Source organism: Phytohabitans sp. LZ39 (genome assembly GCF_059359075.1).
Genome location: NZ_JCADBM010000025.1, coordinates 112,836 through 170,506 on the forward strand (window position 1 = coordinate 112,836; position 57,671 = coordinate 170,506).

The window sequence follows — 57,671 nt, forward strand, 5'->3', positions numbered from 1 at the left end:
GTACACCTGGGCCGGGCCGGGCGTCGCCACCACCAGCTGCACGCCGGCCGACTCGGCGACCGCGTGGTGTGCGGCGCGGGTGGTTTCGAGCACCTCGGCCAGGTCGATGATCCCTCGGTGGTACGCCAACGTGCCCGCCTCGGCCAGCGCCAGGTCCTGAAGGTCGTTGACGATGCGTTGCTGGAGCACGGCCTCCTCGTGGAGCGAGGCGAAGAGCTCGGGGTCGGGCTCGATCACGCCGTCCTTGAGCGCCTCCAGGTAGCCGCGCAGGTTGGCCAGGGGTGTCCGCAGCTCGTGCGCGACGTCGGCGACCAGTCGGCGCTGGCGTTCCTCACCACGCTGAAGCGAGTCGGCCATGCGGTTGAACGAGCGGCCGAGCTGGGCCACCTCGTCGCTGCCTGCCACCGCGACCCGGCTCGTGAGGTCGCCCCGCCCGAGCCGGCCGGCGGCCGCGGTGAGGCTGGCGATCGGGCGGAGGACACGGCGGCTGAGCAGGGCGGTGCCGGCGAGCGCGAGCAGGGCGACGCCGGCGGCCGCCGCGAGTATCGGGCCAACCGAGAGCGGCGTCTGCGGTTCACCCTCGAAACCGAGAGTGATGAGGAGCGGCACCGGGCCCACCTGGCTGATGAGGTCGGTGAACGCCTGCGACAGGCAACCGGCGGTGGCCGGTTTGCCGATGTTCGGGTCGCGGCACGCCTCGGTCCGCTGCCTGATGGACAGGTTCTCCTCGCCGGTCGTCGCCGAGCGGAAGGCGCAGTCCTTGACGATCGCGGGATCGCTCTCCCCCGCCGGCTGGAAGGTCGGCACGCCGAGCGCACCGGTCACCTTCGACACGAGGAAGCCCGCGCGCGTGAGGCATGCGGCGAACCGCACGCCGGACCGGTAGGTGCTGACCGCCCTGTTCGTCGCGCCGAAGGGCTCGGCCACCTCGGTGAGGTCGAGCTTGGGGCGGGGGTCGACAAGGGTTTTGGAGCTGCCGAGCGGGCGCGCGGTGATGCCGTCCAGCGTGTCGGTGTCCGACACCACTTCGCCCTGTTCGGTGGCGAGGTGGATCCGCTGGCCGGTACGCGAGCCGAGATCGAAGACGAGGCTCGGCACGCCTTCCCAGGTGCCGTGCGTCTCCCCGTACTCCCGCAGCTGGTTCGTGATCTGGTCGATCACCACGCGGTCGGCAGTCTCCGAGTCGGTGATCTGCTGCGACGCCTGGCGGAGCACGATCCAGGCGGTGGCGCCCACGGCCGAAACGGCCACGAGCATCACCAGCACCAAAACCCGGACGCGAAAACTCAAGACTCGGCCAAGCGGTAGCCACGCCCGTAGACGGTCTGCACGTAGCGCGGCTCGGCCGCATCCTCCTCGATCTTGCGGCGGAGGTTCATCACGTGCGCGTCGACCGTGCGCTCCAGCACGTAGTGGTCGAAGCCGAACGCCCGGTCGATGATCTGCGCCCGCGTGAACGCCCGCCCCGGCTCGCCCGCCAGCACCTCCAGGATTCCGAACTCCTTCGCCGTCAGCACGATGGGCCGCCCACCCACCCGTACCTCGAATCGCCCTGGATCGATCTCGAGGTCGCCCACCTTGAGGATGGCCTGGTTACCGGCGGTGACCACACCGGAACGGCGCAGCAGCGCGCGGACGCGCGCGGCCAGCTCCCGGGGGCTGTACGGCTTCGTGATGTAGTCGTCCGCCCCCACGTCGAGGCCGAGCAGCATGTCGTCTTCCGTGGTGCGGGCGGTGAGCAGCAGGATTGGCACCTCCGACTCGCCGCGCAGGATGCGGCACACGTCGAGGCCGTCGACCTGCGGCATCATCACGTCGAGCACCACGAGGTCGGGCTTGCGCACGCGAGCCTGCTCCAGCGCGGTGCGCCCGTCGCCGACGACCAGCACACTGTGGCCCTCCCGCTCCAGGTAGACCCGGACCAGGTTGGCCTGCTTGGGGTCGTCCTCCGCGACCAGGATGCGCGCGCTCATGGTGTTCCATAGTGCCTGGTACAGCGATGAAGATGCAGTGAAGAACGTTCCGCAGACAGCTTCTTCAATGGTTCTTCACGACCGCCTCCGTACGGTTCGGGCATGGGACGCGCACGGGAGGAACGGTGGCGACGCGCCGCCCGCCGGCGGATCAGGGAGACGCTCGCGTTGCGGCGGGCCGTCGCGGCGGTCCAGGAAGAGGAGCAGCGGCGTGCGGCATAAAAACCGCGTGCTGGCCTACATCCTGGTGAGCGTGGGCGCCGTCGTGGGCGGCCTCATGTTCGCGGCCGGCGGCTTCGCGATTCGCGACAATTCAGATTCATCCCCTGGTACCGGCGCGTGGTCCGACACGACGCCGCCGGCTCCTCCGACGACCAGCGAGTCGACGCAGGTGCCGCCGCCCACGACGGCTCCGCCGACGTTTCCACAGAGCGGGGAGGGCACGTTCCGCCGCGCGACCGGGAGCGCCAAGCGGGTCGGCACGGGCAAGCTGCTCCGCTACCGCGTCGAGGTCGAGCGGGGGTTGGAGCAGCAGCCGGGTGAGTTCGCGAAGTGGGTGGACCGCATCCTGGCCGACCAGCGGGGGTGGACGGCAGGCGGTCAGTGGGCGTTTCAGCGGCCGGCGGCCGGATCGGTCGACTTCGTCGTGCGGCTGGCCAGCCCGGACACGGTCGACAAGATCTGCGGCCAATACGGCTTGGACACCGGCGGCGAGGTCTCCTGCCGCGGCGGGGAGAACGTCGTGATCAACGTCAAGCGGTGGGTCCTGGCCACCCCGGCGTACACCGGCAATGTCGATATGTACCGCCATCTTGTGGTCAATCACGAGGTGGGGCATTTCCTCGGCCACAGCCATGTGACGTGCCCCGGCAAGGGACGCCCCGCACCCGTCATGCAGCAGCAGATCTACGGGATGGGCGGATGCGTACCGAACGGCTGGCCCTTCCCCAACGGCCGCCGGAAATAGCTCCCGGCTAGGCCCGTTGCGGGGGTTCGCAGCGGTCGCGAGACGGGCCTAGCCGGGCTGGCTGGTTGCGCCTATGCTCCGAAAACGTGTCTAGCGTCGGCGGGGGGCCGGGCGCGGGCCCGCGAGGGCTCGGCGCCCGTATTGTCGCTATCCCACTGCGGTGGCTCGGCCTGAGCGCCGGCGTAGCCGCTCTCGCGGCGTCCGGACTCTTCGGCGGCCTGGAGCCCGCAGGCAAGCCCGAGGTGCCAGCCGCCAAGGTCAACGAGCTAAACAAGGGCGAGCCCTGGAACGTGACGGTCACGGGCGGCCGCCTGGTCGGCGACGGCCTCCCCGGCCTCCGCCTGCAAAACTCCGCCAACCGCTGGGTCGTGGTGCTCGCCACGGTCGAGGTCACCGCGCCCGAAAGCCGCAACGACATGCGCGACATCGTCGACATCTCGGGCGTCGAGGGCCTGGTCAAAGACCCCATTTCGAACAGCCTGGAGCCGCAGTACGTAATCGGCCTGCGCGACGAGGTCGCGGTCAGCTACCTCCAGCCGGCCATGCCGGAAAAGCTCGCCTTCTTCTGGGAGCAGGAGAGCACCGCGCCGGTGCCGACCGAGATGGCCGTGATCATCAACAAGAAGACCTACCGCGTCGACACCCTCGCCGGCCACAAGGCCTGGCTAGACCTCGAGCCACGCGCCGAGCTCACCGTGCCCATCGAAGATCGGCGCGGCAAGTGACCACCCCACCCGAGCAACCACCGCCCGGCTGGCCCGCGCAGCCACCGCCCGGCTGGCCCGCGCAACCACCGCCCGGCTGGCCCGCGCAACCACCGCCTGGCGCGTCCGCGCAACCACCGCCTGGCCCGTCCGCGCAACCACCGCCTGGCTGGCCGGATCCGGCGGGGCCGCCGCCGGGCGGATGGACCGCGCCCGGTGCTGGCCCGCCCGCCGCTGGCTGGCCTGGCCCCGGCCAGGTGTCACAAGGCGCCACTGGTCCGGCGGACGCACCCGCACCGAGCGCCCGGTCGACGCAGGGCGATCCGGCGGCACAGGTCAGCGCCGCCGCGGCCGAGGCGGAGGCGATCCGCAGCCACCGGGCCCCGCCCGGCCCGGTCGAGCGAGTCGGCACCCGTGCGCGCGTGGGCATGCTGCTCGTCGCCGCGCTGGCGGTGGGCGGTGTGGTGGCCAACTGGCGGCCGCTCGACGGCGACCGCGCGGACCGCCGCGAACGGCCGTACATCGAGGTGGGCCAGGTTGGCGACCCCGTCTCCGCACGCTCCTTCGAGGCCAAGCTGATCAGCGTCCGCGGCGCACGCCTGCTCGGTGTGCGCAGCAAGGGCTACGAGACCGGCGGCGTGTGGATCCTCGTCCGCGTCCGGGTCACGGCCACCACCGAAGACACCGTCATCGGCTACGCCGCCCTCATCGACGACCGCGACCGCGAGTTTCTGGCCAGCGGCCGGTTCACACAGCTCTTCGCGGACAGCGCCCGCACCCTCCAGCCGGGGATCCCCGTGGAGGGCGAGATCGCGTTCGAGGTGCCGCGCGACGTGGCCACGTCGATGCGCCTGCGGCTGGCGTCCCGACCGTTCGACCAGCGGATGGACGGCATGGCCGAGATCACGCTGCCCAAGGTGGACACCGCCACGGTCGACGGGTGGGCCACCCAGAAGGACGCGGTGATCATGGAGAAGCCGGAGGTGGTGCCGTGACGCAGCCACCCCCGCCTCCCCCATCCCCATGGGCGCCGCCGGGATCCGCGTGGGCGCAGCACCAGGAGGATCCGCCGCGCCCGCCCGATTCCGACACCGCGATCATCCCGGCTGTCGAGCCCGACACGGCTGCCATCCAGGTCGACCCCACCCAAGCGGACACCGCCGCGCACCCGCACGTGACTGGTCGTAGCGCTTATCCGCGCGCGTCCCGGCCGGACGAGCCGCCACCGGCCGACCGATCGGCGCCGCCCTTGGGCCCGAAGCCGCCGGTGATGCTCAACCCGCTGCCCCGCCCACCAGGCGCACAGCAGGGCGGCTATCCGAACGTAGGCCCGCACACCGCGGCGGCGCCAGCACCGCATTCCGGCCCGCCACTGCACAACGGGCCGCCGCGGTCCGGGCCGCCGCCGCAGGTGTCTGGGCCGCCACCGCATGACGGGCCCCCACCGCATGACGGGCCGCGGGCCGGGTGGGGCGCTACGCAGGAGGTTGCCTCGCCTTGGAGCGCACCTCAGGCATCGCCGCATGCGACGGCTGTCGGACAGGCGTTCCAGGCGCCGCCACGCACGGCACCACCACCCACGATGCCGCCATCAGCGATGCCACCACCCACACCGGGCATCGGCCAGGCGCCGCGGAGCCCGGCACTACCGCCGTCCCCGCCCGCGCAGGCCTTTGCCGCACGGCCGCAAATGCAGGCTCCGCCGCCGACCGCCGGCCCACCACCCATGCCCCCAGCGCCACCGGTCGCCGGGATGCCACCTGCGGCGCCACCAAACGTCGGGCCGCCGCCATCGGTGGCCGGCGGGCCTGCCCGGATGCAGGGCTTTCCGGCCGCCGCACCGCCGATGCCTGTGCCGCCAATGCCGCCACCGCCCGGCCACACGCCACCGCCCGGCCACACGCCACCGCCCGGCCACACGCCACCGCCCGGCCACACGCCACCGCCCGGCCACACGCCACCGCCCGGCCACACGCCACCGCCCGGCCACACGCCACCGCCCGGCCACACGCCACCGCCCGGCTACCCGCCAGCCGGCTATCCGCCAGCCGGCCAGCCGCCACCGCCCGGCCAGCCGCCAGCGCCACCGCCGGGCTTCGCGGCGCCACCACCGGGCTTGGCCACCGGGGCGGGCTACTCCGGCCACGCGGCGCCGGTGCAGGGGGCGCCGCCGGGCGAGGTGCGGGCGACCGCCACCAAGGGGTGGTGGCGGCGCAACCTGTGGGGGCTCATCGCCCTCCTGCCGATCCTGGCGCTCGCCCTCGGCCCCACCGCCAAGGAATCGCTCGACCTCTACAACGGTGTGGATGCGCACGAGGCGGTCGTGCCCGGCGCGGACGGCTGGGTCTCCTACTCCGGCGTACGCATGCGGCTCGTCGACTTCGGGCCGGCGACGGACCTGAAGTCGTACGACGGCGCGCCATGGCAGCCGCCGGCCAAGACCAAGGTGTGGAGGGCGAAAGTCGCGGTCGACGCGGGCGACAAGTGGGCTACGGACAAGTACGTCGTCGCCAGCTGCAACCTGGGGCTCGAAGACACCGAGGGGCGGCAGTTCACGGCCAACCCCAGCGAGCTGTCCGGGTCCGACCCCAGCCGGCGGGTGGCCAGTTGCTCGCCGGAAGACGACGACACGCCCACGCCGTGGGAGGTGGAGATCTACTTCGTGCTGCCGGAGTCGGCGCAGCCCGCTGCCCTGCGGATCGTCCGCGGCACGGAGCTGCCGCGCTACGCCCGGTTTCCGGTCTCCTGAGGGCTGTCTTCGGGCGAGTCGGAAGCCGCGGTGTCGGACGTGGCGGGAGCGGGCTGTAGCCGCAGCACCCGGTCGACGGCGGCGGCCAGCAGGCAGGCGAGCAGCACCACACCCACCGCTTCGTTGAAGATGCTGAGCGGCCCGGACAGCGGCATCCACACCTTCTGGAGGTCGTGCGGCCCGATCAGCAGCCGCTCCACCTCCCACATCCAGTCGCGCGCGGTCTGCGCCACAAGGAACGCGATGCAGAAAAACAGCATCGGTGCCAGCCCGGCCCGAGCGAGCGTGCGGACGCCGTGTACCAGCGGCGTAAACCGCTCGCGCACGTCGGAGCCCACGTTGGCACCCACCACGCGCACGGGCTTGGGCAGTGCGCTCCACCGCTTGCTGGCCCGCCGCAGCAGCTCCGAGGTGGACGGCGCGGGCGGCGCGAGCTTGTGCCCGTACACGACGGCGCCGACGGCGAGCCACGCCAGCGGCACGACGATGACGGTGTCGGCCGACGCGATGGCACCCATCAGCCACTCGCCTGTATTGCGCGCGATGTTGGTGAGCGGCCCGAGCGCCTCGACGACCCGGTCCCACAGGTCGAGCAGCCACTCCACCACCTTGCGCTCGCGCAGCCAGCTGGTGAGCGGGTCGCGCGCCTGGTTGAGCGTGGCCATGGTGACGATGATCCAGATGACCTCGAGGTACGCGGCGAGGATGCCGAGCGCCGGCCACCTGCGGCCGCCGCGCCAGATGTTGAGCAGCCAGCGCAGCACGATCGCCACGAGGATCACCGAAATCAGCGCGATCGACGTGTTGAACGGCAACCGCTCGCTAAGCTCCCGGCTCATCACCCCAGGGTCGTCGAAGACCCGCGGATCGTTGAATGACGCGTCTTCCCACACCTCGTACACGTAGTCGGAGACGTCTTGCTGGAGGTAGCCCCACGACGCGTAAACCGCCAGGAACGGGATGAGCGCGCTCGCCAGGTGGTCCATCAGCGTGGGACGCCGGCGGGGTGCCTCGCCCTCTTGCGGAGGCGGCGGGTCGGCGGTCGCGGCCGCCAGCCAGGGCAGCGAGGGGCGCACCACGCGCAGCATCAGGACCAGCGAAATCAGCGTGGCGACCGGACCGAGGATGATCACCATCGCGCCCAGGACGCCGCTGAGCTTACTGGCCTGCACGGCGCCGATCATGATGAATGCCCGCGCGGCCGCCCCCGCGAAGTAGAGCGCGAAGAGCACCGGCCAGTGCCGCCAGAGCAGCCGGACCGCAGACACCAGCACGGCGCCGGTCTCGACGACGGCGCTCGTGAACGTGCGGTAGCGACGCGGCCGCGGCGGTGACAGCGGCGGCGCCGCCACTCCCCCCGTGGCGGTCACGGGCCACAGGCTAGCCGAGCCGCTCCAAACGGGATACCCCCTGCTCAGCCACTGGTCGGGTGGGTGCGCCGCCAGTACTGCCGCTTGGCCTCTTCGCGCACGACCACGCCCAGTTTGGCGAGCTCGGCCCGCAGCTCGGCGATGTCCGTTTTGTTCCCGTCCTCCAGTGCCTTCGACCGCGCCTTGAGCAACGCGCCGGCGCTGCCCGGCAGCTCCGGGTCGTCCGGCACCCACCGGCGGAACTCGTCGCGGTACGGGTCGCCCGCCGCCGACCACGGGTAGCCGTGAGCGATGAAACCGTCGCGCAGCCGGTCGGCGCCGAGGTCGAAGCCCTCGCGGGCCAGCTCGTCGGCCTCCACGCCGAGCAACACCAGCTGCTTGCGGTCGATGAACACCGTCCGTACACGGGCACGGTTGATCTTTTGTTTGGTGTCACCACGACGGAGGGTGACCTCAGAATCGGTGATCCGCACGACGAGCGTCTCCATCGCCCCGATGACCGCGAGCACGAGCCCCACCACCGCGCCGGCCGCGAGGCTGACGATCGTGGCCAGCGGCTCGTTGTCGGCCACCGAGGCGATCCACTCGACGATTCCGTCGAAGGGCACCCACGGCAGCTCCGCCAGCCAGCCGGCGAGCGCCTGGAGCAGCCACCCCGCCCCGGCACCGGCGAGCGGCAGGCCCACCCACATCAGGCCAACCGCCCACGCCGGTTCGGAGACGACGGTCTCGTGACGCCGGTAAACCGCATCCACCGTGCCTACCCCCGCTCCGTCGCTCGGCGCTCGTCCGCCGTCGGGGTCAAGGCCCGTAGCCTCGCAACTCCCGCTCATGCGCCCAGCCTGCCCAGCAGCCGGGCGTACGCGCGTCAATCCCGGGTCGAGACGACGACCGACTTTGGTCTAACCCTGGGGCCGGCGAGCGCCGGCCCCAGGATTGACGGAACCGTCAGCTCACCGAGCAGGCCGAGCCGTTCAAGGTGAACGCCGCCGGGCGCGCGTTGGTGCCCGTCCAGCTGGCGATGAACCCGAAGCTGGCCGACCCGTTCGGCGCGATCGTCCCGTTCCAGGCCTCGTTTCGCGCGGTCACCGTGGCGCCGCTCTGGGTCCGCGTGGCGCCCCAGATCTGCGAGATCTGCTGGCCGTTCGCGAACGACCACACCAGGCTCCAGCCGTTGACCGCCTGGCTGCCGGTGTTCGTGATCTTCACGTCACCCTGGAAGCCGCCGCCCCATTGACCCGTGACCGCATACGTCACCGCGCAGCCGCTGCCCGTGGGGGGCCCGCTGGTCGGGGGCGTCGTGGGAGGGGTCGTCGGCGGCGTCGTGGGAGGCGTGGTGGGTGGGGTGGTCGGTGGCGTGGTGGGCGGCGTCGTTGGCGGGGTGGTCGGGGTGCCGCCGGTGCGGTCGGCGTAGAGGACGCCCCGCCCGTTGGTGCCGAGGTACACCCGCCCGTAGATGCGCGGGTCGCCGGCGAGCGCCTCGCCCATGTTGCCGTACTGGTGGGCGTTGTCGTTGATCCGCAGCCAGGTGCCGGCGGTGTCGTCGGACCGGTACACGGCCTTGACCCCGTCCACCGTGCCGACCAGGAAGAGCGCCTGGTACGACTGCCCCGGAGCGGCTTTCCCGAAGGCGACGTTGACCGCCTCGGTGACGTTGGAGATCTTGGTGAAGCTCGTCCCCGAGTTGGTCGACCGGAACAGGCCGGTGCTGCCGGCCAGCCAGATGTCACCCTCGCGCCCCGGCACGGCCTTGAATTTCACGCCGGTGGTCGGCAGGCCGGTGGCAGCCGCCGTGAACGACTGCCCGCCGTTCGTACTGACGTAGAAGGTGCCGTTGCTGACGCCGTAGAACTTGTCCGGGTTGACCCGGTCGGCCTCGACCACCGCGTTCGCCGGGATGCCCTGCGACTGCGACCAGCTGTTGCCGTACCCGACCGAGTAGACGACCTGGATCCCCGCGTCGCCCGGCGCCCACACGAAGCGGCTGCCGTTCGCCGCCGCCGCGACCGTGCCGCCGGAGTTGACCCCGCCCGGCTCGGTGCCCTGGAACCAGTTCGCCCCGCCGTCGGTGGAGAACGCGACGTGGCTGTCGTTCGGGCGGTCGGAGTCGGTGAAGTTGCCGGACCGCACCATGACGCTCGGGTTGGTCTCGGCGTAGTCGAGGCTGGTCGTACTGGTGAAGTACGGCTGCTGGAACATCATCGGCGGCACCGCGTCGAGGTTGGTGTGCCGGAAGCCGCCGATGTCACCGAGCCCGCTCACCAGCGGCGCCCCTGACGGCGGGCTGATCAGGTCGAGCACCGCCGTCTCCTCCAGCCCCTTCACCATCGGCCGGATGGTCACCGTGCCGCCGGTGTCCCAGTTCTTGAGGTTGGTGGCGCCGTAAATGGTGGCGCCGGTGCCGTACATGAAGCGGTTGCCGTCGAAGGGGTCGATCTCGACGGACTCGTTCATCCAGCCCAGCTTCGGCGTCTCCTCGGGCGGCTGCGGGTTCGCGCCGAGCGAGAGCCACGGCACCGACGTGATGTCCATCGTGTACCGCTTGGAGCGGTTGGGGTATGACGTAAAGTCCCAGATCCGGGTCCAGGTCGCGCCACCGTCGGTGCTGCGGAAGAAGATCGCGTCCGGCCACCAGGAGATCTGGGTGGCGACCATGATGGTGTTCGGGTTGGTGCGGTCGATCGTCAGGCCGCTGTACCCGAAGTAGTCGTCCGTGCTGCTCGACGGGATCGGGCTGATCTGCGTCCACGCGCCGGTGGCGGTGTTGTACTTCCACACGTCACCCTTGGCGCCGTCGTACGGGCCGCCGGTGTCGCTGGTGGCGATGTAGAGGAAGCCGCCGGTCGTGTCGAGGACGCCCTTGTGCGCGATGTACCCGGTCGGCTGCCCGGCGACGCGCTCCCACGAGGTGCCGCCGTTGGTCGTGCGGTACACGGTGTTCTGCTTGTCGGCGACGCCCACGTAGATGGTCTGCGTCGCGTTGCCGGAGGTGCCCGAGCGCTTGTCGAACGTCACCCACACGATGCCCTGGTTGTCGCCCTGGTACACGTCGCCGGGCACCGCCACGTAGTTGCCCGCGTTGGGGAAGTTGGTGACCTTCGCCCAGGTCACGCCGGAGTCGGTGCTGCGCCAAAGGCCGTTGCCGCTCGGCGCGCCGAGGTAGAGGATGCTGTTGCGGTTGGGGTCGACGGCCAGTCGCTCGCCCATGCCCCGGCCCGGCATGTTGCCGCCGAGCTTGAAGGGCAGCGCCGTCTCCGCCCACGTGTTGCCCTTGTCGCTGGAGCGCAGGATCGCGCCGTTGTTGGGATCCCAGTCGTTCGTGTACATGCCGGCGGCCACGTACACCTTGTTGGTCTGCACCGGGTCGGTGGCCATGCTGACGACGCCGTTATACCCCCAACGGTCCCAGCCGTACTTGTCCAGCAGCGGGATCCACGACTGGCCCGCCTGGTCCCAGCGGTAGGCACCGCCGATGTCGGTGCGCGCGTATATGAGATTGCGCTCGGTCGGGTTGAAGATGATGCCCGGCACGAACCCGCCGCCGTCGATCCGCACGTTCTTCCAGTTGTACGGGTCGGAGGCGGCGGCCGACGCGGGCGTCGAGGTGCTCACGGCCACCTGGGTCACGACCGCCGCCACACCGGCGGCAAGGACCGAGGCGAGGGCGCCGGCGATGGTTCTCCGGGGCCCCCGGGGAGACGTGGAGCGATGCGGAGCGTCTTTTTGGGGTGGGTTTCGCATTGAGGGCTCCTAGAGTGACGCACGCTGCCCCCGAGGGAGGCGTGCGAGTGTCGAGAGAGGAAGCTGCCCAGGCCTCCGCCGGCTCCGTCGCAGAGATTCACACAGCGAGTAGATGGCTGTCAATAGTTTGGCGTCTCAACTAACACCCTTTGTGCGATCACGGCACGCGGAGGATCTGGCGGGCCGCCTGCACCAACGCCATCAGCTCGGCCGACGCCCGTTCCGGGGCCCACACCAGGCCGTACGTCATGCGGAGCTCCCCGGCGTCGATGGGGATGAAGTGCACGTCCGGCCGGCGTACCGTCTCGACGAGCAGGTGGGGTGCGGCCAGCAGGCCGCGTCCGGCGGCGACGAGGTCGAGGGCCGCCGGTAGATCGTCGAGGTCGCCCACGACGGCGGGCGAGCGCAGCCGCGGCGCGAGCGCGTGCCACACGCTGCCCGGCGGCCGCAGGCGGGGCAGCAGCACCGCGGGCAGCTGCTCCAGTCCCAGGCGGGTGGCCGTCGCCAGCCGGCTCCGCGCCGGCACGGCCACGTGCGTCACGGGAACGTGGAAGCGTGCGGTCATCGCCACCCCGGTGGGAAACGGCGTGCTCATGAACGCCGCCGCGGCGCCGCCCTGCGCCAGGTCGGTGGTCGCGGCGCTCCAGCCGGCCCGGCGCAGCTCCACGTCGATCGCGGGCGAGCGTTCGGCCAGGCGCCGCACGACGCGGGCGGCGAGGCCGCCGACGAGGGGGCAATAAGCCAGCCTGACGGGGCGCCCGACCGGCTCGGCGAGCCGCGCCGCCTCGGCCGTGAACGCGGCGGCGTGCGCCAGCATCGCCTCGGCGTACGGCAGCAGGACCTTGCCCGCGTCGGAGAGCGCGACCTCGCGGCTCGTGCGGTCGAAGAGGCGCACGCCAAGCGTGCGCTCAAGGCGGGCGACGGCCTGGCTGACCGCCGGCTGGGTCATGCCCAGGACGGCCGCGGCCCGGGAGAAGCTCAGGTGCTCGGCCACCCGCACGAAGCAGGCGACCTCGCGTTGCGGCGGCCCCGGATCCACACCCCAGTATGGCCAGGAGATCGATAAGCAGCGGCTATAGACGGCCCGGAGACCCCCGTCCGGAGGCAGGATCGCCTGCGTGCTGACGCATTCGACAATCCTCGGGTATCCACGGATCGGGCCGCGCCGGGAGCTGAAGCGGGCGCTGGAGGCGTACTGGGACGGGCGGCTCGGCCGCGACGAGCTCGACCGGGTGGGTGCCGGCCTGCGCGCCGACACCTGGCGCCGGCTCGCCGCGCTCGGGCTTGGCGCGCTGCCTTCCAACACCTTCTCCGAGTACGACCACGTGCTGGACACCGCCGTGCTGCTGGACGCCGTGCCGGAGCGTTACCGGGCGGCCGCCGACCCCTACTTCGCGATGGCCCGGGGCGCCGACGGGCTACCGCCGCTGCGGATGACCAAGTGGTTCGACACCAACTACCACTATCTGGTACCGGAGATCGGCCCGGATACGCCGCTGCGGCTCGCCGGGGACAAGCCCATCCGGGAGGTACGGGAGGCGCGGGCGCTCGGCTACGAGACCCGACCGGTGGTGGTGGGCCCGGTCACGTTCCTGCTGCTGTCCGAGTCCGCGCCGCTCCACCGCCTCGACGAGGCCGTGGCCGCGTACGCGGACCTGCTCGCCGCGCTCCGTGCCGAGGGCGTCGAGTGGGTGCAGCTGGACGAGCCGGCGCTGGTCACCGGCGCGGGCGCGGCCGAGGCCCGGCGGGCGTACGAGCGGCTCGGCGCGCTCACCAACCGGCCCAAGCTGCTCGTCGCCTCGTACTTCGGCGAGCTCGGCGAGGCGCTGCCCGCGCTCGCCGCCACCGGCATCGAGGCGATCGGCCTCGACCTCGTGCGCGGCGGACCCGTCGATCCGGCCGCGCTGGGCGGCAAGACGCTCGTGGCCGGCGTCGTCTCCGGGCGGGACGTGTGGCGCACCGACCTCGACGGCGCCCTGCACGAGCTGTCCCGCTACCCAGACGTGGTGGTGAGCACCTCCTGCTCGCTGCTGCACGTGCCGTACGACCTGGACGCGGAGACCGACCTCGACCCGGCGCTGCGCGAGCGGCTCGCCTTCGCGGACCAGAAGGTGGCCGAGGTGGTGGCGCTCGCCGACCAACTGGCCCGAGGCTTCACCGGCGCGGCACCAGCGCCGAACCCCGCCGCGAAGACGACACCATCCACTCTGGACAGCCGGGCACCGTACGAGGAACGGACCGTCCATCTCGGACTGCCGGAGCTGCCGGTGACCACGATCGGGTCGTTTCCGCAGACCGGTGAGCTGCGCGCCGCACGGGCCGCGCTGGCCGCCGGCACGCTCGACGAGCCCGGGTACGAGCGGCTCATCGAGGCCGAGATCGAGCGGGTGATCCGCCTACAGGAGCGGCTCGGCATCGACGTGCTCGTACACGGCGAGCCGGAACGCAACGACATGGTGCAGTACTTCGCCGAGCACCTGGACGGATTCGCCGTCACCCGCCACGGCTGGGTGCAGTCGTACGGCTCCCGCTGCACCCGCCCGCCGATCATCCACGGCGACGTGCGCCGCACCGCGCCGATCACCGTGCGCTGGACCCGGTACGCGCAGTCGCTGACCGAGCGGCCGGTCAAGGGCATGCTGACCGGGCCGGTGACGATCGTGGCCTGGTCGTTCGTGCGGCGGGACATCCCGCTGCGTGAGGTGGTGGGCCAGGTCGCCGAGGCGGTGCGCGAGGAGGTGCGCGACCTGGCCGCCGCCGGCACGTCGATCATCCAGGTGGACGAGCCGGCGCTGCGCGAGCTGCTCCCGCTGCGCCGCGACCGGCAGGACGAGTATCTACAGTGGGCGGTCGCGGCCTACCGGCACGCCACCTCCAGCGCCGGCGACAACACCCAGATCCACACCCACCTCTGCTACTCGAACGCCAGCGAGGTGGTCGCCGCCATCGACGGGCTGGACGCCGACGTCACGACGATCGAGTCGGCCCGTTCCGGCGGGCGCATCCTCGGCGCGCTGGACGGCTTCGGCCGGGGCCTCGGCCCGGGTGTGTACGACATCCACTCGCCCCGGGTGCCCGGCGCCGGCGAGGTCGGCGACCTGCTCGACGCGGTGCTCGAGGTCGTGCCCGTGGAGCGGGTGTGGGTCAATCCGGACTGTGGCCTCAAGACCAGGACGTATCCGCAGGTGGAGGCCGCGCTCACCAACCTCGTCACGGCCGCCCGCCAGCGGCGGACAAGCTAGCCGAGGGTCGCCACGCCGTCGAGGAGGCGGTCGACGTCGGAACGGTCGTTGTAGTGGACCAGCCCGGCCCGCACCGCGCTGCCCGCCTCCCGGATGCCGAGCGCGGCGGTGACCTCCCAGGCGTAGTTGTGCCCGTCCCACACGTTCACCCGCCGCCCGGCGAGGTGGGTGGAGACCTCGCGCGGAGTGCGCCCCGCGACGGTGAAGTACGCCGTCGCGGTGCGCCGCGCGGCCTTGCCGTACACGGTCACGTGCGGCATCGACTCCAGCCCGGTCAGCAGCGCGGCGAAGAGCTCCAGCTCGTACGCCTCGGCCGCGGCCAGCGAGGCGAGCAGCCGCTCCCGCCGGGTGCCGGTGGCGGTCGGGTCGAGCCCGGCGAGGTGGTCGACCGCGGCCACCACGCCGGCGAAGTCGGCGAACGGCGACGTGCCGGTCTCGAACCGCCCCGGCACCTCGTCGGCCGAGGAGGCGAGCTTGTCCGGGATCAGCGCGTCGAGCCGCGCCGGGTCGGCGACCACCGCGCCGACGTGCGGGCCCGACCACTTGTACGCGCTGGTGGCGTAGAAGTCGGCGCCGAGCGCGGCCGCGTCGGTGGGCCCGTGCGCGCTCGCGTGCACCCCGTCGACGTAGGTGACCGCCCCGGCCGCACGAGCCTTCGCGGTGATCGCCGGCACGTCCGGCCGGGTGCCGAGCACGTTGCTCGCGGCGGTGACCGCGACGAGCCGGGTGCGGTCGCCGATCAGCCCGTCGTACTGCTCGACGCCCAGCTCGCCGGTGGCCACGTCGACCTCGGCCCAGCGCACCGTCGCTCCGGCCCGCGCCGCCACCTGCACCCACGGCCGCACGTTGGCGTCGTGGTCGAGCCGGGAGAGCACCACCTCGTCGCCCTCGCGCCAGTCCCTGGCCAGCGCGTACGCCAGCCGGTACGTGAGCGTGGTCATGTTGGGCCCGAGGATCACGCCCGCCGGCACCCCGCCGACGAGGTCGGCCACCGCGGCCCGGGCCTCGGCGACGATCGCGTCCGAGCGGTGGCTGGCCGGGAACGCCCCGCCGACGTTGCCGATCCCCCGCCGGTACGCGCCGGCGATCGCCTGGATCACCGCTTCGGGCACCTGAGTGCCGGCGGCACCGTCGAGGTAGGCGTATCCGTCGGAAAGGGCGGGATAGGTGGCACGGACCACACTCACGTCGAAGGCCATGCCACCAGTCTCCCCGCAGAGCCGACTACTTCCGCACCACCCGGTACGCCAGGTGGGTCACGCCCTTCCCTTCGGTGACGGAGATCGGCCCCTCCAGGGTCACCGGCGCGTCCTTGATCTGGCCGAGCAGCGGGATGCCGGAGCCCAGAAAGACGGGCACGAGGTCGACGTGCACCTCGTCCAGCAGCCCCGCGTCGAAGCACTGGCGGGCGATCTCGCCACCGTTGACGCCGACCTCCTTGTCCCCGGCGATCTCCCTGGCCTTCGCGATAGCGTCCTCGAGGCCGGTGGTGACGAAGACGAAGTTCTCGTCGTCCTCCGGCCGGTCCTCCGGACGCTGGTGGGTGACCACGACGACCGTCTTGTCGATCGGATGGCGGCCACCCCAACCGTTGGTGATGTCGTAGAGCCGCCGGCCGACCACGAGCACGCCCGTGCGCTCGATGAGCTGCCGGAGGTGCTCCGCGCTGGCCGCCGAGACCTTGAACGTCATGTCCGGAAAGCCGGTCGGGACTTCCACGTCCCCCGCGCCATACCACGCGAAGAGGTGGTCGAAGCCGCCGTGGTTGGCGTCCGCGATGAAGCCGTCGAGGGACATCGTGGCGCCGGTCGTGACCTTGCTCATCGTTTCGCTCCTTGGTCGTATGAGGTCCTTCTACCAACGCGTCGACCGGTCCCGCGTGGATTCGACAACCTCTCCCAAGTTTTTTCTCAGCGCGTCAGGCGGCCGCCGTGTGCAGGGCCCCGATCGCCTCGTGTATCTGCTGGGCGCCCGGGTCGTCGTACTCCTTGAGGGTCGCCAGCGCGGTCTCCAGGAAGCTGCGGGCCAGCCCGCTGTGGCCGGCCTCCTGGAGTGTGGCACCCACGTCGACCATTACCAGCGCCTCGAACCGGCGGTTGCTGAGACCCCGGTACATGTCGATGGCGGCGCGGAACGCGCGCAGGGCCGGGCGCGGTTGACCCTGCGCGGCGTAGGCGCGGCCGAGGTGGTGGCGGTTGATCGCCTCGCTGTTCACTTCGCCGAGCTTGCCGTTGATCTCGCCGGCCTCCAGGTGGCATTCGATGGCCGCGTCGTAGCGGCCGGCCGCGTAGAGGGCCACGCCGAGGTTGTCCAGGTTGAGCGCGCAACCCCGTTCGTAGCCGAGGGACTCGTACATCTCCAGCGCCCGGGTGGCGTACCGGCGGGCGGTCAGGTGGTCGCCCCGCTCGCCGTAGATCGTGCTGAGGTTGCCCCACAGCATCGCCTCGCCGCGTACGTGTCCGGAGCTGCGGAACCGGTCGAGCGCGCCGCGGAAGTGGCGGAGCGCGGTGTCGAGGTCGCCCTTGAGCAGGCACATGTAGCCGAGGCCGTTGAGGACGTAGCCCTCGCCGGTGCGCTCGCCGGCCGCGCTGGCGGCGCCGAGCGCCCACTCGTGAAACTCGATCGCGTCCTGCCAGGGGATGCGGCGCTCGAAGAACGCCGTCATCGAGGTCAGCATCCGCCACGCGTGACCGCTGAAGCCGTTGTTGTCCGCCCACCGCATCACCGAGCGGATGTTGTCGTACTCCCGCTCGAACCACGCCACGGCGGCGGCCGCGTCCGCGAACTCGGGTGGCTCGACCTCCGGCTGGTACGGCGCCAGGTAGTCGCGGCGGCGGTGCGGAAGCATGGCGCTGTCGGCGGCCACGGCCGCGTGCAGGTACCAGTCGACCACCCGGCGCTCGACCCGCAGCCGCTCGGCCGGCGTCTCGTCCCGCTCGGCCTGCTCCCGCGCGTACCAGCGGACCAGGTCGTGCAGCTCGTACCGGTGCGGGCGGCGCTGCTGGAGCAGGTGGGCCGCGACGAGCTTGTCGAGCGCGTGCTTGGCCCGCCGCAGCGGCACACCGGCGAGCGCCGCCGCGGCGTCCGGCGAGATGTCGTCGGCCGGGTGCAGGCCCAGCCGGCGAAACATCGCCGCGGCCTCCGGGCCCAGCGCGCGGTACGACCAGGAGAGCGCCACCCACAGGTCGGTATGCGGGTCGCCCTCGCCGTCGCCGAAAACGTCGAGCCGGATCCGCTCGTCCATCAGCGCCTGTACGACCTCGGTGAGCCCGCCGGCCCGCTGTGCCCGCTCGGCCACGATGGCCAGCGCCAGCGGCAGCCCGTCGCACAGCTCCACCAGCCGGGTGGCCGCGTCGCGCTCGGCCGCGACCCGGGCCCCGCCGAACGAAGCCGCCAGCAGCGCCAGCGCCTCGTGCGGCGGCAACGGCCCGAGCGTGACCCGGTGCGCACCGTCGCGAATGGACAGTCCACGGAGCTGGTTGCGGCTGGTGACCACGACGAGGCTGTCCGCGCCCGGCAGGAGCGGGCGGACCTGGTCGGCGTCGCGGGCGTTGTCCAGCAGCAACAGCACCCGGCGGCCGGCGAGCACGCTGCGCAGCAGGGCGGTCCGCTCGTCCGCGCCGGACGGGATCATGTCGCTGTGCACGCCCAGGCCGCGCAGCAGCGTCTCGGCGGCGGCCGACGGCGTCATCGGCTCCCCCGGCCCGTACCCGCGAAGGTTGAGGTAGAGCTGAAGGTCGGGGAAGGCGCGGGCGACCAGGTGGGCCCAGTGCACCGCGAGCGTGGTCTTACCGATGCCGGGCGCGCCGTCGATCGCGACGATATGGGTGACCCGCCGCTCGTTTCGGGTGATCGTGGCCATCAGCCGCTGAAGCTGCGCCAGCTCCGCGCGGCTGCTGAAGTTGGCGATGTCGTGCGGCAGCTGGCGGGTGGCAACGCTCTCCGGCGGCGGGGCCTCGACCGGGGCCGGTGCGGCACCGTCGAGCAGCACGCCGCGGTGCATCTGCTGGAGCGCGTCGCCGGGGTCGATGCCCAGCTCGTCGGTGAGCACCCCGCGCACCTCCTGGTACGCGTCGAGCGCCTCGGCCCGCCGCCCGCAGCGGTGCAGCGCGTCGATGAGCCGCAGCCACAGCGACTCCCGCGTCGGGTACGTGCGGACGAGGTCGCGCAGCTCGGCGACGAGGTTGCCCGGGTTGTCCACCCGCATCTCCAGGTCGATGCGGCGCTCGGTCGCGCTGAACCACTCGTCGCCGAGGCGAGGCACCACCTCGCGGTCGAGCCAGCTCGACTCCATGTCGACGAACGGCCGTCCGCGCCACAGGGCGAGCGCCTGGCGCAGCAGGCCCAGCTCCTCGTCGGGCGCATCGGCCGCACCAGCCTTGCGCAGCAGCTCACGAAACGCCCACAGGTCGATCGCCTCCGCCGGCACGGCGAGCTGGTAGCCGCCGGGCGCGGTCTGGATGACGTCGTGCCCGAGCAGGCGGCGCAGCCGGGCGACGTAGGTGTGCACGGTGGCACGCACCCGGGCCGGCATCCGCTCGGGCCAGACCTGCTCGGCGAGCGTGTCGGTGGGCACCGAACGCCCCACCGAGACCATCAGCGAGGCCAGCAGCACCCGCATGCGGCCGGCCGGGATCACCACCGGCCGGCCGGCGTCGGTCACCTCCCACGGCCCCAGCACCTGGAAACAAACGTCCACGCCCCTGCTCATCGTCCCCCCTAGATGATGCGGCCCCAACCCCTCTACACGATTTGGGTCCGGCCGGCGTTGCAGGCTTTGCACGTATCCGTCGACGACCTTTCGATGGAGTCAAGCACGGGAGCCAGATACAAAGGCACATACAGGGTGGTAGCCATTCGTAAAATCGCAAAGCCGCTGTCGTAATAGCGCAAACGGCCATGCGCCGCCCCTCCGTGGAGGGACGGCGCATGAGCGTGGAACGGGCTAGATGGCGCACAAACCTCCGCCGCGGTTACAGATGCGACCGTCCGAGGTCGTGTAGGTATCCGGGTTCTTCGCCGGCGGCGGTGGCGGCGCGGCGGGCTGTTGCGGCGGCGCCGACTTCCCGGGCCGCGACTGGACCGGCCAGTGCTTCTTGGCACGCACCGCACCGACCGGGATCGGGCCGACGAAGTTGTACGGGTAGATCGACACCGAGGGCGGCGGCAACCAGATCGGGAAACCGCTCGGGGTCATGGTGACCCGGTCGGTGTCGGCGAAGGGTCCGGACGTCTTCGGCCACGTGTCACAGATCTGCACGATGAACTCGCAGCCGCCGGTCGTCGTCGCGCTGGCGTAGGTGATGGCCCTGCCCACCTGCTCGACACCTTGGCCGAGCGTGGGGTTGTACAGGTATCCGCTGGTACCCGGGCCGAACTCGCCCACCTTCTCCTCGGCGCGCGCCACCCGGCCGTCGGCCCACCTGCGCACGCCACCGCCGTTCGGCAGGAGCCGATGCTGATCGGTGAACGCGCCCGCGTCATGGGCTCGCACGCTTGTCTTCATCTTCTGGGTGAGCCGCAGCTGCCGCCATGCCGTCCGTGCGGCTCCGGCCACGATCTTCCCGGCGCCGAGGACGGAGCCCGCGACGTCGAGACCGCAGTCCACCGCGTTGCCGCCGCCCGAGCAGTTGTAGGCGGCGTTGTACAGCCCGGCGCCGAAGGCCACCCCCGCGGCGAGCAGCCCGACCGGACCGGTCGCCACGATGGCCAGCAGCCCGGCGGCAGGCGCGACCCACTTGGTGACCTCGGCGACCACCTTGACCGCCTTCTTCACCGTCCGGCCCAGCCAGCTCCAGAAGCCGAGTCCGGTCGGGTCGGAGAGGGTGACCGGGTTGTTGTTGCTGTACGTGTACCCGTGCAGCTGCTGTGGATCGGTCGGGTCCATCAGCGGGTCGACCGAGACGAACCGGCCGAGCAGCGGGTCGTACTGGCGGGCGCCGATGTTGGTGAGGCCGGTAGAGGAGTCGATCCGGCCGCCCACGAAGCCCTTGTCACCCACCCACGGCACCGGCGCACCCCGCGGCGCGCCGAACGGGGTGAGCCGCCGCTGGGTGACCTTGAGGCTCGCCGCGTCGATCGCCACCTGTGCGGTGCCCTGGTGGTCACCGGCCTCCCAGCTCACGCCGGCCGCCGTGCGCGTCGCCACGGTGTCGTCGCCGTGCTGGTAGTACCGGGTCGCGGCCAGCTTGCCGGTCGCCTTCGTCAGCGTCAGGTCCTGCCCGTCCAGGTACACGGTGATGGTCGTCGGATCTTCGCGGAGCAGCCGCTCGCCGTCCGCGTCGTAGACGAATCGGGTCTTCTTGTCGCCCTCGCTGAGCTGCGCCAGCTTGCCCAGCGGGTCCCATTCCAGCACCTGCCCGGGCCGGGTGAGCGTGTTGCCCGTGCCGTCGTAGGTGAAGGCGTCCGTCTTGGTGCCGGAGGGTCCGGTCGTGGTCACCGACGCCAGCTTGTGCGCGCCCGCCGCCGGGTACCCGTACGTGCGCTCGGTGTCGCCCGCCGCCGCGTGCTGGGTCTCGGTCAGCCGGTTGCCGACGGTGTCGTACGTGTACGAGTGCCAGTAGGGTGCCGCCCCGGCCAGCGAGCCGGTGTCGGGTGCCGCGCCGCAGCCGCCGCCCGGGGTCCACACGTCGGTGAGCCGGCGCAGGTGGTCGTACCGGAAGCACTGCACGTCGTGCGGCAGGTCCATCGGCGTGTTGGCGATGGACGTGACGTTGCCGGTCGGGTCGTAGGTGTAGTTGACGTCGGTCTGCATCGGTCGCGGCAGCTCGGCGTCGACGATGGCGCGGGTGAGCCGGCGGGTGCTGTCCTCGTAGTAGAACGACAGCCAGGCCCGCTTGCCTGTCGCGCCGAGCTGGATCCGCTCGGTTTCGCCGTAGCGCGTGTAGCTGGTCTTGGTGACGTACTCGAACGTGCCCGAGCCCTCCGGGCCGCCGGTGAGCTTGGTCGGGTTGCCGAGCTCGTCGTACTCGTGGGAGACGGTCTCCTTGCCCAGGTCGCCGATCGCCGGCAGGGTCGTCCCGTTGGCCGAGCCGTCCCAGTTGAGCGTGCTGTACGTGGTGTAGGAGCGGGCGAGCGTCTGCGTCCGGGGGCTCTCCGGGATCGTCACCGTGGTCTCGTACGGGTGGTAGAGCTCGGTGTAGTTCGCGATCGACCGGGTGTAGGCGGCGCCGTCCACGTAGCGGGTGGACGAGGCGAGCTGCCCCAGCCCCTTGAACGCGGTGTCGTAGGTCCACAGTGCCAGCAGCGTGTCGCCGGTCTTCACGGTCAGCTTGCGCCCGAGCTTGTCGTACGCCGTCGTGAGCGTGACGCCCTTCGCGTCGGTCGCGGTGACCGGCTGGCCGGCGTCGTTGTACGTCGTGGTCGAGACGCCCCGGTCGGGGTCCTCGTGCCGGACCTTGTTGCCACGGATGTCGTACCCGATCCGCCAGACGTTGCCGCCGGGGTCCTTTGTGGACGCCAGCTGCCCGGCCTTCGTGTACGTGTAGGTCGTCGAGTCGTACGTGCCGGATGGCGTGCCGCCGCGGTACTGGCGCAGCTCGACCGTCTGGCCGCGGCCGTCGGTGATGGTGGTGGTGGCCGTGCCGCCCGCGGCCGGGGTCAGGTGCACCCGGTCGCCGCCGTACGTCGTGGTGGTACGCCACCGTTCGACCGCGCCGGCCTTGTAGACCTCGGCGACCGTGCGGCCCGCGCCGTCGTAGAGCGTGACGGTGTGTCCGGGGATCTCGGTGTCGCTGGCCACCCAGATGTTGTCGTCGATCGCGGCGTCGTTGAAGTACGGCTGGGTGTTCTTGTAGGCCCGGCCCTGCGAGTCGTACCGGGTGTCGGTGAGCAGCCGGCCGCCGCCCACCGCGGGCACCTGCTTCTGCCGCAGCCGCAGCAGCCCGTCGTAGATCTCCTTGGTGGTGAGGTAGTTGCCGTTCGCGTTGAGCGTGCTGGTCGTCACGACGGTCGGCCCGTTGCCCCGCACGAGGTACGAGAACTTGGCGCTCCCCGCGTCCGGGTACTTGGTCCGGGACCGGTTGGGCAGCCAGACCTGGGTGGAGCGGCCGAGCGCGTCATACGCGGTCTCGGTCTTCCGCTTGTTGGCGTCGACGACCGTGATCGGCAGGCCCCAGGCCGGCTCGAGCGTGGTCGTGACCGCGTGACCGAGCGGGTTGGTGGTCACCGTCTGGGTGACCGGGCCGCCGGTCGCCGGCGTGTAGACGGTCCGGGTGACCTCACCCATCGCGTCGCGCGACTCCACGACCCGTCCGTGTTCGTCGTAGACGCTGCTGCCGGTGGTGTAGTACCCCGGATCGCCGGAGGCCGGTCGGGTGGACAGGCTCCGGGTGCGGGTCAGGTTGCCGGCGGCGTCGTAGTCGTTGAGCACGTCGGTGACGGCGTCGCCGGGAAAGGACGGTGTCTTGCCGCAGCTCGTCGCCACCGTCTCGATGCGGGATGCGAGGTTCATCAGCCACGGGCCGGTCTTGCGGGCATACGTGGTGCGGGTGCACCGGTCGTCAGCCGCCGTCGCGACGTCACCGAGGTCGTCGACGGACTCGATCTGCCCGCGATCGTCGTATGTGGACTCACCGCGGGTGGTGCGCCAGCCGCCGGCGGCCAGCGCGGTCCATTCCTCGGTCACCCCGGTGCGCACGATGTACGACTTCAGCGCTCCCCGGGTCGCGGTCGGCCCGCGCCAGGTCGGCTCCTCGATCTTCTTTTCGACCACCCGGTCGGTGTCGCCGTCATACGTGATGGTCTCCAGCCGCACGCCCTGGAGCCAGTCCTCGTCGTCGCGCGCCGGACCCTCGGTCGCCTGCACCTTCACCGCGCGCGGGCCGCCGTTGGGCAGCTTGTCGCCGTGCATGCCGCGGTAGAAGCGCTGCTCGGTCCGGCCGATCGGGCCGCTGGGGTCGCCCGGCACGCCGGTGCGGATCCGCACCTTGCCGTAGCCCCGGTACTCGTCCCAGGTCTTCTTGTCCTCCTTGGTGAACTCGGAGGTGTCGTAGTGCCACGCCGCGCCGTCGAGGTACTCGTACGTCGTGACCTGCTGGATGTTGGCCACGATCGGGTCGGGCAGTCCGGTGAACTGGTCCGACTGGGTGACGCTCGCGACCACGTACTTGTGGAAGTAGTCGGTACGCTCCGGCACGTTCTTCGGCGCCCAGCGCACCGGGAAGCAGCGCAGCGTGTTGGTCTCCGGGTTGGCCGGCATCGAGCTGCCCTCGACACAGTTCGGGTTGGCGTAGTGCACGGAGAGGGCGCCGCCGCTCTCCGAGACGACGGCTGTGACGCGGTACCGGTTGAGCGGCGCCAGACCATCCACCTTGAACACCCGGTTGGAGAGCATCCGCCCCTCGAACGTCACCGCCGGAAGCTTGAGCTCGCCGCCGACGTGTCCGGTGTGGACGATGCTCTTCAGCCACAGTGCGGCCTTCTCGCCGTCACCCGGGTTGGGGAAGATCTGCTCCAGTGCCCAGGAATCCACGTCGCTGAACGCGCTACCGGCGTCCCGCACCCGCGTGACCACCTTGGCGAGGCGCTTGGTGGACCAGAACGTGGGCGAGTAGTGGTCTTTGCACGTCGCCGTGTCGCACTTCTCGTCCCAGGGCACGTCCGGCCAGTTGTCTTTCTTGTCCGGGGTGCAGTTGCTGCCGGGCACGCACCGGTCGGCCACGACGAACTCGACCTGGCCGCTCGCCTGCTGGCCCTCGCGCATGCCGTACTCGATCGTGCGCAGCGTGCCGCCCCGCACGTAGGAGACGGCGGCGTCCTTCTTGTTCATGCCGTACGAGTTCGTCTCGGTGTCGTACCCGTACAGGATCAGGTTGCCGTTGCGGTCGACGACCTTGTCGAGGTTCCAACGCCAGCCCTGCACGCAGTGCGACGCCGCGAATCCCTCGGCCTTGTTGCACGGCTCGTCCTTGTCGTCGCCGAAGACGGGTACGGTCCACGTCGACTTCGCGGCGGGACGGGACCCGAAGAAGTACTGGGTGCCGTCGACCGTCGTGATCTTCCAGTACTCGCCGTCGTCGTCCCCGTTTCCGGCGCCGGTGAGTCGCTCGATCCGCGAACCGTCGTCGCTCTTGGTCCGCCAGCGGCCGTCGCCGTCACAGCAGATCAGCAGCCCGCCGCCGCCGTTGAACGTGGCGACCGCGTTGTCGCTGCGCCAGCAGAGGTCACCGGTCTCCGGCGGGGTGGTGCCGCCCATCGTGTCTTCCGCGCAGGCGCCGTAGACCCGCTCGATGAAGCCCGGCGCGAGGTCCCATCCGTCACCGATCCAGGAGGCCTGGTTGTTCGTCGCGCTGGTCCGTCCGTCCACGGCGGACGAGGTGTACGACAGCGCGAGGTCCGGCTTCAGCCCGCCCGGCGCCGGTGGCACCCGCAGCGGGTACGACCAGGTGAAGTCGCCGGTCTGCGCGGAGACCTGCCAGGTCGCCGAGGGCGACAGCGACGTCGCCGTCGGGGTGCCGGCGCCCTGCTTGGGCGTCCCCGACGCGGGCTGATCGCCGCGCAGCGCGTTCTTGCTGGCCTGGTCCTGCTCCCTGGTACCTGACGTCTCCTGAGTGACCGGTGTGGACGGTGTCGTCGGTAGGTCGACGGACGGCCCGCCCGCGGCGAGCGCCGGTGCCGGCGCCGCCACGGCGCTGAGCAACGAAGCCGCGAGCACCGCCACCAGCCCGGCGGCCACCCGCCTACGAAGCGCTCTCATGCTGCCTCCCCTATCGGCCGGCTCAGCTGCACGAAGCCGAGCTGGCGATCCAAGACGGTTCCCTCACAGTCGGCGGCCACGGAGACAAACCGCTGACCGCCCCCGACGCACCGGTAGATCGGCTGGCTCGTGACGCCCGCGGGAGCGGCGGTCCAGACGTGACCGATGGCGGCCAGCACGGTCTTGCCCTCGCAGGCCTGGTCGGTGGAGACGAAGTAGTCGAAGTCCTCCTGGCAGCTCATCAGCGGCACGGTGCCCGGCTGGGCGACCAGCGGCACCCACCCCGCGAGGTACTCCCGCTTGTACCCGGGCGGTCCGCCATCCACTGTGGACGCGTGGTCGAATGGCCCGGTGTCGTACGCGTAGCGCATGAGCTGGGCGTACGCGACTGTGTGGCCGAGCACGCGTTCGTTGGTGCCGCCCTCGCAGTCGGAGCGGCGCGACTCGAAGTGGTCCGAGCCCATCCAGCAGCGGTAGATCGGCATCGTCACCACGCCGGCCGGTGGGTCGATGTAGACCCGGCCGACCTCGCCCAGCCCGGTCTGGCCCTCGCAGGCCGCGTCGACCGAGGTGAACGTGTCACCGCTCTGGGTGACCCGGCACGAGTAGAGCAGCCTCGTGTTCGGTTGCCCGTCTCGCACCAGCAGACCCAGGGTCAGCTCGTGGTGGTATCCGTCGGGCGGTGTGGTGGTCGTGCCCGTGTAGCGCTCGCCGGCGGCGTTCACGAACCGGCCGAGCTGTCCCTCCGGCGGTGCCGGCCACGAGCCCTGCCGGGCGATCGCCGCGTCGGACATCGCGCCGAGTGTGAGGTTGACGTCGTCGAGCGCGCCCAGGAAGAAGTCCGCCGGCGCGCCGTTGAACCGGCCTCGCCCGACGGTCGTCGGCCCGGTCGCCCGCCAGAGCGCGACGTTGTCCCGGACGGCACCCAGCTTTCCGTCCACATAGATGCGTAGCTGCCGGGCCGGGTAGTCGTAGACGCCGGTCACGTGCGTCCACTGTCCGGCCACGGCCGGCGCCGGGGCCGCCACGTAGGCCAGCTCCGCCGAGTCGGAGTCCTCCACCGGCCCGCCGAAGACCCACCGCTTCAGGGCCGGGCGGTACTGGAGCAGGTAGCCGCTCATCCGGCTGCCGTCCTGGCCGACCGCGGTGGCCGTCCGGTCGGTGCGGTCGAGCTTCGTCCAGGCGGAGACGCTGAAGCTGTCCGTCATGCTCAGCGAGGGCTGCTGCGCGACGCCGGCGCCGGACACGCCGTCCAGCTGGAGCGCCTTGCCGCTGACCCCGGCCACGTAGGACGCGCCACCGGAGACGGTCAGGTCGTTACGGGTACCGGTGTAGTCGCGGCCGGTGCCGTCGTCGAACTCGTAGACGTCCATGTTCGGCGCGGCGACGTCGTCGTGCACCTTGCGGATCTCGCCGTCGGTGAGGGCCCGCGAGTACGCCCGCACATCGTCGACCCCGCGGCTGAAGAAGTCCGCGTTGCCGCCCTTCCACTTGGCCCGGCCGATCGACAGCGGCCCGGTCGCGGGAAGCACGGTCACGCCCACCTCGGCACCGACCAGCGCGCCGTTGACGTAGAACCGGACCTGGTGCGAGCCGGCGTCGTAGGTCATCGCCACGTGTGTCCAGCTGCCGACCACCGCCTGCCCGGGCGCGGTCAGGATGACCACGTTGGTCCCCGGGCTGTCGTTGTCGACGCCCGGCACCACCAGGCCCCAGGCCTTTTCCGGCCCGCGGTACTGGAGCATGAACGTGCTGAGCCGGCCGCCGTCCTGTGCCACCAGCGTCTGGCTCGCCGTGCCGGCCTGGGTCAGGTAGGCCCACCCCGCCACGGAGAAGCTCCGGCTGGTGTCGACGACCGGGCCGGCCGTTTCCGCGTAGGCGGTGGTGCCGTCGAGCAGCACGCCGTACCCGTTGCGGCCACCGGTCCACGTGACGCCGCCCTTGAGCGTCGCGGTGCGCCCGCTGCCGCTGGAGTCGGCGAGGGTGGTGCCGGTGTTCTCGTCGACCTTCCAGTGCCCGAGGTCCGCCGCCGGCAGCGTCGCCGGGGGCCGCTCGGCGGGGTACGAGGTGAACAGCGACCAGACCCGGTCCTTGTCCAGCGCGCCGGTGTGGAGGCGCACGTCGTCGATCCGGCCCCGCCACTGCTCGCCGGTCGTGCCGCCGTCCCTGCCCTGGCCGATCCGCACGCCGCCGGAGTGCGGCCACGGGTTGTTGAGTGTGCCGTCACCGATGCGGTTGCCGTTGACGTAGAGCCAGAGCTTCTTCGCCGGCGCGTCGTACACGCCGGTGAGGTGCACCCACTTGTCGAGGTCGGCCGGTTCGGTGCTCACCACCGCCTTGGTCGCCGCGGCGCCCGGCGCGTCCGACTCCGGCATCTCGAAGATCCAGGCGCCACGCCAGCTCTGCCCGTCGTTGATGACGTGCCCCAGCCGGAACTTGCTCGTCTTCTGGCCGTCGACCGTGACCACGTCCGCCTTGCACTCGCTGACGGTTTGGAGGTCGCACTCCGTGGAGTCGAGGAACGCCCACGCGCTCACCGTGAAGCTGGCGTCGGTGCGCAGGTCCACCGCGTCGGTCGTGACGGCGCCGGTCCCGTCGAAGTCGACGCCGTTGCCGGCCCGGCCGGGTGCGAACGCGGCACCGCCGGAGAGCTTCGCCCGCTGCGCGCCGACCGCGTCCGCGGCGCCGGTGCCGCTGGACTCGTCCAGCGCCCAGTTGTGCGCGAGCGTGAGGTCCCGTCCGGCCATCACGCGGATCTCGTCGGCGAAGAGCGTGCGGCTGTACACCGCCACGTCGTCGATGGCACCGGGGAGGTAGTCGACCGGCACGCCGCCCATCTTGTTGCGGCCGATCTGGATCCGGCCGGTCGTGTGGTCCCAGGCGTTCGTGTGGTCGCGGGTCGCCGCGAGCACGCCGTTGACGTAGAGGAGCAGCTTCCCGGCGTCCGCGTCGTACACGCCGGCCAGGTGCGTCCAGACCCCGATCTGCGCCTTGCCGCCGATCGCCCGGTGTGCCTCACCGCCGCTGTCGGTGTCCTGGCTGAACATCGTGAACGACCAGCCGCCGCCCGGATCCGCCTCGATCTTGAACGAGCTGGCCCGGTTGCCGTCCTGCGACACCACGCCGTAGTGGGCGCCGACCTTCTCCAGCCGCACCCAGGCCGAGGCCGAGAAGCTGCGACTCGTGTTGATCGCGTGCGGCGCGCTGGCGAACCCGGTGCTGCCGTTGAACTGCAACGCCATGTCGGACGGGTCCGGGTACGCCGTCTGTCCGCCGACCAGGTCCACGCCGCCCTCGGCCTTCGCGGTGAGCCCGCGGGTGGACGAGTCGGGCGTCTCACGGGTCGTGCTGTCGAGGCCGTCCAGGCGCCACTGGCCCGAGGTGACCCCGCTCTGCGCGACGAGTCCCTCGATCTCCGCCGCGGAGAGCGCCCGGCTGTACGCCCGAAGCTCGTCGACGGTGCCGGCCCACGCGTTGGTCTGCGCGTTCTGCCACAGGGCGCGCCCGACCACGAGTTCGCCGGTCGCGTGGAAGCCACCGTTGTACGGCGCCGAGCCGGCCTTCTTGCCGTTGACGTATATCTCGATCTTCTGGGTCGACGCGTCGTACACGCCCATCACGTGCGCCGGTGCGCCCAGCGTGGCGGTGTTCGGCCCGCTCGCGACAACCGAGTCCCCCGGCCTGGTGACCGAGTCGGCGGAGGGCACGTAGAGCTCCCACCTGCCGCCGTCGGTGTTGCGGTAGCCGAGGAAGAACGCGGAGTTGACGGCGCCGGACTGGGAAACCGCCGTCGAGGTGTGCGTCGCCGCCGGCGCGGTGTCCAGGCGCAGCCAGCCACCGATCGTGAAGCTGCGGTCGGTACGCAGCACGCTCGTGCCGGTGCTCGCGTAGTCGTCCGGGCTGTCGAGCAGCAGCGCTCCGTTGACCGGGCTCGGCGCGAGCCGCGCGCCGCCGTGCAACACCGCCGCCGCACCACCCGGCACCGCGTTGGGCACGGTGCGGTCGGCGTCCTCCGGCCGCCTCGGCAGGTCGAACTTCCAGTGTCCAAGCTGGACGTTGTCCCGGCTCACCTCGGCCGTCACCTCAGCGGTGGTCAGCGCCCGCTCGTAGACCTTCACCTCGTCGATCCCGCCGGTGTAGCCGTAGCCGATCCGCAGCACGTCCGCGCCGTGCCACGGCGCATTGTGCGGCGCCGAACCGACCAGCCGGCCGTCCACATAGAACTTGACCGTCTTGGTTACGGCGTCGTGTATGCCGGCCAGGTGCACCCACTCGCCGGCGATCGCCGGCGACTGCACGAAAGACCACCCCGGCGGGTTCGCCTGGTCGGCCTGCGGCAGCACCCACACCCAGGCCTTCTTGTCCGCCTGGTACTGGATGCAGAAGGCGCAGGTGTTCTGGCCGTGCTGGCTGACGACCGTGTACGACTGGTCCTCGGCCTTGTCGAGCTTCGCCCAGGCGGTCACCGAGAAGCTGCCGTCGGTCCGCACCGTGTTCGGGGCGGTGATCTGGCCGTTGCCGTCGAGCCGCAGGCCGGTGCCGACCGCGCCGCTCGCGTACCGCACGGTGCCGTGCGGGGTGCCGTCCCGGTCACCGAGGAACGCGGTGTCCTCGGCGTTGCCGTCCAGCGACCACTGGGCCAGCGGACCGTTTCCGGCGCGCACGTAGATGCGGTACTCCTGCGTGGGGCTGGCGTGCCCGGCCCGGTCCTTGCTCTGTACGTAGAGCGTCTGCGGGCCGTCGTCCGTCGGCGCGATGTTCACGGTCGCCGGGCCGCCGAGCGCCGAGGCGTCGACCTTGTTCGTCGGCGGGTTCTGGAAGCCCCAGAGGTAGTGGTCGATGTCGTCGACCCGGACGCCGGGCTTGCCTGGCTCCGTCGGCGTGAAGGTGAACTGGTCGGGCTGGCCGATGCCACCGTGCCAGCGGTTGTCGCTCTGGTAGATCCGGGCGCTGACGCCGGGCTTGGAGCCGGGCGGGTCGAGGTCGACCCGGAACGAGAAGCCGCCGGCCGCCTCGCTGCCCCAGTATCCGTCCGCGCCGTGCACCCACCAGCCGATCAGCTTGCCGTTCTTGTTCTTCAGGTTGACCGGGGCGCTGTGCCGGGTGCCATTGGCCTGGGTGCCACCGTCCCAGGCGGTCTCCACGCCGTCGGCCGAGTAGCGCCACTGCGGGTACAGGTTGTCGCCGTCCGGGTCGGTCAGCGTCGCCTGAAGCGCGATGTTCTCCTGGCCCATGTACGGGACGCCGGCACACCAGCGGCACGCCGGCTTCAGCGGCGGGTCCATGCCGAGGTTGACCGGCTTGTCGGGCCGGCTGTTGAAGTGGACGACGAGACCCGTGGCCCAGCCGTCGTACTTGCGCCAGGTCCACTTGTCGCCCTCGGACGCGCCCCCGATCGTGTACGTCGACTGTCCACCGGCTCGCAGGCCGCCCGTCACGTTGAAGCCGATGGGCTTGTCGCCCGCACAGCCTGTGTAGTTACTCTCCGCGACCCGGGAGTCCAGCGGATGCTCGAGGTCGATCGGCGGCTGGTTGCCCCACGTCGTCCCGCTGTCGATGCCCCGCTCGGCGAGGTATACCTTGTGGACGGTCGTTCCGCAGCTCGGTCCGTAGACGATCTTCGCGTTGAGGGTGGCCGAGAGGATCTGCTTCCCGCCGAGGAAGCCAGTGTCGAACTGGAAGATGGAGCGGGTCTCGCCGATTCCGGCGCAGCCGCCCCAACCGCAGTACCCGACCTTCGCCCAGCCGTCGACGTCGTTGGCGCCCTGCCAGTACGACGTGCCGGCCGCGCCGCTGAAAACCTTCGTCCAACCTGGACGGTGTGGGTAGCCGAAGGCCGGGTCGATGGTGACCGGAAAGCGGGTCTTCGAGCCGCGCAGCAGGGCGGCGTCGGGCGAGAGGACCAGCGCGCCGCGTTCGAGGGCGACGCCGACGCGCGCCGACTTCGACGCGCTGTCCCACATCGCCGACGGTGGCGCCGCGAAGAGCACCCGCCCCTTGGCGTCCCGCGCCTCCAGCCCGCCCTTGCGGGTGACGGTCAGCTTGACGTCCTGTGTGGACAGGCCGAGCCGAATCCGGCGCAGGGCCGGCTGCTTCGCCGCCGACGCGTTCTCGACGACGAGGTGCTGCGTGTACCCGTCGAAGTCGGCCCGCATCCGCAGGTCGACACCGGGCAGCACATCCGGGTACGTGGCGGTCGCGCCGGAGAGCACCGGCTCGGGCAGCTTGCCCGGCCAGGTCAGCGCGATCGTCTTACCACCGCGGCCGTAGCGCACGAGGGGCGACTTGGCGCCGCCGCCGGAGAGCACAAGATCGGCCTCCACCGCGCGCGGCGCCACCGTGCCGTCCGGCCGGCGCACGAGCGTGGTGTCGACGCCGATCCAGCGCCCGTCCCGCAGCACCCGCTGGGGGGACGCGTGGAGCGTCGCGGTCATCGTGCCGTCGGGCTGCGCGTCGACCACCCGCGTCGGGGTGGTCATGTCCGCCACGCGGACCGGAGCCTTCTGCGCGATGGCGGCGCGTACGGCGCTATCGGTGTCCGGCGCTTCCCGGACGATCGGCGCGGCGGCGCGCTCGACCCCCGGCGTGTTGACGACTACCGAGGCGGCCGGCAATAGAGCGGCCGCCAGAAGGATTGTGAGCGCCGGAACAACGCGCCGGCGCAGGGGGTACCGAAAGGACAACTGACGCACGTGGACTCCCCGGATCGGGCTGTGGTGCGGTCAGTTTGTCTGCGAGCCCCATTCACAAACCTTTCATCGACCTGGTACCACGAGCGCCGCCGGGGACGGATCATCCGTTTAGTGGATCACTCACCGGGGTATCGGAGCTTAGGCTTACCTAAGTTGGCGGCGAAGGGGTGGGGCCGTGGGGTTCGCGTCGAGGGTGCGTGAGGTCACCCGCTCCGACCACGCCGCCGCGCAGGCCATGACCTACTTCGACGCGCTGCTCAGCGGCAGTCTCGACCGCGCCGGATACGCCGCGCTGACCGCTCAGCTCTTCTTCGTGTACGAGACGCTCGAGGAAGCCGCCACCGAGATGCGCGCCGATCCGATCGCCGGTCCGTTCGTCGCCGACGAGCTGGCCCGGCTCCCCGCGCTCGTCGCCGACCTCACCCACCTGATCGGGCCCGACTGGCCCGCGCACGTGGCGGCCAGCACGGCCACCTCCGAATACCGGGCCCGGCTCCGCGAGGTGGCGTTCACCTGGCCGGCCGGGTTCGTGGCGCACCACTACACCCGATACCTCGGCGACCTGTCCGGCGGTCAGATCATGCGGCGCGCGCTGCTCCGCGAGTACGGGCTCGACGGCCCGGGCACCCGCTTCTACGAGTTTCCCGGCATCGAGCCGCGCGCGTTCAAGCAGCACTACCGGCACCTGCTCGACACCGCGCCGTGGGACGCGGTCGAGCAGGACCGGTTCCTCGACGAGGTCTCCCTCGCGTACCGGCTCAACACCGCGATGCTCGACGACCTCGGTAAGGTGGTCGCGTGACAGCCCCGTTCACCCCCGACGTGATCGAGGCGATCAAGCGGCACATGAATGGCGACCATGCCGACGACCGCGAAGCGTGCGCCAGCCTCGGCGTGGAGCCGCGGGCCGACGCACGCTCACCGCTGGCTCTTACGCGGCGGGTGCGTAACCCACGACCCGACAGACCTCGAACCGGTCCGGCCCGGGCAGCAGGGCCGGGTCCTCACCGGGCAGCAGCTCGGTGTCCATGACCGCCTTGCCGATGCCCTCCAGCGCCGGCATGCTCGTGGCGAGCGTGACAAGGGTGACCTTGGCCTCCTCCGGGTCGAAGAGCACCAGCGAGCGCACCCGTCCCGGCAGGTCGCGGACAGCGGGCAGAATCCGCTCCCGGCCGGACCACCGTGCGGCCTCCAGCCGGGCGGCGCTGAGCGGTCCGTCGAAGTAGAGCAGCGTCGCCACCTCGGGACGCTCGCCGGCCGCGACGCCGGGCCAATCCTCCTCCACCTCGTACACGTCGTCGCTGTGCAGCGTGGCCGGCCGGGGCTCGCGCAGCGCGTCTTGGCGGGTCTGCCAGAGCGTCACCGTCGCGCTCCAGCCGATGCCGATCTGTTCGAGGAGGAACAGCCCGGCGAAGCCCGGATGCCCCTCGGCGTCGAATCCATTGGGAACGTTTCGCGTGGTCTGAAGTCGTGCGTACATGCCAAACACGGTGCGCCTTTCCAGGCCCGCTGAAATCAGTGGTGGCACGTACTTCAGGTACGTAGTCCGTGCTTGAGCGCCCACGCCGCCACCTGCGTGCGGTTGGTCAGCCCGAGCTTGCCGAGCAGGTTACGGACGTGCGTCTCGACGGTCCGCTCGGAGAGCACCAGCTTTTCGGCGATGGCCCGGTTGGCGAGCCCGTCCGCGACCAGGCGGGCGATCTCGCGCTCCCGGCGAGTGAGCGCCGTGCCGTCCAGCTCGGCGGCGAGCGCGTCCGCCGCGGCCAGGGTGGGCGCCATGCCGAGGCGACGGGCCGTGTGCGCGCACCGCTCGGCGAGGCTGGCGGCCCGCTCACGGTCGCCCGGCCCGTCGCGCGCCACGAGCACGCGGGCGAGGTGGAGGCGTACCACGGCCTGGAAAGGCGGCGCGCCGGCCCGCTGCTCCATCGCCTCCGCCTCGGTCAGGTGCCGCACGGCCGCGTCAAGGTCGCCGAGCGTGGCCGCGAGCCGGCCGACCACGCCGGCCGCCGCGCCCAGGTATCCGGTCGCGGCCGCGAGGTGGTACCTGGCATGTGGCAGCAGCGCCCGGTAGCAGAAGTCGGCGACCTCCCGGGTGCCGTCGCCGGTGAGCCCGACGGCCAGCTCCGCGGTGTACCCGAGCGTCGGCATCCAGCGGGGGTCCTTCGGCAGGTCGGGCAAGGCGACCCGGAGCCGCTCGAAGTGCGCCCAGGCACGCGCGGTGTCACCGGCGGCGAGGCGGTAGGCGCCGTGCACCGCCATCACGATCGGCAACGGCACCTCGCCGAACTCGCTCACCCCCGGCTCGTACTCGCCGAACCGCCCGGTCAGCCGCAGGACATCCATCATGAACGGGTAGAACAGCCCCGCCGCGCTGACGTCCTGGAGGCCCCGCATCACCTCGAACGCGGCGAGGGCGAGCCGTTCCGCTTCGGCGAAGTCACCGGCGGCCAGCTCTCGCGTAGCTCGAGTGCGCAGCAGGTGCCAGCGCGCCAGCGGCCAGCCGAGCCGATCGACGAGACCGGCGAGGGCGGCGATCTCGACGTCGACCTCGGCGAGCCCGCCGAGCTGGAAAGCGGCGTCGATCCGCCAGATCTGCCCCCACAGCGGCGCTTCCGGCCGCCCGGGCACGGCGCCGAGGTCACGCAGGCGCGAGCCGAGCTTGAGCCGCTCGGCCACGCCCTCCGGCCCCGGGATCAGGCGGTGGCGGGCGTGCGCCACGTCGACAAGCGCAGCCGGGTCGCCACTCCGCTCGGCCATCGCGGTGGCCCGCCGGCTGAGCTCGTCGGCGGCCTCCACCTGGCCGTACTCCGAAAGCGCGACAGCATGCTGCGCAAGCACCCGGGCGTGCGTGGCACTCTCCTCGTCGCGCAGCAGCGTCCGGGCCCGGCCGCACAGTCCGGCGATGGTCTCGTTGGGCGGCCCGTCGATCCCTCGAACCACGAGCGCCGCGCGGGCCACCAGGTCGGCGCGGCCGCCCTCCTCCGCCAGATCCGCCGCTGCGGTGCAGTGCGCCAGCGCCTCGGTCACCTGCCCGTCCGCGTAGGCGGCGTCGGCGAGGTCGAGCAGCAGCTCCGCGCGCCCCACGCCGCCGAGGCCCGCGCCGCCGGCGAGGTCCAACGCGCGCGCGTACCAGTGCGCGGCGTCCGCGAAGGCCAGGGCCCGATCGGCGGCCGCGGCGGCCGCCCGGCAGGCTTCGATGGCGGTACGCCGGCTGGCCGCGTCCACCGCCGCCCGCACCCGATGCCGTGCGAGCTCGCCGGCGTGCGCTCCTTGCGACGCGTCCAGCGCGTCGGCGATCCGCCGGTGCCAGTCGATCCGCTCGGCGCGGGGCAGCTCGTCATACCGCGCCTGGCGTACCAGCGCGTGGGCGAAGCGGAGGCGGTCGGGTGTGTCCGGGTCGTCGACGAGTACGCCCGCCGCGATGGCCTCGGCGAGCTGTTCCGCGGTGCCGGCTTCGACGGTCCCGCCTTCGGTGGCCGCGGCCAGGATCGCGACGTCGAACTCCTCGCCCATCGCGCTCGCGCCGCCGAGCAGTGCGCGGCAGGCCGGGCTCAGCCGTTCCAGGCGGTACCCGGCCATGGCCCGCACGTGCGCCGGCACCGGCAGCTCGGTGGCCGGTCCGGCGAGCCGCTCCTCCTGCACCAGCACCCGGGCCAGCTCACGCACGAAGAGCGGGTTGCCGCCGCTGACCCGGTGCACGTACGCCGGCCAGGAAGGATGGCCCTCCCGCAGGTAGGCGGCCACGTCCGGCTCGGTGAGCGGCCCCAGCGCGAGCGTATGCGCGGGCAGGCCGGCGAGAGACGCGGTCACCTCTCGGGCGGTGCCCAGCAGCAGTACCCGGGCACCGCCGAGCTCGCCGCACGCGTGGCGCAGCAGCCGCAGCGAGGCGTCATCCGCCCACTGGAGGTCGTCCAGCAAGATCACAAGCCCGTCCGGCTCGGCGGCCGCGAGCAGCGCGCGCACCGCCCGCTCGACCGCCAGAAACCGCGCCGCCGCCGGTGGCCCGTCACCCATCTCGAGCAGGGCCGGTGACAGCCCGAGACCCCGCCCTTGCTCCAGCACCCGCACCCACGGCCAGAACGCCGGCGCACCCTCGTCGGCCACCGCCCGCCCGGTGAGCACCGGCACCCCGGCCGCGGCGGCCCCGTCGGTAACGCGGGCGGCCAGCGCCGACTTGCCGATACCCGCCTCGCCGTGCAGCAGCACGAACCCACCCCGCCCGCCATCCGCCGTGGACCGCAGCCGGGCCAGCTCGGCCAACTCCCGGTCGCGGCCCACGAGGCGGCCGTGGGTACTCACGCCTCGTATTCTGCGCCCGCCGCCGGACGCAGGGCCCTACTACGGCGCGCGTACCCGCCGAAGAGCGGATGCGCAGGATTCCGTACACCCTTTGCCCGCACTCGACGGACGCCCCGAAGCCCTGTGACACGGAGTCTGGACGCATCGACGAAGACGACCAGAAACGGAGCGACCGCCATGACAGTCACGACCCCTCCGATGTCCCTCGACGGAATGCGCGCGATCCTCACCAGGTGGCTGGCCAAGCACAGCATCGCCCTGCTCCGCGTCAGCCTGGGCGTGGTCTTCCTGGGCTTCGGCGTCCTCAAGTTCTTCCCCGGCGCCAGTCCGGCCGAGGCCTTGGTGGCCCGCACGCTCGACACGCTCTCGCTGGGCATCGTCTCCGGCCGCGGCGCGGTGCTGCTGACCGCGGTCGCCGAGTGCTTCATCGGCATCACCCTGATCACCGGCAAGTTCCTCCGCGCCGGCCTCCTCGTCCTGGCCGCGTCGCTGGTAGGCATCATGTCGCCGCTCGTCCTCTTCTGGGGCGACATGTTCCCCGGCACCCCAACCCTGGAGGCCCAGTACGTCTTCAAGGACATCGTCCTGGCGACGGGCGGCCTGGTGGTGGCGGCGAGGGCCCTGGGCGCCCGCCTGGTGCCGTAACAAAGGACCACCGACCGGCGGGCCCCACCTCCAAGGGAGGCGGGGCCCGCCGGCGACGTGTTGTTGTCGACGCCCGTCAGGCTGTGACCCGCAGAGAGAGCAGATGATCGTTCAGGTGGTCACCGATATACGCCTGGTTTCCGCCTTTCCAGCCGCCCGAGCTCTGGTAGTCCCGCTCACGGAAGCCGTGGACCCAGTAGCAATTGCTATCGACCTTCCAGGAAGACGCCGTGCTCCACAGGGAGGCAAACGATGGATGCCCGGTATTGGGAAAACTGTAACCAGCGCTGTCGCACGGCCCGTCGTAGCCAAGGAGGCTGTAGCAGAAGTTCCAGCCACAGCCGTAGTCCGCGTCTCCAAAGATGCGTACGAGCACGTGCGGCCCATCGCCGTTACTGCTGGCCACCAGGGGCGGTAGCTTCTGGCCCGCGCGGACGCATCCGTGGTCGACAACCTCGGATTCGGATTGGCCCGGGACCAACTTCCTGACCACCGCATAGCAGTGAACGCCTGCGCTACCGACTTCGTCGGCCGCGTACACGTTTTCGCTCGCCGCCGACGCGCTGGGCGCGACGGCAGAAACAGCCGTAACGATGCCCACCCCCAGCACCGCGGCGATCCGGACAGCTACTTTTACAGGACTCGTCATGCCAGTCATCCCTCCACGAGGATTTCGCGGAAATGCTTCGGCGCGTATCCAGTCATCGACGTTAATCGACGGCTCTTGCGGCCGACTTTCGTCGTTCTGACGTTTCGCTGTACCGGGCCGGGCCATGGCTTATCGGTCGAACCGGGCGATCACTGGCATCTTCGTCCGCAGTGGGCAAGTGCCCCAAATGACCGTCTGATCGGTTGCTGCGGGCCGCTGCGGCATGGTCGAATCTGCACTAATTTTCGGCGTGAGCCGGCTCCCCTCTTCCAGACGAGGACGAGAATGCGCGCATTGCTCCGCGGCGGCATCACCGCGCTCGCGTTGACCAGGTCAACGGCGGCCCGGGCATCGGCATCCACAACAACGGCGCCGCCGGCACGGTGATCACCAACAACACCGTCCGGCAGCGCTGCACCGACGGCATCCGCGTCGACGGGCCGTCGTCCGGCGTGTCCGTCCAGAACAACTTCGTTCAGGACAACGGCAACTACGACCAGAACTTCTGCCTCGGCGTGGTCGCCAACGGCGCCGACCTCGGCATCTACGACGGTGGAGTCGGCAGCACTGTCGCCGACTACAACAACACCATCGCGCGGTCCGGCGACCTCGCCTACGCGTGGAACGGCACCCGGATGGACCTGGCTGGCTTTCGGGCCGCCTCGGGACAGGCCGCCCACGACCGCGCGATCGTGAACCTCCGCGACAACTACGACTCGGCGAACTCCGCCGCACCCGGCTACCCGGCCACCGACCGCATCGGAAGCGCCCGGGTCGACGACCCCGCGGTGCCTAACACGGGCGCTGGCCCGGTGACCTACGCGGACCGGGGCTCCATCGAGACCGCCCGCCTGCCGGCGCCGCGGACCAACGTCGCGCTGGACCTCGCCGCGATGTCGGTGACGGTCGACGCCTCCGCGTCCGAGCCGGGAATCGTCCCGATCGCGTCGTACGAGTTCGACTTCGGAAACGGCACGGTCGTGAAGCAGACCTCGCCGCTCATCACATACCGATACGGCAGGACGGGCCAGTTCTCGGTGAAGACGACCGCCGTCGGGACGGACGGCCGCTCGGCGTGGCGCTCGGACTTCGTCGAGTTCCTCCCGGTGACGGCGACGATGGGCCTGCTCTCCCGGCCGCTGCTCAAGTACGTGGGTGCGAGCGGGACGCAGACGATACTCGATGTCAGTCAGGCCTCGCTGACCGCCGACGCGCAGTTCGACCTGGCCGACGCGGGCTCGGGCCAGGTGGCCCTGTTCCACAAACGTTCCGGCAAGTACATCTCCGTGGGCGGCATCGACGGCTCCTGGATGCAGATGAACGCCCTCTCGGTCGACAACGCCGCACGGTTCACCCTCATCCGCAACGCCGACGGCAGCATCTCCTTCAAGTCGATCCACAACGGGTTCTACGTCGGCCTGCACGCGCTGGACATCCCAGTGCTCTCCGTCAGCCGCAACACAATCGGCGCGTGGGAGAAGTTCTACCAAGTGAAGACAAGCGACGCCGGGCGGGCGTTCAAGGCCAGTGCCAACGGCCTGTTCGTCAGCGCCCAGCAGGCGGGCGCCCAGCCGCTCAAGGCCGCCGCGCGCATAGCCCAGTCGTGGGAACGATTCGACATCATCGACCTCGGCGGCGGAAAGGTCGCGCTGTTCGCCCGGATCAACAGCATGCTCGTCGCCGCCGAGAGCGGCGGCAGCAAGCCGCTGCTCGCCGGCCGGGTCGCGGTAGGCACCTGGGAAACCTTCACCCTGATCCGCAACAGTGACGGCACCGTCAGCTTCCGGGCCGCCGCGAACAACCTCTACGTCTCCGCCGAGCGGGCCGGTGCCCAGCCGCTGATCGCCAGCCGGCCGGCCATAAACACGTGGGAGAAATACACGATCTTCTAACCCACCCCACTGGTCCAAGCCCTCCGAGCACCACCGACGTCAAGCGGAGCCGACGTCAACGCGAGCCAAATCACCCCATAGCTAGAGGACCCTCATCGGGCTACTCGCAGATCGTGACCTCATAACGAACAGACCACGCTCCACACCAGACAGAGTCGACACGAGAAAGAGCAGATCAGAAGGGTGGGCCGCCGGGGACTCGAACCCCGAACCTAAGGATTAAAAGTCCAACCACGGAACCGCTGGTCTACGGCACGACTGCCATCGACGTCGAACGGAGTCAACGCCCGTACGAGCTGGAGATCCAGGATGTGCACCGCTGGTCCGTCCAGCTCCGGAACACACGAGCACCCACGGAGCACCCAAGCCGAACCTACGGCTCAAGCCCAGCTGTGTCCGACGAGCCCGCTCATCGTCCGCTCCCCCGGGCCGGCCGCACGGCTACCGTTACGTTCAGTAGCGCGCGGATCGCGCCAGATGCGGTAAGCCCTCCGCGTGCCAGGGCACACGGGATCGCTAACCGGGGACGTCGCCACCAGCCGCTGTCGCCGGTCGCCAGAAAGGCCTGGTCACGTCGTTCGTGCCGCACGGTCAGCCCGGCGACAAGGCAACCTCAGCTTCCGCGCCCGCCCCATCCGCGCGTCGCCGCTATCAGGGCCGGCCAGCACCAACTCCCCGCCGTCAGTGAGCAGCCGGCCAAACGTCTGGGATCCCATGGGGGTCATAGAAGGGCCTCGCTCAGGACGCCAGCAGGTCGAAATGAAATCCCACGATGAACAGGGCAAACGCCAGCACCTTGAGCATGTGCGCCGGGCGCGGCCGGTCGAGTAGCCACGCGCCCAGCCGAGCGACTCCGGCAACAGGGGCGAGCGCGATTCCTAACAGGACGAACGGAAGATAGTCAATGGTGATCAGAAGTGCCATGCATCCGAGAATCAGCAGCACGTTTCCCCACCACGGCCAAGCGTCGCCGAAAAATGGTCGCCCGCCTGTATACAGCAGCACGACCGGCACGGTGAGAAGGATCATGAAGAGCGTAACGCCGATCAGGTTGTCCAGGCGAACCCACCGGCTGAGCACCTCGACCCTGACCCGTCGCTCGGCCGGCAGCTGATCGCTGATGAACTGGAAGATCATGGAATGGCCCACGGTCCAGCTGTCACGGGGCGTGTCGTGCCGCCGCGCGAGGAGGAAGGCCAACAGCTCGCGCTGGAACGCGGCGAGCGTGTCGGGGGCGATGTCGAAGCCTGGCTTTGCCAAGGGAGTCGGCTCCCCCGGCCACAAGAAGGAGACGGTGCGCACATTCCCGCGCCCGTCGCTCTCTTGGTAGGAGTGGTGCAGGCTCCAGAAGATCGCTCGGCCGAAACGCCAGATCCGAACCATCTGGATGAGCCGGAAGTAGTCGCGGTAGCGGCGCCACAGCGCGCCGGTTCGGTCGCCGAACACGCGAAGGGACTCAGGCTTGATCAGATCGAGCACGACCGCAAGTCCGGCGGCGAATTCCATCAGTTTGCCGATGCGTCCCCACCAGAGTAACGACAGTCCCCACAGCGACATCGAGGTGGTCGAGCCCCCGGCCGACCAGACCGACCAGACCTCGAGGTATCCAGGGAACACGCGGCGACGAAGGATCCACAGCGCGAGGAGACCGCCCAGGATCAGAGCCGTGAGGAGAGTACGTGCTGCTCTACCAGACAGCAGATGCATGCGAGGCACAACCGACTGTCTCACGAGTCGACGACGGTCGCCTGGACGCCCGCCTACGGCGAACATGGCCCCGGCCTCGGTGCGGCCAGGGCCTTCGAGCAGACTTGGCAAGGATTCGGAGAGGGCTACTCGGCAACAGGTCGGGCGGCGTCAGTGCTCAGCCGTGCGGCGCGTGCCCATGTATTACTCGAACAGCAGGCCGCACGTGGCAACGTCACCCACATGGCGATTGTCCTGGCCGCCCTGTTCGCCCTCGGGCTCGCGGTGGTCGGCGGGCCGCTGACCGAGCGCGCGATCTGCGGCAGATCCGGACATCCGATCATGTGCACTACGGGAAACCCCGCGAGCAGATGAACGGTCGGCTCGGCAGACGGTGCGATCACGGGCGACTGTACCGAGCGGTCTTCTTTCTCCGGCACCTCCATCAACAATCGCCGAGGCATCTTCGCTCAGCTGCGGCAGACGATCGTCGCGTCGTCGGTGGCGACGCCGTCGCGGATCTCGGCCTCCCTGACCCGGCGGATGATCTCGCCGGGTCCGTCGGTCTCCAGCAGGTGCAGCAGTCCCGCCCAGCCGGTGAGCCCGAAGGTGTCCACGAGCCGGCTCGCGCCGTTGCTGAGCAGCGCCGTCGCCGTCACCTCGTCCGCCGGGCAACTGCCGGTGATCGCCTCGTCCACCACCCGCGGGTCATCCTTGGCCACCCAGAAACCGCCTGGGCTGTTCCGTTGAGCCCGCAACTCCAGCAGCAGCCGCCGGTACTCGTCACTGCCCTCGGGAATGCCCTTCAGCCGGGCCTCGAAGGACCGGGCAATCACCACCTCGCGCGGATCGTGGGCGACGAACGGCTCGACCTCAGCCCGGCTAACGACCACCACCGCGTCGCCGAGGACCAGGTGCTCGACGAGCCCGCCGGAAAATCGGAGCATAGCCACGGCTGCGTACGGGCTGATCGAGTGGGCGACGTCGCAAGTGTCGCGGTGCTCGTCGGTGATCCGCTCGATACTCTCGGCCAGCACGTCGCGCAGGCTCCGGTCCTGGGACAGCGTGCCCAGGAGGGCACCGCCGAGACGGCTGGCGTACCAAGTCACGCCGTGGTGGCAGACCTTCTCGGCGCCGGCGATGCCACCCGCGCCGTCGACCAGGACCATGCCGGACGGAACGGCGCCGGCGAAGTCCTCATTGGTACGCCCGGGATGTCCCGCATCGGTTGCCATCCTTACCCGCATAACCCGATCATCACACGGTCGGTCCATCGCACTCCGCGACGATCACCGCCGACGGGGCGACAGGGCCCTTTCTCACCGATGCGCTGCCGGCGCCGTGATCGAGTATCCACTTCTCGGCATGTGCGTACGCCTGAGACGCTGGCCGGACACTGGCGCTGGCTGCGGGGAGTGAAGGGGCCGGGAGGCCGGCGCGCTTCGTCGCGGCTTGGAAACTCCAAAAGGACGAGGTCGCCGTGTTCGGCTGATGGACGACCATGTCGCGGCGGGACGTACGGTCCGTGACAGCCGCGTAGCCCGGACAGGTGGGTGGGGTGTCTATCGATGAGATTGTCGCGTGGAGCTGGGGCTGCGTTGCTGACTGCATTCTGGCTGGTTGGCGGTGGAGCGCGGTTGGGCGCTGGTGGCTTTCGTACAGGTGTTGATCAGTTGTCGGGCTGCTGATGATGGATGCCCATGATGCCGCGGACACCGCCGATGACGACGTTGCCGTTGGAGTCGGCCGCGATGGACCAGATGTGGGAGCCTACCCACAGATGGCGTTCCTGGCCGGTGGCGAGCTCTAGGAAGCCGAGCGTGCAGGTGTGTCCGCCGGTGAGGATGTACGTCTCACCGCGGATGTTGGCTACTTCGACCGCGTTTATCGCCATGTTATGTCCGCCGGCAAGGTCACCTGACCATAGGACGCCGCCGTCGTCGGCGTCCCAGACCTGAACGTGGGAGTTGCTACCGGCGCCGACCAGGACCCGGCGGTCGGCATGCCAGCCGTATGCGAACTCGCTGATGCCGTAAGGCCACTCGGCGTCGTCGGGTGCTTCATCCAGCACTAGATCGGTTCGCTCAACGGTGCCGTCGTCCGTTAGCGTCCACCGGACGACCTCGGGAGTGGGTATTGTCGTGGCGGTCACGAAACGAGTGGTGTTGGCGGGTCGTACCGGGTCGATCGCGATCCAGAAGGCCCCCGTGTGGCATTGAATCCTCGGGCGCACTTCGACGCCGGTGACCAAGTCGAAGAACGCTAGGGCTCCATCTACCCCGCACAGGACCACTGTCTGTGGCATCACCGGATCGACCTCAACCGCCCACCAGTCGCCCCGCGGGATCGCGACCTTCCGACGCTGTCCGGGTGCTAATGCGGGCCCGATAGTCAACAGGTCGTTGCTGCGGTGCAACGTCACCAGCGAGGGATGCTCGCCAGGAATGATGGCGATGTCGGATACGGGCGGATCGGGCGCCAATGCATGCTCCGCGAGTACGTCGCCGCTGCTGGCATCGACGACGACGTATCGGTCAGCACCCTCCTGGAAGACGGTAAGCGCGGGCACGTCAAGTGATCGAGGCATGTGTCGGATGTGCTGGTAGCGCCGTGTCGGCGAGCTATCGGGTGTCCTGTTCTGGTGGACCAACCGAACCGTCCCGTCACGCCCGCCGGTGACCAGGACGTTTCTGGTGCCGACGCGGGCGATCGCCACCGCGTCTATCCCGTTGTCGTGGACCGCGAGCCGGCGCCAGCCCGAATCCGGCGCCTCCCAGACATGGATGTCGCCAACGCTGTCGCCAACTGCCATGACTTTGCCGCTTTCGCCGAGCAACGCGGTGCTCATTGCCCCAGCGTGGTTCGAATACCCTTCCTCGCCAGCGGGAATGCCATACTCGGGTTCCCAGTGGAAGATCTGCCCCCCGATCGAGCCGCCGACAAGGACGGTCAACCGCCCACTGACTGAGGCGATCGCTGCGGACCAGATCCCCGCGGTGGGATGCCAGCCTGGCACCGCCGCGGCGGGGCGTAGCGGTTGACCCACCAGCGCACCCGTGGCCAGGTCCCGTACCTCGACTGCCAGGTCCTCGCGGCGGAGCCGCACGCTACGCGCGCCCTCATCCGCGAACCCGAGCACGACGAGTGGACGGCCATCGACCGATGCCACTGTGGTCACCAGTCGTCCGGACACGTCGACCGGCGGCCATGACAGTGGTTCGCCGCTGTCCGCGTCGTACGCCGACAGACGGTCATCGGATGTCTGGAGCAGGATCTGCCGGTCGTGATGCCGAAGCGTCCAAAGTCCGGACTTCGGTTGCTGCCGCATGATCGTCCGGGGCACGGTAGCGGAGAAGAGTGTCGCCCGGCGCACCTCGCCGTCTCTATGTGCGGTTAGGACGACGACGTCCTCGCCCTCGCGGAAAGCGACCATCCGCTGGATTTCGTCGTGCGGGTAGCTGATGCCGGTCGTAACGCGGGTGCCGTCCCGTAACCACCAGGCCCGGACCGCCCATTCGCTGGCGGCGACAATGACTGCACCGGCCCGGCTGTCGACGATGTGCACGGCCAGCACATACCCGTCGTGGTGGCCGAGGACCTGGGAGTCGTCGAGGTCCACCCACCGAGCCCAACGGGACCGCCACGGCCGGTCGGGGTCGAGCCGCCCAACCCGCTCGGCCAAGGCGTCGTCGCCCGCCATGCGTGCGGCCATCTCAAGGTAGCTGACGCGCTCTTCAGGTCCGGCAAGCAGGAGTTGCTGACCGACCCGTTCGATCAGACGCGCTCGACGGTGGCCCTCAGTCGTGCGGGCCGCTGGAAGCGCGAGCAGCAGCGGTGCTGCATCGGCGACGACCAAGAATCCGGCGTCGGCAAGCAGCTCGTCGAGGCATGCCCCGCGGGCGGCATGCGTGCACAGGTGCCGCCGTGTGTATTCGTCGTCGCCGGACCAGAGCCGCTCCCCGTTCTCACCCACCGACACACGTCCGATGAGCACACCGGCGATCCGACGCTGGATCTCATTCTCGGACCGCAGACGGAGGGTTTCCGCGCGCAGGTGTTCGGCGAGCGCCTCGTGGAACATGCGCGTAGCGATCCGGTCTCCGTTGGCGCTTTGCGCCACCAGGTCAACCGCCGGCGTCCGCAACAGCCGCACAACGTCCTGCTCGGTATATGCGGCCGTGCCCAGAGCCGTCGCCACGGCGGCCCAGGTCGCGAAGTCCGTTAGGCCGTCACCCTCAGCCCAGGCCAACGCTGTCAGCAGGTCCCGTGCCACCTCGTACTCCGGCTCGACCTCCCGCAAGTACCGGTCCATCGCGGCGCCCACCCCCGCCGGAAACGAGCTGATCGTCGCCGGATCGCCGATGTCGACCGACTCCGGCGCCGCCATCAACGCGAGCGCGGTCAACTGCGCGACGAGGAAGTTCGACCCCGCACGCGAGGCCACGGCGTCCGCGACCAGTCCCACGAGGTCGGGCCGATCCCGATACGGCGTGCGGACATCCCGATCAGCTTCAGCCAGCAGCGTCCGGCGCACGTAGGCCGCGACGTCCGAATGATCCAGATACTCATCACTGTCAAGATCGCGTATCACTACCGAATCGCCAAAGGCCCGCAGCAGCCCACCCTCACCACCTCTCCGGCTACCGAAGACGCACCTAAGACCGGTCGCCGCAGCACCGGCAGCCAGCGGCTCCAGCAAGTCCTGGATGAGCTGATAAGGCTGAATCGCCTCGTCCACCGCGTCCACGATCAGCACCCGACGCCGGCGGACGGACCGCAGCGCCGCGAGGAGACCTGTCGCACCGACAGGATCCAGACGAAGCCCAACCGCGATCTCGTCGCCGACTTCGTCAGCGGTCCTCCCGCGGGCATGAACAGCGACAGCCGACGACCGCCGGTCCAATTCCAGAAGGCGGCCGAGCACCGCGGACTTCCCCGATCCCGGGTCGCCGGTCACCAGCCGGCCACGCGGATCAGCAAGAGGATCGCCGCACCAAGCGATCAGATCCGCCAGCACCGCCCGCCGACCGGTGAAATAACTGCCCTTACGAAGATGTGTCGGCAGCACACCCCGCGCCCGCGGCTCAAAATGGTTGTGCAGCTGGACGACCTGCCTACCAACCACTGCGGACACCCGCTGCTGGCGATCGCGAAGCCGGTCAACCACCGGCGGGACCACAAAGCCCAGACCGACGAGCACCAAGGTCAGGACGAGAACGGGGAGTCGCACCTCGTCACCGGAAAGCAGCCCGACCAGCGCTCCAACCCCGGCCACTGCTCCGGGCAGCAGATAGACCAACCACCGACTCCACCGCACCACACCATCCTCTGTGGAATCGACGCCCCGGCACAACGCAGTCCGACCCCGAACCGCTCGGCGGCCTAACCCAGCCCAAGAACATCGGCAACGCGTCCCGCCGGGTTGTCACCCTCGGTGACGAGCGGATCGCGGCAGATGAGGATGGGCTGTCACGTCCGGTCAAACGCGTCGGCGCATTGCCTTCGTGGCTTAGAACGCGATCTCGGTGTCGCCCTACGACGCTCGTTCGGATGTCATAGCTCATGTCGAGGGAGAAACACTCATGTCGAAATCCGCAATGGATCGGCCGGAGTATTTGGGCGACCCAGCCGGTCTTCGCGATCTCGCCCGCGGTGCCTCGCGCTCTCCGATACCCCGGCACCAACCGGATCACACGTTCACCCTCGACCCGGCCGAGCACAACACGCTCGACGTGTCCTACGCGGTGGTGCGCGCGACGTCTGTACTGGTCATCGTCATGGGACGGTACCAGGGTCCGGGCTCGTCCGGACCCTGGTACGTTTCCCAGTCAGCTGGTGCTGAACCGCCAGCCTTCAAGTACGGTGGGCGCCACCGTGGATCCGGCCACGTTGCTCCGCTCCCAGCAGTGGCCGCCGAAGCCGCCCGGCCGCTGGGCGTTGTAACTCTGCCAAACCAGCTGGCCCGTGTAGGCGACGTTGAACACCTCGACGCCGTACCTGCCGACGACGCGGCTCTGCGGCGGAACGGTGACCGTCGCGTTGATCCCGATCTGGGTCGTCCGGGACTGTACGATCTGGACACTCACCGTCGACTGGAGCTTCTCGGTGAGCTGCGCCGACGTTCCGAGCGTCACGGTCACCGTGAACGTGTTCGACACTGACGAGGTGAAGGTAGCGTCGATCGGCGAGGTCAGCGTGTTGTCGACAACCCGCCCGTCGCTGACCGCGAACGTCGGCGAGGCGGAATTGATCGTGTAGTTCACGCCTTCCCAGACCAAGACGTTCCGGCTCGCGGCCCGGACCTTCCAGACGATGCCCGGGTCAGTCGGGCACGCGATGTCGGGACCGTACAGACCCGCGTGCGCAGGTGTGGGCGCGACCAGCGTCGCCACCCCCGCGGCGACCGCGACGAGCGCGGCCGAGGTGGATCGCCGCCGCGACAGGATTCTCAACATGCTGGTGACGCAGACCGTAGCAAGGTTGGCCATCAGCCGGATACTCCGTCTGGTGTGCGATTTCGACAGTTCACGCCCGGTATTCGCCGAGCGTCTCCGGAAGACCATGAAGCCTCCATATGTGGATGGATGAGCGTGGTGCGTCGTGGGCCGCCTGTATGTATTGCCACGCATCACCCCGCGACTGGTCAAGGAATTGGCTGCGGTCAAGCGCCCGCGAACCGGAGGCTGCGTTTTCGCGCGGGTCGAATACTGCGCGATCGCGCAATGGTCAAGACGGATAGCGCCCAGCCCTGGACCGCCAACTGAGTCGATCTTGACGCTGTCGACCCGCACCCCGTCCTGATCCAGACGATCGCACGCGCCTTGGACGTACCGGAGGAGGATCTCGCCACGATCGCCGGCCTCGACGACGCACCCACCGGCATGTCACCGCGTATCAATGCTCAGCACGGCGGACCACAGTAGCAACACACCCACATCGTCACGGTCACGCCGCCGGCGGGCGAATGTCGTCACGCCTCGTACCGAGCACCTCGCGGCATGAGCGTAAGTTCGGTCGCGTCGGGGTGCCTCGTGCCCGTGCTACCTTGAGCGGGTTAGAGACCCCTTCCGCGCGTCGGACGTGTCTGTATCGTCCTGCGGAAGGAGTGGCAACTCATGCCACGTCTCTATGGTCCCGGGCACTTCACCGAGGACCCTTACTCGCAAATCGTTTCGCCCCACGGCATTCCGGTGGACGATCTCGTCGCTGTGCTCCAGAAGGAGATCAGGCGCAGCCGCATCGACAACGCCGTGCTCGCCGCCTACGAGATGTTCACCACCTCGCCGGATGTCGCTCAGCACCTGTGGCGGCGCCTGCGGCTCATCGCGGTTGAAGACGTGGGGATGGGTCTGCCCCTCGGGCCGGTGCTGATCGACGTGCTCCACCGTAATTTCAATGACGCCCCGGGTGGGGACTGGATGATGGCGTGTCATGCCGTGCGTCTGCTCGCTTCCGCGCCCAAGGACCGCACCAGTTCCGAGCACGCCGACTGGGTCGCCACGAAGGTCGCTCTCGGCGAAGCGTTGGTCGAGGTCCCTGACTACGCCCACTGCGTGCACACACGCGCCGGTCAGGAACTCGGGCGCGGTCTGACGCAGTGGTGGGACAACGGCGCTCTCGTGCGCGAGGAACTGCCCGCGGCGGATCACCGATACCGTGACGAGCTGATCGAGATCCACCGCCGCGACGAAGCGGAGAACGGGACCGCACCTCGCCCGTCCCGTTGGCAAGCGCCACCGCGGCTCCCGACTGCGACTGAGATGTAGGCGTCGCTTACGCACTCTCATCGGCAAATGAGTGACTTTGCCGCGCCGCACCGCGGATCCCGCCGCCAAGGCCGCGGCGCCAGATAGCGAACACCACGTACAAGGTGGCAGGAAGCCTCTACCCTCGCTGCCATGGCCGGCAAGGCAGCAGACTCCACCCGTGGCTTCATGATCACGATCCTCGGCGCAGGCATGCTGCTCTGCTGCGGCGTCCCGATCGGCACCGGCTACTTCTACCTCAAAGACTCAGGAGACGAGCCCGGCATGCGCGCCGCCGGCCAGGCATACCTCACCGCCGTCGTCCATGGCGAGAACGAAACCGCCTACGACCTCCTCTGCGAATCCGACCGACGCAAACAGCCACGAGCGACCTGGGAACCCGTCCGCGACCGGCGCACCACCCCGACCGGCTTCCGCATCACCGCCGTCACCGTCACGCGCCAGCGCGGCCCCACCGAACGCGCCGTTACCGCCGACATCACCTACGCCAGCCACCCGACCACGGAGGTAAACCTCTACGTCGAAAAGCAGGACGGTGCCTGGAAGGTGTGCAACCCTCCGCCACTGTGATCCCCCGACGCAGATGTTGAGGTCATGCAGTTGACATCAGCGGTTGACGGCTCGATGAAACACTCCGCCTTTCTTGGTCATGTCGACTACCGCACCGACGTGTTATGTCTCAAGGCGCGGTCCATACGCGGCTGGCTAGTCGACCGCAAACTCTGCGCGTCAAGCGGTGCATTTAAGGGCGGAACCTGCGGCTATCTGGCCGATGTCCGGCGAGGACGCTTCCGAATCCCACTACCAAAACGCTGACGAGTGCCCACCCGAATACGGTCCACATCACAGAACCCATTCGGCCGCATGTCGGGGAATCCAGAAGGTTGCTTGCTTAAGATCTACGACCGGCAGAAGGATGTCAAGCGCATAGACCCACGAATTGAATGGCAGCGAGCCGGCGGGCGAAATGTCAGCTCCAGCATCAATAGACTCACGATAGTACTGGGCCTCACCGCCATCGACGGCAATGCCAGCACCGCCGGCGCCAACGTCGCATGACCCGACCCGCCCGGCAGCCGCAGACAACCGGCGCCACCTGGAGCCGCTTACGCCATCGGCGACCACCGCCGGTAACTCACCCCGAAGGGTCGAGGTCGAATACGGTCGCGCCCGTGCTCCAAGTCCTCGACCATGAGATGGTGCCTCGGATAGAGATCCGCCCGCTGACCGCAGCCGATCCCGTCCCGATCGCGCAGGCGTTCAGTGCGCTCGGTTGGCCAGGAAAGTCTGTCGACCAGTACCGGCGTTACCTCGATGACCAGACCGCCAAGACGCGCGCCGTGCTCGTCTCATTGTTCGAAGGACGCTTCGCCGGCTACCTGACCGTGCGATGGAGCAGCGACTACACACCGTTCCGCGCTGCCGGCATCCCCGAGGTCGTGGACCTGAACGTGCTTCCACAGTTCCGCCGCAGACGGATCGCTTCGACGCTCATGGACGCAGCCGAGAACCTCATCGTCTCCAGGAGCGACACCGCAGGAATCGGCGTCGGCCTCAATGCCGACTACGCAGCCGCCCACCTCATGTACCTACGCCGCGGCTACCTGCCAGACGGTCGCGGCGTGGCTTATCGTGGGATCACCGTCCAGCCCGGCGCCCCGGTGAAAGTGGATGACGATCTCGCACTCATGATGACCCGCCGACTTCGGTAGCGACAGCGACCGCTAGCCGGTCACTGGTACGAGACCGGTGTCGGCCTCACACAACGTCATCACCGCTGCCAGCCAGGTGAAGCCCCCGTACGCAGCCCTGTGCACGTTTATCGGGTCTGTCGCCGATCTTGTGACGGCGGGCGACGCCCGCCAAGATCTGCGCCGTGCTCTCGGGATTTCTGACGACGGTCTTTCCTCATCTGTCCAATGTGGTTGTTGACCTGGTCGAGCGGTCGGCCAACGTTGTCGTGATGCGAGGGCGGTCTCGGGCTCGGCGAGGCCACTGTCCACAGTGCTCCACGCCCTCGACGCGGGTGCACGGCCGGTATCTGCGGCGGGTGGCTGCGCTGTGGTGATCGAGTTGTTGGTACGCCGGTTCAAGTGCGTGTCCGACGCATGCTCTGCGGTGACGTTCGCCGAGCAGGTCGAAGATCTGACCCGGCCACACGCTCGTCGTACCCCGCTGCTGCGGCGCATCCTGGCCCAGATTGCGGTCGCGCTTCATGCCGAAGCGGCGGCCGGCGACGAGCCGTTCGTGAGACTCGGCGGGCACGCAGTACCAGGGCATCTCCCATCACGACCCGACCCGATCGGCGGGCGATTGGTCAGTCGGCCATGGGTGACGGCGCATCCTCTGTTGTACCGGCCACCGCCTCGTGGCGATCGCCACGAGGAAGACAGCGGTGAGGACGAACCAGATGCCTCCGTTGATGCCGTCTTCCAGGTTGCCGCGCGGTCCGCCGCGGTGGGCCACCGTCGCACCGATCATCGCGACGATGAAACTGCCGACGAACATCGCGACGGCGCCAACGATCGCGACGATGAGTCGGACGACGAAGGGCGCGCGGAACGCGCCGACGACGAAGATCGCGAAGGCCGCCAGGGCACCGAAGAGCAGGTTCATGTAGTCGGTCAACTCGGCCACGTAGCGGTCGGCGCTGAAATAGATGACGGCCTTGACCACCTGCGTCGCTCCACCGACGAGGCCGATGACCGAACAGATCCCGAGCAACACCCGGCCGACGATCACTGAGACATTCACGGGTCACAGTGTAGTCGTCATAATCCGGGAGGGTCCCGGCCATGCGCCTCCGGGTCTTCGCTGGAGAGGCCGCAGCAGGCGACCAGGCGTAGCAAGGTGTCCTTCGCGAGACCACATTGGACAGACGAGGAAGGATCGTCTTCAGAAATCCCGAGAGTGCGGCGCAGATCTTGGCGGGCGTCGGGCGCCGTCACAAGATCGGCGACAGACCCCGTTTATCCGTAGTTGATGGACGTTCGCTACCGAGCTCGGCGAGGTCGGATCTTCCGGGATCCGCTCGAGCTTCCCCAGGTGTTGAGGGCCGTCACGCGACTGGTGAGCAGCAGGGTGCCCCGGTGGGAACCACGCACGATCCCGTTTCCGTCGCGCACCAGCGCACCGGGCTGTACCAGAACGCTTGGGTCGTCGGCGTTGTCCACGATGAGAAGCCAACGATCTGGTAGCGCCTCCAAACGCGCCCAGACCAGGTCGATGAGGCTGAGCGGACCGGAAAGCGCCTGCTTCACCTCATCCGATGTGGCCCCGATCCGAAGTGCCAGGTCCATCAGGCCAGCATAGGGACGGTGATCGTCGCGCCGACGCCGCCACGAGTACGCATCGACGGCTTTGTGCTTAGGCCTGCCGGACGGTGCAGGGCTCCCCACTGATCGCGAAGTCGCCGGGTAGCGTGGCGTCGCCGTTCTGGCTGACGAAGGACCAGAACATCGCCTCCGTACCGGACGGGAGGCTGCTGCCGGGTTCCGAGAACAGGACGGCGTCGGCGGCGTCGCGCGCCAGCCGGGGCGAGGTGAGCGTATGCGCGACGGGCATCCGGAAGGTGACCGCCCACCGGTCCAGCGCCGCCGCCGTGGTGTTGTACACCTGAACGGTCAGCTGGTAGTAGTTGCCGTCCGGGTCCAGGGTGATCAAGCACTGGGGCAGGTGGGTGTACGGCGCGGTGGTGAACAACAGCGGCTCCGACCGCGGAGACCGGTTGCCGCTCGAGTCGATGGCGCTCACCGCCACGATGTACGACGTCGCCGCCGTAAGTCCGCTGAGGTGCATGAGCGTGCCGGACGAGGTGGCGACCCGGGTCCAGACCCCGTCTTGGAGTACTTCGCCGACGTAGGACGCGACCCGCGCGTTGTCCGTCGCCGGAGGGAAGGTCACGGACACGCCGAATATGCCCAACCGTTGCATCGTCGGGGATCCCGGCGCGGTCGGTGGCTCGGATTCCGGCGTGGGTGGGGTGACCACATGGGTGTAGGCGGATGGTGTGCTGTCGGCGCGGCCCGAATCCGGTATGGCGTGGGCGATCAGCCGGAAATTGTGCGCGCTGTCCGGCGCGAGACCTGTCACCGTCGCTGACAGCGCCGTCGTGGTCAGGATCGGCACGAAGACGGAGGGGCTCGCCCGCTCTACCGTGTACGCAGCCACCGGGCCCGCGACGGCGGTCCAGGTGAGCGCGACGCTGGTCGGGCTCTGCGCGACGGCGCTGGGGGTCTTGGGCGTGGGCAGCCGGTCGGCCGTCGCGGCCGAGGCGGCGTCCGGCGCCGCGGCCACCATCGACAGTCCGATCAGGACGATGATGGCGGCCGCCCTGGTACGACGCGTCGCGCGGGCATACGTCTTCGTGGCGCCGAAGCGGGTCATGCGCGGATCGTACCGATCGGTGACGGCTTCGGATATAGGCGTTCTTCTATCTGAAACGGATCCGCGCCTTCACGGGTGTCTGCCGGGAAGCGGTGGCCCGATCATGACCCGTTGTTCCCGTCCGCCTGGTCCGACCGGCTCGACCAGTTCTTCGCTGACGTTCGAGTGCAGCACGTCGACGGCGGGCACATTCTGCCGCTTGAGCGCCCCCGGGAGTTCGCCGCAGCCCTAGCCGCCGCAGCGGCTGCGGCTGCTTGAGCAACAACCGCGGGAACTCCGGCAACTACAACATCCGCAACTACCGCGCCTGAGGGCCACGCCAGGCCGTCAGGATCACGGTCGCCTTGCTGGCGGCGACCGGTAGCGGGTAGGTCAGCTCGGCTCGTCGCCGGGCACGCGTATCTTCTAGACGAGATCCAACCTCAGGCCCGAAATCGGCACTTCTGGATCCGTCGTGCTAGAACGATGGGTATGCGAATTCCGCCCGGATATCTATTGCTATTTGTGGTCACCGCTCTGTTCGCGGCAGGGTGCTCATCGCCGATGGCCGGACCGGACACGACTTCGACCAGCGGCCCCGCGTCCACACCCAGCGAGGCCGGCTCGACGTCGGCGTCCGCCACTGCCAGCGCGCCGACGTCGTCGGCGTCCACGCAAACGCCGCTCACGGCCGCCAACGGCACCGACGTACGTGCCTGCCGGAACGCGGACTGCGAGATTCTCATCAGTGGCCAGGTCGAGATCCCCCTCGCGCCGAAGTTCGGCTGCACAAGGTTCGCCGTCGTCTACTTTCCCCCAAACCGGGTGGCATTCAACGTCGACTGCGCCAAAACTGGCAACGTGACCGGCTACTTCCTCGGCAGGGGCACCCTCCGCCTCGTCATCGCGGTCACCCTCGAGGTCGACAAGATCGACGGTACCGGCGCCGTGCTCCACTTCCTGCCCAAGAACACGACAGAGGATCCAACGAGAAATCAGGTGTCCGGACAAGATGGCGCCGCCTTCACCTGACGCCCAAGCATTCGACGCCTTCCGAAGCCTCGGCCCACAACCCTGCTGACCTACCGACGACTCCGCAAGGCCGCCACCAACTGAGACACGGCCTAATGTCCGCGACCGCCGCGGACGGTTTCGCCAAGCCGGGCTTGGGTGGCCGTGGTCGAGCTGGTTGTTGGTTGGCTGGAAAGGGTGGCGATGCCGACGGCGATGGTGGGTAGGGCCCAGAGGGCGATGGAGGGCTCGACGGGTGCGTTGGTGGCGGCTAGCGGGAACATGAATACGACGGGGTAGAGGCCCATGGTGAGCGGGGTGAAGCGGCGCCAGCCGTGCCAGCGGTGCTCGCGGATCACGGCTGCTCCGGCCATGGTCATGCCGATGGCGGTCAGCAGCGCCCCGATGGGCAGGATGGTGTCAGCGGTCTCGCCGGTGGTGATGGAGACCAGTTCGGCGGCGATGAACACGACTCTGCCGGCGGCGGCGGTGCCGAACCCGGCTTTTCCGAGTCGTCGGGTTCCGTGGGGTCGTTGTTGGGCGAGCCCGATGATGCCGGCCAGTAACAGCGCCTGGGTGGGTAGCCAGATGGCTTCGGCGATGTAGAAGCGGGTGCTGCCGTCGTCGGCGGCGGCTCCGGCCAGTGAGGCGGCGAGCCAGCCGGCGCCTGCCGCGATCCAGGCGCCGGCGGTGAGGCGGGGGTGGATGGTCATGAAAACCTCCTCGGCTGTTGGTCCTCCCGCTGTCGGTTGGCGACGATCAGCTCGTCGATGATCTCGGCGAGTCGGTGCACGCCGCGGCTGGCGGCCATGTGTTGGGCGATGCGGCTGGCGGCGTCCCGGTACCGGCGGTTGTCGAGCACGGCACGAACGGCGCGGCGGATCGCGGTTGGTGTTGGGGTTTCGGTCTTGAGGCGGCGTCCGACGCCGGCCCAGGCGATCCGGGCGATGACTTCGGGCTTGTCTTCCTGGCTGCCGGCCGCGACGATCGGCACGCCGTGGCGCAGGGCGTACTGCACGCCGCCGTACCCGCCGTTGGTGACGAAGACGTCGGTTTTGGGCAGCAGGTCGTCGTACGGCAAGAACTCAGCGGCGCGGGCGTTGCGGGGCAGCGGCGGCAGCGTGTCCACCGGACGCCCACCGGTCGCGACGACGACCAGCACGTCCTGGTCGGCGAGCCCGTCGAGGGCGGGCGCGATGAGCTGGCCGTAGTCGCGGTTGGCGAGCGTGCCCTGGGTGAGGTGGACGACCGGTCGCGAGCCGTCGAGCTCCGGCCACCACGCAGGACGCGGCGCCTGCGAGCCGGAGGCCGAGATCGGCCCTACGAAGTGCAGGGTGGCCGGGGCGTCCGACCGCGGATACTCGAACTCGGGCACCGTGAACTGCACAATCGCCTCGGTGTGCCGCGGCCAGTCGAGCACCGCGAAGGGGATCGAGCGGCCGTGCAGCCGGTGGAAGGTGTGCTCGGCGATCCGCTCGGCCGGCGGAAAAACCGTCTTGGCGGCGACCGCGGCGAGCATCGCGTTGCGCAGTCTGCCGAGTGGGCCGCGCAGCGGGAGCAGCCCCATGCCGAACGGCGCCGTGTCGCGGCTGGAGATCGTCAACGGGCAGATGCCGCCCACCACGATCGGCGGCCGGAGGCTGAGCGGGTGGCCGAGCAGGAACGCACCACCCACGAATCCCGGTTCGGTCAGGAGCACGTCGGCCGGCTCGGCGGTGTGCGAGGCCATCACGATGTCATGTTGCGGCAGCCCGGGGCGTACGAAGATGTGCTCGATGTCGTGGGCGATCGCCTTCGTACCCTTCAGGGCGGCCCGTTCGGGGAAGGTGTGGTTCCAGTCCTGCCGGTCGTCGAAGTCGGCTTCGGCGGGCAAGGCCAGATGCTGCGCGCCGGTGGCCTCGACGGCTTCGGCGAACCTGGATCCGGTGAGGAACCGCACCCGGTCCCCGCGCTCGGCGAGATGCCGGGCGATCGCGAGCAGCGGCGTGACGTGCCCGTGGATGGGCACAGCCGCGATCAAGATTGACGACATGGCGACCCCAGGTGGCTCCGGAGCGGTGGGATAGATTGGGACCCATGGAGCAGTATTCATCTGCATGCCGTGGTAGTCAATATGACGGGGGCTGACGGCCGCACCCGTAGCTACCGTTCCGAGCTTCGGCAGCGGCAGGCGGCCGAGACCAGGAGGCGTGTGGTCGAGGCCGCCGGTGAGGTGTTCAGCGAGCATGGGTACCAAGCCGCGACGTTCGCGCAGATCGCGAACCGGGCCGGCGTCTCGATCGAGACGGTGCGAACGAACGGCCCGAAGGCGGCCCTCATGTGGGCCGCGGTCGAGGTGGCGTCATTGGGCGTCGAAGGACGCGACACCGACATCTTCGCCACCGATGTCGGCAAAGCCATGCTCGAGGTCGCTGACCCGGACGGGTTCGCGGCGTTCCTGGGTCAGACCATGCTCGCGGTCAACGAGCCGGCGGCCGGTGTCTGGACCGCGGTCACCGGCGCCGCCCACGGCGACCGCGAGCTGCGCGACCACCTTGCGCAGCGGCTCGCCGCAATCAGAAAACAGGTCGAGAACGTCCTACGGGTGGTCGCCGAGCGCGGCTGGCTACGCACTGACGTGCCCTTCGACGACCTCGTCGAAGCCTGCTGCGTCATCACCAGCGTCGAAAGCTACGTGCGCTTCGTACGCCTCGACGGCAAATCCGCCGAGGAATACAAGGCCTTCATCACACGGACGATCGCCGACACAATCCTCGTACGCTAAACCGCCAGCCGGGACAGTCCCCGACCCGTTGATACCGACGCAGTGCACTGGGAGCGCGTTCGCAGATGCGGCAGCAGATCGACCAGACACCCATGATCGCACCCTCCGCAGAACCCTGCACAATGGACAGTCCCAAAGGACCAATCTCGATCAACGGGAGTGGGCCAGCTGGGCGAGCAGCGTACGGGTCTGCCGGGACGGGATGCCCGGCCAGGCTCGCCGCGGCCGGCGTGCCCGGCCCTGGGTGCAGGCCGAGCGGCCGAAAAGAGCCGCCCCGCCAGCGGGCTGAGCACGCGGTACGACCACCACTACCAAGTCTGCGGGCGTGGCGGCGGGCGCCGGTGGGACACCGCGCGGGCGCCGCAGAACGACACAATCCACAGGACGGAAGCCGCAGGCCACCGCATCGGACACTCATCAAAGCAGGACAGATTGGCGCACGCGAAAAGTAGCGACACGG

At 69.9% G+C, this 57,671-nt stretch carries 37 protein-coding genes and 1 tRNA gene (1 of these 38 only partly in view); 14 read left to right on the forward strand and 24 right to left on the reverse strand.

From position 1 onward, the window contains the following. A protein-coding gene (locus AC5L36_RS36785) for a sensor histidine kinase (protein WP_441223422.1) crosses the window boundary here: on the reverse strand, nucleotides 1-1,257 show its 5' portion. The gene continues 345 nt to the left of window position 1, outside the view; 1,257 of the gene's 1,602 nt are visible here — the first part of the coding sequence; the start codon lies at nucleotides 1,255-1,257; the stop codon falls past the left edge of the window. A gap of 29 nt (nucleotides 1,258-1,286) precedes the next feature. After that, on the reverse strand, nucleotides 1,287-1,973 hold the full coding sequence (locus tag AC5L36_RS36790) for a response regulator transcription factor (protein WP_441223423.1): 687 nt from the start codon (nucleotides 1,971-1,973) through the stop codon (nucleotides 1,287-1,289). Nucleotides 1,974-2,184: 211 nt separating this feature from the next. On the opposite strand from AC5L36_RS36790, the gene AC5L36_RS36795 reads away from it, so the two are divergent. From AC5L36_RS36795 to AC5L36_RS36810, 4 genes are all read left to right on the forward strand, one after another. Then, nucleotides 2,185-2,940, forward strand: coding sequence for a DUF3152 domain-containing protein (locus AC5L36_RS36795; protein ID WP_441223424.1), 756 nt, complete (start codon nucleotides 2,185-2,187; stop codon nucleotides 2,938-2,940). Nucleotides 2,941-3,026: 86 nt separating this feature from the next. Further along, nucleotides 3,027-3,665, forward strand: coding sequence for a hypothetical protein (locus tag AC5L36_RS36800; RefSeq protein ID WP_441223425.1), 639 nt, complete (start codon nucleotides 3,027-3,029; stop codon nucleotides 3,663-3,665). A gap of 236 nt (nucleotides 3,666-3,901) precedes the next feature. Further along, complete coding sequence (locus AC5L36_RS36805; RefSeq protein WP_441223426.1) at nucleotides 3,902-4,639, forward strand: DUF4352 domain-containing protein; 738 nt, start codon at nucleotides 3,902-3,904, stop codon at nucleotides 4,637-4,639. 851 nt (nucleotides 4,640-5,490) lie between these two features. Continuing rightward, nucleotides 5,491-6,393, forward strand: coding sequence for a hypothetical protein (locus tag AC5L36_RS36810; RefSeq protein ID WP_494909506.1), 903 nt, complete (start codon nucleotides 5,491-5,493; stop codon nucleotides 6,391-6,393). Here the strand turns inward: AC5L36_RS36810 and AC5L36_RS36815 are convergent. From AC5L36_RS36815 to AC5L36_RS36830, 4 genes are all read right to left on the reverse strand, one after another. Then, nucleotides 6,369-7,763, reverse strand: a complete 1,395-nt coding sequence (locus AC5L36_RS36815; RefSeq protein WP_441223428.1) for a hypothetical protein — start codon at nucleotides 7,761-7,763, stop codon at nucleotides 6,369-6,371. The two genes, AC5L36_RS36810 and AC5L36_RS36815, sit on opposite strands and share 25 nt — an antisense overlap. Before the next feature lie 44 nt (nucleotides 7,764-7,807). Continuing rightward, a complete protein-coding gene (locus AC5L36_RS36820) occupies nucleotides 7,808-8,518 on the reverse strand; it encodes a YqeB family protein (protein ID WP_441223429.1) in 711 nt (236 codons plus the stop codon). A gap of 193 nt (nucleotides 8,519-8,711) precedes the next feature. Beyond that, on the reverse strand, nucleotides 8,712-11,390 hold the full coding sequence (locus tag AC5L36_RS36825) for a cellulose binding domain-containing protein (RefSeq protein WP_441223430.1): 2,679 nt from the start codon (nucleotides 11,388-11,390) through the stop codon (nucleotides 8,712-8,714). Between the two features lie 271 nt (nucleotides 11,391-11,661). Then, the gene (locus AC5L36_RS36830) at nucleotides 11,662-12,543 is read right to left on the reverse strand and encodes a LysR family transcriptional regulator (RefSeq protein ID WP_441223431.1); all 882 of its coding nucleotides are present in this window, start codon (nucleotides 12,541-12,543) and stop codon (nucleotides 11,662-11,664) included. Between the two features lie 79 nt (nucleotides 12,544-12,622). Between AC5L36_RS36830 and metE the strand changes: the two genes are divergently transcribed. After that, nucleotides 12,623-14,746 (forward strand): 5-methyltetrahydropteroyltriglutamate--homocysteine S-methyltransferase, encoded by a 2,124-nt coding sequence (gene metE / locus AC5L36_RS36835; RefSeq protein ID WP_441223432.1) that lies wholly within the window; start codon nucleotides 12,623-12,625, stop codon nucleotides 14,744-14,746. Here the strand turns inward: metE and AC5L36_RS36840 are convergent. The 5 genes from AC5L36_RS36840 to AC5L36_RS36860 all read right to left on the reverse strand — a co-directional run bounded on the left by AC5L36_RS36840 (nucleotide 14,743) and on the right by AC5L36_RS36860 (nucleotide 32,134). Beyond that, on the reverse strand, nucleotides 14,743-15,945 hold the full coding sequence (locus tag AC5L36_RS36840) for a cysteine desulfurase-like protein (protein WP_441223433.1): 1,203 nt from the start codon (nucleotides 15,943-15,945) through the stop codon (nucleotides 14,743-14,745). The genes metE and AC5L36_RS36840 overlap by 4 nt on opposite strands. Before the next feature lie 25 nt (nucleotides 15,946-15,970). Beyond that, a complete protein-coding gene (locus tag AC5L36_RS36845; RefSeq protein ID WP_441223434.1) occupies nucleotides 15,971-16,570 on the reverse strand; it encodes a dihydrofolate reductase family protein in 600 nt (199 codons plus the stop codon). A gap of 94 nt (nucleotides 16,571-16,664) precedes the next feature. Beyond that, a complete protein-coding gene (locus AC5L36_RS36850; RefSeq protein WP_441223435.1) occupies nucleotides 16,665-19,457 on the reverse strand; it encodes an AfsR/SARP family transcriptional regulator in 2,793 nt (930 codons plus the stop codon). 234 nt (nucleotides 19,458-19,691) lie between these two features. Beyond that, nucleotides 19,692-25,442, reverse strand: a complete 5,751-nt coding sequence (locus tag AC5L36_RS36855) for an RHS repeat domain-containing protein (protein ID WP_441223436.1) — start codon at nucleotides 25,440-25,442, stop codon at nucleotides 19,692-19,694. After that, nucleotides 25,439-32,134 carry a LamG-like jellyroll fold domain-containing protein gene (locus AC5L36_RS36860; protein WP_441223437.1) on the reverse strand — a complete coding sequence of 2,232 codons (6,696 nt, stop codon included), beginning with the start codon at nucleotides 32,132-32,134 and terminating at the stop codon, nucleotides 25,439-25,441. Before AC5L36_RS36860 ends, AC5L36_RS36855 begins: the two co-directional genes overlap by 4 nt. 175 nt (nucleotides 32,135-32,309) lie before the next feature. On the opposite strand from AC5L36_RS36860, the gene AC5L36_RS36865 reads away from it, so the two are divergent. After that, entirely contained in the window at nucleotides 32,310-32,936 is a 627-nt protein-coding gene (locus tag AC5L36_RS36865; RefSeq protein WP_441223438.1) for a biliverdin-producing heme oxygenase, read from the forward strand. Between the two features lie 129 nt (nucleotides 32,937-33,065). Here the strand turns inward: AC5L36_RS36865 and AC5L36_RS36870 are convergent, their stop codons facing one another. Continuing rightward, complete coding sequence (locus AC5L36_RS36870) at nucleotides 33,066-33,614, reverse strand: hypothetical protein (RefSeq protein ID WP_441223439.1); 549 nt, start codon at nucleotides 33,612-33,614, stop codon at nucleotides 33,066-33,068. A gap of 53 nt (nucleotides 33,615-33,667) precedes the next feature. Next, complete coding sequence (locus AC5L36_RS36875) at nucleotides 33,668-36,433, reverse strand: helix-turn-helix transcriptional regulator (protein ID WP_441223440.1); 2,766 nt, start codon at nucleotides 36,431-36,433, stop codon at nucleotides 33,668-33,670. A gap of 177 nt (nucleotides 36,434-36,610) precedes the next feature. Between AC5L36_RS36875 and AC5L36_RS36880 the strand changes: the two genes are divergently transcribed. Beyond that, nucleotides 36,611-37,078, forward strand: coding sequence for a DoxX family membrane protein (locus AC5L36_RS36880; protein WP_441223441.1), 468 nt, complete (start codon nucleotides 36,611-36,613; stop codon nucleotides 37,076-37,078). A gap of 76 nt (nucleotides 37,079-37,154) precedes the next feature. On the opposite strand, the gene AC5L36_RS36885 is transcribed toward AC5L36_RS36880, so the two are convergent. Beyond that, nucleotides 37,155-37,727 carry a hypothetical protein gene (locus AC5L36_RS36885; protein WP_441223442.1) on the reverse strand — a complete coding sequence of 191 codons (573 nt, stop codon included), beginning with the start codon at nucleotides 37,725-37,727 and terminating at the stop codon, nucleotides 37,155-37,157. A 383-nt stretch (nucleotides 37,728-38,110) separates the two neighbouring features. Here AC5L36_RS36885 and AC5L36_RS36890 point away from each other — a divergent pair, with 383 nt between their 5' ends. Continuing rightward, nucleotides 38,111-39,619 carry a PKD domain-containing protein gene (locus AC5L36_RS36890; RefSeq protein WP_441223443.1) on the forward strand — a complete coding sequence of 503 codons (1,509 nt, stop codon included), beginning with the start codon at nucleotides 38,111-38,113 and terminating at the stop codon, nucleotides 39,617-39,619. Between the two features lie 184 nt (nucleotides 39,620-39,803). On the opposite strand, the gene AC5L36_RS36895 is transcribed toward AC5L36_RS36890, so the two are convergent. After that, a tRNA-Lys gene (locus tag AC5L36_RS36895) sits at nucleotides 39,804-39,875 on the reverse strand. Between the two features lie 482 nt (nucleotides 39,876-40,357). After that, nucleotides 40,358-41,326: a hypothetical protein gene (locus tag AC5L36_RS36900; protein WP_441223444.1), complete on the reverse strand. Its 969-nt coding sequence runs from the start codon at nucleotides 41,324-41,326 to the stop codon at nucleotides 40,358-40,360. A gap of 222 nt (nucleotides 41,327-41,548) precedes the next feature. On the opposite strand from AC5L36_RS36900, the gene AC5L36_RS36905 reads away from it, so the two are divergent. After that, the gene (locus AC5L36_RS36905; RefSeq protein WP_441223445.1) at nucleotides 41,549-41,680 is read left to right on the forward strand and encodes a hypothetical protein; all 132 of its coding nucleotides are present in this window, start codon (nucleotides 41,549-41,551) and stop codon (nucleotides 41,678-41,680) included. A 95-nt stretch (nucleotides 41,681-41,775) separates the two neighbouring features. On the opposite strand, the gene AC5L36_RS36910 is transcribed toward AC5L36_RS36905, so the two are convergent. The 3 genes from AC5L36_RS36910 to AC5L36_RS36920 form a co-directional block, all read right to left on the reverse strand. Next, nucleotides 41,776-42,540: a hypothetical protein gene (locus tag AC5L36_RS36910; protein ID WP_441223446.1), complete on the reverse strand. Its 765-nt coding sequence runs from the start codon at nucleotides 42,538-42,540 to the stop codon at nucleotides 41,776-41,778. 434 nt (nucleotides 42,541-42,974) lie between these two features. Continuing rightward, nucleotides 42,975-46,604 (reverse strand): WD40 repeat domain-containing protein, encoded by a 3,630-nt coding sequence (locus AC5L36_RS36915; RefSeq protein WP_441223447.1) that lies wholly within the window; start codon nucleotides 46,602-46,604, stop codon nucleotides 42,975-42,977. A gap of 529 nt (nucleotides 46,605-47,133) precedes the next feature. Beyond that, complete coding sequence (locus AC5L36_RS36920) at nucleotides 47,134-47,868, reverse strand: hypothetical protein (RefSeq protein ID WP_441223448.1); 735 nt, start codon at nucleotides 47,866-47,868, stop codon at nucleotides 47,134-47,136. A 552-nt stretch (nucleotides 47,869-48,420) separates the two neighbouring features. Between AC5L36_RS36920 and AC5L36_RS36925 the strand changes: the two genes are divergently transcribed. The 3 genes from AC5L36_RS36925 (at nucleotide 48,421) to AC5L36_RS36935 (ending at nucleotide 50,783) form a co-directional block, all read left to right on the forward strand. After that, nucleotides 48,421-49,071: a hypothetical protein gene (locus AC5L36_RS36925; RefSeq protein ID WP_441223449.1), complete on the forward strand. Its 651-nt coding sequence runs from the start codon at nucleotides 48,421-48,423 to the stop codon at nucleotides 49,069-49,071. A 132-nt stretch (nucleotides 49,072-49,203) separates the two neighbouring features. Then, nucleotides 49,204-49,641 carry an Rv0361 family membrane protein gene (locus AC5L36_RS36930; protein WP_441223450.1) on the forward strand — a complete coding sequence of 146 codons (438 nt, stop codon included), beginning with the start codon at nucleotides 49,204-49,206 and terminating at the stop codon, nucleotides 49,639-49,641. Nucleotides 49,642-50,243: 602 nt separating this feature from the next. Next, nucleotides 50,244-50,783: a GNAT family N-acetyltransferase gene (locus tag AC5L36_RS36935; protein WP_441223451.1), complete on the forward strand. Its 540-nt coding sequence runs from the start codon at nucleotides 50,244-50,246 to the stop codon at nucleotides 50,781-50,783. 574 nt (nucleotides 50,784-51,357) lie between these two features. Here AC5L36_RS36935 and AC5L36_RS36940 read toward each other — a convergent pair. The 3 genes from AC5L36_RS36940 to AC5L36_RS36950 all read right to left on the reverse strand — a co-directional run bounded on the left by AC5L36_RS36940 (nucleotide 51,358) and on the right by AC5L36_RS36950 (nucleotide 53,457). Next, nucleotides 51,358-51,798 (reverse strand): hypothetical protein, encoded by a 441-nt coding sequence (locus tag AC5L36_RS36940; RefSeq protein WP_441223452.1) that lies wholly within the window; start codon nucleotides 51,796-51,798, stop codon nucleotides 51,358-51,360. A 266-nt stretch (nucleotides 51,799-52,064) separates the two neighbouring features. Then, complete coding sequence (locus tag AC5L36_RS36945) at nucleotides 52,065-52,370, reverse strand: hypothetical protein (RefSeq protein ID WP_441223453.1); 306 nt, start codon at nucleotides 52,368-52,370, stop codon at nucleotides 52,065-52,067. A gap of 67 nt (nucleotides 52,371-52,437) precedes the next feature. Further along, nucleotides 52,438-53,457 carry a fibronectin type III domain-containing protein gene (locus tag AC5L36_RS36950; RefSeq protein WP_441223454.1) on the reverse strand — a complete coding sequence of 340 codons (1,020 nt, stop codon included), beginning with the start codon at nucleotides 53,455-53,457 and terminating at the stop codon, nucleotides 52,438-52,440. A gap of 543 nt (nucleotides 53,458-54,000) precedes the next feature. On the opposite strand from AC5L36_RS36950, the gene AC5L36_RS36955 reads away from it, so the two are divergent. Then, a complete protein-coding gene (locus AC5L36_RS36955; protein WP_441223455.1) occupies nucleotides 54,001-54,468 on the forward strand; it encodes a hypothetical protein in 468 nt (155 codons plus the stop codon). A 92-nt stretch (nucleotides 54,469-54,560) separates the two neighbouring features. Here the strand turns inward: AC5L36_RS36955 and AC5L36_RS36960 are convergent, their stop codons facing one another. Together AC5L36_RS36960 and AC5L36_RS36965 are read right to left on the reverse strand one after the other, a co-directional pair. After that, on the reverse strand, nucleotides 54,561-55,160 hold the full coding sequence (locus AC5L36_RS36960) for a hypothetical protein (RefSeq protein ID WP_441223456.1): 600 nt from the start codon (nucleotides 55,158-55,160) through the stop codon (nucleotides 54,561-54,563). Next, a complete protein-coding gene (locus AC5L36_RS36965; RefSeq protein WP_441223457.1) occupies nucleotides 55,157-56,479 on the reverse strand; it encodes a glycosyltransferase in 1,323 nt (440 codons plus the stop codon). Before AC5L36_RS36965 ends, AC5L36_RS36960 begins: the two co-directional genes overlap by 4 nt. A 159-nt stretch (nucleotides 56,480-56,638) precedes the next feature. Here AC5L36_RS36965 and AC5L36_RS36970 point away from each other — a divergent pair, with 159 nt between their 5' ends. Further along, nucleotides 56,639-57,211: a TetR/AcrR family transcriptional regulator gene (locus AC5L36_RS36970; protein ID WP_441223458.1), complete on the forward strand. Its 573-nt coding sequence runs from the start codon at nucleotides 56,639-56,641 to the stop codon at nucleotides 57,209-57,211. Nucleotides 57,212-57,671: the final 460 nt, after the last annotated feature.

Excerpts from the sequence above, each read along its gene's own strand:
- AC5L36_RS36920 (WP_441223448.1), bottom strand. The coding sequence starts at position 47,868 with ATGGTCTTCCGGAGACGCTCGGCGAATACCGGGCGTGAACTGTCGAAA.
- AC5L36_RS36910 (WP_441223446.1), bottom strand. The coding sequence starts at position 42,540 with ATGGCAACCGATGCGGGACATCCCGGGCGTACCAATGAGGACTTCGCC.
- AC5L36_RS36965 (WP_441223457.1), bottom strand. The coding sequence starts at position 56,479 with ATGTCGTCAATCTTGATCGCGGCTGTGCCCATCCACGGGCACGTCACG.
- AC5L36_RS36925 (WP_441223449.1), top strand. The coding sequence starts at position 48,421 with ATGCCACGTCTCTATGGTCCCGGGCACTTCACCGAGGACCCTTACTCG.
- AC5L36_RS36840 (WP_441223433.1), bottom strand. The coding sequence starts at position 15,945 with ATGGCCTTCGACGTGAGTGTGGTCCGTGCCACCTATCCCGCCCTTTCC.
- AC5L36_RS36900 (WP_441223444.1), bottom strand. The coding sequence starts at position 41,326 with ATGCATCTGCTGTCTGGTAGAGCAGCACGTACTCTCCTCACGGCTCTG.
- AC5L36_RS36870 (WP_441223439.1), bottom strand. The coding sequence starts at position 33,614 with ATGTACGCACGACTTCAGACCACGCGAAACGTTCCCAATGGATTCGAC.
- AC5L36_RS36950 (WP_441223454.1), bottom strand. The coding sequence starts at position 53,457 with ATGACCCGCTTCGGCGCCACGAAGACGTATGCCCGCGCGACGCGTCGT.
- AC5L36_RS36810 (WP_494909506.1), top strand. The coding sequence starts at position 5,491 with ATGCCTGTGCCGCCAATGCCGCCACCGCCCGGCCACACGCCACCGCCC.
- AC5L36_RS36955 (WP_441223455.1), top strand. The coding sequence starts at position 54,001 with ATGGCCGGACCGGACACGACTTCGACCAGCGGCCCCGCGTCCACACCC.
- AC5L36_RS36960 (WP_441223456.1), bottom strand. The coding sequence starts at position 55,160 with ATGACCATCCACCCCCGCCTCACCGCCGGCGCCTGGATCGCGGCAGGC.
- AC5L36_RS36845 (WP_441223434.1), bottom strand. The coding sequence starts at position 16,570 with ATGAGCAAGGTCACGACCGGCGCCACGATGTCCCTCGACGGCTTCATC.
- AC5L36_RS36905 (WP_441223445.1), top strand. The coding sequence starts at position 41,549 with ATGGCGATTGTCCTGGCCGCCCTGTTCGCCCTCGGGCTCGCGGTGGTC.
- AC5L36_RS36855 (WP_441223436.1), bottom strand. The coding sequence starts at position 25,442 with ATGAGAGCGCTTCGTAGGCGGGTGGCCGCCGGGCTGGTGGCGGTGCTC.
- AC5L36_RS36850 (WP_441223435.1), bottom strand. The coding sequence starts at position 19,457 with ATGAGCAGGGGCGTGGACGTTTGTTTCCAGGTGCTGGGGCCGTGGGAG.
- AC5L36_RS36930 (WP_441223450.1), top strand. The coding sequence starts at position 49,204 with ATGGCCGGCAAGGCAGCAGACTCCACCCGTGGCTTCATGATCACGATC.
- AC5L36_RS36885 (WP_441223442.1), bottom strand. The coding sequence starts at position 37,727 with ATGACGAGTCCTGTAAAAGTAGCTGTCCGGATCGCCGCGGTGCTGGGG.
- AC5L36_RS36880 (WP_441223441.1), top strand. The coding sequence starts at position 36,611 with ATGACAGTCACGACCCCTCCGATGTCCCTCGACGGAATGCGCGCGATC.
- AC5L36_RS36945 (WP_441223453.1), bottom strand. The coding sequence starts at position 52,370 with ATGGACCTGGCACTTCGGATCGGGGCCACATCGGATGAGGTGAAGCAG.
- AC5L36_RS36790 (WP_441223423.1), bottom strand. The coding sequence starts at position 1,973 with ATGAGCGCGCGCATCCTGGTCGCGGAGGACGACCCCAAGCAGGCCAAC.